Source organism: Rhizobium tumorigenes, assembly GCF_003240565.2.
In the GTDB taxonomy this organism is placed as follows: domain Bacteria; phylum Pseudomonadota; class Alphaproteobacteria; order Rhizobiales; family Rhizobiaceae; genus Rhizobium; species Rhizobium tumorigenes.
In genome coordinates, this window is sequence record NZ_CP117257.1 from 1 (window position 1) to 57,671 (window position 57,671).

A 57,671-nucleotide genomic window follows, 5' to 3' on the forward strand; every position below is an offset into this window, starting at 1 on the left:
ATGCTTCAACCGGCTTCTCAGAACGTCAGAGATACGGCATCGAAAATCGGGGTTTACACTTCGAAGCTCTCTGCAGAACTCAACGACATGCGCGAAGCCGTCTATCCGCCTTCGGCGCAGAAGACATTCGCTCGGACATTTTCTACACTTGATCTTGTTCGGCTGTTAAATGTTCCTGAAAGCACTCTTCGACAATTGACAATCGAAGGGAAGGGGCCAGTGCCGGAAAGAGCGGACAACAACCGCCGCACCTATACCGTAAACCAGGTTAAGGAGCTGCGTTCGTTCCTCGCTAAACTCCGCCCTGACGATGCCGGTGAACTGTTGCCTCATCGCCGCAGGGGCGAAAAGCTGCAGGTCATTGCCACAGCCAATTTCAAAGGCGGCAGTTCAAAGACGACGACGTCCATTCACCTAGCCCACTTTCTTGGCCTCCAAGGTTACCGTGTTCTTTGCCTTGACCTTGATCCACAGGCGTCAATGACAGCACTCTTTGGTATTCAGCCGGAATTCGATCTCGGTGAGAACGAAACTACTTATGCGTCCATAAGATATGACAATGAGCGCCGGTCCCTAGCCGATATTATCAGACCGACCTATTTCCCGGGCGTTGATCTCGTGCCCGGAAATCTCGAGCTGATGGATTTCGAGTTTGACACACCGTCTTATCTGACCTCGAAAAACAGGGATGATCTCGGCCTCTTTTTCGAGCGCCTGAGCAATGCTCTGGCTCGTGTCGATGATCGCTACGATATCGTAATCATCGATACACCCCCGTCGCTTGGATACTCGACGCTGGCAGCACTCTACGCGGCAACATCTTTGATCATTACGGTTCATCCCGCGATGCTTGATGTCGCCTCGTGCAACCAGTTCCTCATCATGATCTCTGACCTCTCTGAGGTTCTCGCGCAGTTCGGCGCGAAGTTCGAACATGATTTCTTTCGGTTCTTGCTGACACGTGTAAATCCAAACGATGGTCCGCAAAAATACATGTCCGGTGTCATGCGCCGGCTATTTGGCGACGACGTTCTGGTTTCGGAAGCGCTTGAGTCTACTGCCATCGCCGGGGCAGCGGTTGCTAAGAAGACCCTTTACGAACTGGAAGCCGGGGAAGTTGGACGAGAGGCACTGAAACGGGCCATCGAAAGTGCCGATCGCGTCAACTTCGAGATTCTTGATCTGATCCACAAGGTTTGGGGACGTATCCGATGAAAAAGAGCATCCTTCAAAAAATGGCTGACGCCGAGAGCCGCGGCGGTTCCATCACCAGTGCCGAACCGTCAGAAAAGTCCTTGCCGTCCCGGCGCCATTCGTCGCCCGTTATTTCGAATGTTGGCCGAGCACTGACCCAACTGAGCGAAGACAGCATCATCTCTCTCGATCCCAATAAATTGGAGCGTTCTCCGTACAAGGATCGTTTCGACAGCGATGAGGAGGTGGAAAAGGAGCTAGACGCTCTCAAGATGTCGATAGTCACTGAAGGGCAGAAGATCCCTGTGCTAGTCCGACCGCATCCCACCAAAAGCGATCACTATCAGCTTGCATATGGGTACCGTCGTTGGGCAGCGATCAAGGCCATAATGGCGGAAACTGAGCGGCCAGAGAGCATCAGGATCAAAGCCTACGTCCGCGAGTTGACGGACCGCCAGTTGGTTGAGGAACAGTCCCTCGAAAATGGTGTCAGGGAAAACCTTACCTGGATTGAGCAAGCTATGTGGGCCGTCCAGCTAAAAAGTGCCGGGCTGTCCCATCGCGCGATATGCCCAATCCTTGGTCTATCAGAGGCAGCAGTGTCTCACCTCTTTCGCGTCACGGATGTGATCCCAGAAGACATCGTTTTCGCGATCGGTAGAGCCAAGGGCGTCGGACGGCCGAAATGGACGGCGTTCGCGGACCTATTGAGAGATACAAGCAGAGTAGAGCCTGTTCGCAGGTTTATTGAAACAACCGCCTTTCAACAGGCGCACAGTTCAGAACGTGTCGCACTTGCAATCCGCGCTGCCAGCGGTGCGCTCGATAAGTTAAGCGAGGCAAGCCAGGAAGAGATGCGCGATTTTGCCGTCGGCGATAGGCTGTTTGGCCGCATGAAACGCACTTCTTCTGGAACCACCGTGACCATCCCTAAGCAGGAACACGCTTTCGCGCGATGGCTAGCAGAGCGAATGCCGGATCTGCTGCGCGAGTACAATCATCAGGACAGCTCCATTCACTGAACGGTGTGGCTGTCATAAGATCAACCGGTCGAGAAGGAGAGACCGTTACAAAAGAAAAAGGCCCCCAAAACGTTTCCGTCGTGGAAGCCTCTCTCAATTCCTTAAGCAAGATCGAGAATCGCATTTCCATGAATCCCAGTCAAGTGTCTTTGGCATCGTTTTGGTGAGCGGATTTCTTTTGCCTCAAGAAAGGTGACGAGAAAATGCAGACGGGAAGTGTGACGACGCCCTTTGGGCGGCGGGCCATGACGCTTGGCATGCTGGCAAGCCAGTACAAGGCCAACGACATCGTGCCGGAACAGTCGGTCGACAAGTGGAAGATCTTTCGTGCGCTCTGCGAAGCAAAGCCGCTGCTCGGCCTGTCCGACAGGGCGCTGGCGGTGCTGAACGCTCTGCTGAGCTTCTATCCGGGCAATGAGCTCAGCGGAAAGCACGGCCTCGTGGTCTTTCCCTCCAACGCCCAGCTGTCGATCCGCGCCCACGGCATTGCGCCGGCAACGCTGCGCCGCCATCTGGCTGCCCTGGTCGAGGCCGGATTGCTGGTGCGCAAGGATAGCCCGAACGGCAAGCGCTTTGCGCGCCGGGACGGGGAGGGGGAGGTCGATCAGGCCTATGGCTTCAATATCGCTCCGCTGATTGCTCGTGCCGATGAGATCCAGGCACTGGCAGCGCAGGTCACCATCGACCGCGCCCTGTTCAGGGCGATGCGCGAGCGCCTGTCGCTCTGCCGGCGTGACATTGCCAAGCTGATCGAGACCGCTCTGGAAGAGGGTGTGCCGGGCGACTGGACGATGGTACATGGCCATTTCCGCGATCTCGTGGCCAGGATACCGCGCTCTCCCGACATCCATGACATCACGCCTATTGTCGAAGAGATGGAGATGCTGCGCGAGGAAGTACTCAACCTGTTGGAAGTTCGCATAACTGTTCAAAATATGCACGGCAATGAGTCCCAAGCTGAGCGCCACATACAGAATTCAAAACCCGAATCTAGCTCTGATCTTGAACCAGCTTCGAACATGAAGCAGAGCGAAACATCGGAAATCCAACCACAGGCGCCGGATATGCCGATGGGACACACCGCTGCAGCGGATGACAGCGGCGAGCGCAAAAGCGTGACTGATGGCCATCTTGTGAAACCGCGAAGGCTGGCTATGGCCGGCGGAGATCAACCGGGGCTGAAGGCGTTTCCGCTCGGGCTTGTGCTGCAGGCCTGCCCGGAAATTCTGTCCTACGGCCCGGGCGGCAGTATCGGCAGCTGGCGAGACATGATGGCGGCAGCCGTCGTCGTCCGCTCGATGCTGGGGGTCAGCCCCAGCGCCTACGAGGAGGCCTGCGTCATCATGGGGCCCGAGAATGCAGCGACCGTCATGGCCTGCGTGCTGGAAAGGGCCGGCAGCATCACGTCGGCCGGCGGATATTTGCGCGACCTCACCCGCAGGACAGAGCGCGGCGAGTTCGCCATCGGTCCGATGCTGATGTCGCTCGCAAGGGCCAATGCCGGCAGACGCGAGCGGACAGGGTGAGGGGGAGGGGTGGAGTGACCGGGGGATACAGCTGATCGTCTCTCAGAACCAATCGGTAACGCTTCTGGCTAAACTGGCGAAGACGCCTCTCAAGCTAGGGAGAGCGCCAGTGTTAGCCATTGAGCCGCTCAGCGCAAATCGTTGCGATGATGTCCTGAAGTTGCTTGATGTGATCGACAAGCCAATCGAGTTCTTCCTTGGCGACCTCTTCGCGTACCGAACGATGGAGAAGGTTTCTTTCTCCTGCCTTCCTTCGTCAGAAACGTGATCTGCCATGCATCGCCGCTCTCTGTCTCGACACGCCGCACGCCGGAAATCCCTCTCTGGTTATTCCTGCGGATCTGGACTGCCTGATCGTGATTGGTGGGCGGCGGCACGGCGGAGATGATGGCGTCACCATAAGCACGCGCTCGCTCATAGCTGGCCTCAGATGAGCCGTAGATGCTGTCTTTGAACAGTCTTACAATCTTATGGCCGCTCGGCGCAGGGCGATGGACCAGTCGGCACCGCGCAATGGTTTTCTCGAGTGCTCTTGTACAAAAGGAATGCGTAAGAAAACGACCGGTTGAAAGCGTGTTTTATGGGATAAACGGAGCCCCACCAGACTCGAAAATCGAAGTTGAACCGGCATCTACCGTGAGCTGCCTGAAACGTCCACTGGTGGCCATCTGTGGCGGAAATGCCTGAAAATAAGGAGATCGGAGGAGGGGAAGGCCATGAAGAGGGCGTCGCGTTGGTTTCCCACTGAACAACGGTTATCGTCAACGGGGAAAGAATACTCAGGCCGCCTGTGCTCCGTCTTCTAGGACAAGCGTTTTTCGTGATCTGCTTTTCGCGGCTTGCTCCCAAAGGAAATCACCGGAGAATGCGATATGCTCCCATCCGACAGGTGAGGTATGCGCCATCATCGCGTCGTCCACGACCTTACCGGTCGAACGTAGATGCGCAAGCGCGTCGGCCATATAGGTCGAGTTCCAGTACACGATCGCGGCGATGACGAGGTTGAGACCGGAGGCGCGGTACTGCTGGGCTTCGTGGCTACGATCGATGATACGGCCTTGCCTGAACGTGCAGATGGCCTGCGTAAGGGCATGACGCTGCTCGCTTTTGTTCAGTCCGGCCTGGCAACGCTGGCGCAGTGCCGGATTCTCTAGCCAATCCAGCATGAACAGGGTCCGCTCGATTTTGCCCATTTCCTGAAGGGCGACATCAAGCTGGTTCTGACGCTCGTAGGCAGCGAGCTTTCGCAGCATGGCCGAAGGTGCGACGTGGCCCGATTTCAGAGAGGCTACGAGCCGCAGCACATCATCCCAATGCTCACGGATAATGTCCGCGCGGACCCTTTTTCCGAGAAGGGGCACCAGGTCCGGATAGCTGCCGGTCGGTTCGATCGGGATCAGGCGCCGATCCGGGAAATCGCGCAACCGCGGGCAAAACCGGAAACCAAGAGCGGCGCAGAGCGCGAAGACGTGATCGGTTGCTCCACCAGTGTCGGTGTAATGCTCCGAGATATTGAGACCCGTGCCATGATGCAGCAAACCGTCGAGAACATAGGGGGCTTCATGGGTAGCGGCCGAGATGACCTTCACGTGGTAAGGGCCATGCTGGTCGGACACGTGGGTATAGAACCCGAACCCCGGATCGACGCCGTATCGGGCATTCACATCACCGCCGGTCTTTGCCCGCTTTCCGCCCCGGAAGAATTGACCGTCTGAGCTTGAAGTCGTGCCATCGCCCCAGACCGACGCGATTGGCAGACGGTGGTGCGCATCGATGATCGTTCCAAGGGCAGCAGCATAGGTATCGTCCCGAATGTAGGCGTCCTTGGTCCATATCAATTGATCTCGGGTGATGCCTTCGCTGGCACGTGCCATGCGGGAAAGGCCGAGATTGGTGGCATCGGCGAGGATTGCAGCCAGCATTGCGCTGTTGTTCGGGCATGTTTGTCCTGTTCTCAGGTTCGTGAATGCTCCAAGGAAGCCGGTCTGGCTGGCGACCTCGTGCAGCAACTCGGTGATCCGTATACGCGGCATCATACCTTCGATCTGGCTGACGAGAGTTTCCGCGCTGGCGGGAGCCGCGGACTTTAAAGGAGTAATACTAAGGCGGTTTCCATCGAAGTTGACGCCTTCGACCTGGCTTTTCTGGAGACGCTTTGAGAACCGTTTCAGCCGCCAGTCCAGTTCGCGCCCCCGCTGTTCCAGCCAATCGTCAGCAGATGCCGGCAGCCCCAAATCCTTGGTGACCGGCGCAGCCATTTGCGGAGGCAGGAGATAGCTGTCGAAGCGGCGATACGATGATGAGCGCTCCACCCAGACGTCGCCCGACCGCAGCTTATTGCGTAGATGCGCAAGTGTCGCGATCTCATAAAGCTTACGATTGATCTTGCCGTCTGCTCCGATCACAATCTTCTGCCAATCCTTTTTGAATGGCATAGGCGCATCGGCCGGTAACTCTCGCTTTCCGGTGCGATGGGCCTCTCGTAGCACCCTCACAGCCGAGATGGTCCGTGCGCTGCCTCTACCGGCATGGAATTCAAGCGCGTTGATCAACCCCGGCGCAAACTTTCGCAGTGTCGTGTAGCGGTCAGCGGCAACAATCAGGGGATCCTGATCCGCAGTGTCCGCCATTTCTGCGACTTCGTGGCGCGCTCGCAGCAGATTTGCCCAGCCGACCGATGCATTGATCGTGTCGATCGGATCGCTATCGGTCTCGATGGCATCCGCCAACGCGTCAATCGTGCCTCGAAACAGGCGCATCAATCGGGACACATCCTTCGCCGTTGCCTGATACTTCCGGGCCTTGGAGTTCTTGGCGCGAGTGAACATCGAGCCGATCAGCTTGTCGGCCATATCGATCGCGGCATCTGTCAACCGTTCCTCAGCGTCGATCAGGAACGCGACCAATGTCGCCCGCCGTCGTGAAAGGGTGTAGCGCTCGATCATATACGACGGCGACATACGTCCCTCACGGACGAACTGGCGATAACGGTCGGGATGCAGGGCAGCACTGTGGGCAGCGGGAATGCTGATCGCGCGGACAAAGGACAGACGTTCCAGGATATCGCGGACGCCGTCGGCTTTCGCTGCGACGGGCAATGCCTTCAGCCACGCCAGAGGCGATAATCCGTTCTTGGGATCAATCTGAACGAGGGAATCGAGAATGTCGAACTGGTGGGCGGTCAGACCGCCGATAAGCGCTTGGCTGGCGTGTTTACGAGCTCGCGCCCTTCCAGCAATTCCCGCCCTCTCGATTGTCGAGATCGTGGGAAGCACGATCCCCGCCTGCCGCAATGTCGTGACAATGTGAATGGCGATCGGCATTCCTTTATCTGTCGCCGCCGCGGCGACCGCTCCCGCTTCGATCATCATGGTGATATCGCTACTTTCAGTCACCCGCAGACCCATCATTCGGGCCAACTCACGCGCATGGTCCGTCATCGTCTGACTTCGAAAGCCGTAGTTCGCAATAACACTATCCGGAACATCAATCTGCTCGGCCACGAAGGAAATCATTGAGGCTGGGATCTTGCCGAGGATCCGCGCAAGAGGCACGCCAGGATGACGAAGGGTGCAAAGCTGCAGGGCGAAGCCGAGCTTATTGTGATCCTCACGCCGATCCCGGATCAAGTCGAGGTCATCCGGCTCAAGGGTGTAGAGGCGGGCAAGGCCGTCGCGGTTTTCGGGAATCGATAAGAGCTGTCGCCGTTCATGTTCGGTCAGAAGTTCATGTTTGCGCATCTCTACCCCGCTAAATCGTCCATAAAAGGGCGTGATATTCTATGGACAGCGGGGAATAAAGAGACGTATTCTATGGACGATTTTTCAATAGCGGAATGAGGGCGGTTGTCACCGTCCACAAGACGACCGTTTCGGAGACGCCATCATGGGGGCAATTCTCGGCTATGCACGTGTCTCGACCGGCGATCAGGATGTCGCTGGTCAGACCATGCGCCTTGAGCAGGCCGGTGCGATCAAAGTCTTCACCGATGTGAAGTCCGGAAAGAGCATGGACCGGCCCGGTCTCGCCGATCTGATCGCCTATGCTCGTGCTGGCGACACACTGGCGATTGTTCGGCTCGACCGCCTTGGTCGGTCACTGGCCGAATTGCTCGAAACTGTGAAAATGCTGCGCGGGTGCCAGATCGACCTGCTGAGCCTTGAAGAGAAGATTGATACGTCGTCGGCCGCCGGCGAATTGATCTTTCACGTATTTGGCGCCATTGCCCATTTCGAGCGAAGGCTGATTTCGGAGCGGACCAAGGATGGCATCGCCGCAGCACGGGCAAAAGGAAAGTTACCAGGGCGGCAGCCGCTCGACATGAAGAGGGTCGAGGCAGCGATCAAACTCATCGAAGCTCAAACATCGCCGGCCGAAGCCGCAAAACAGCTCGGCCTAGGACGATCGACGGTCTATCGCGAAATGCGTCGCCTGGGTGTAAGTCGTTCAACAAAATAGAGAACTCTTGGATTCCGACCTCGTCAATACAAGAGTTAAACGCGTTCGATTGGAGATAAAATGCTCAATCCATGGCCTTCAGATGCCAAGTTTCAAATGGGTGACTATGCCGCAAAGAAGGGCCGCGCGTCGTGGCGCGGCAAAATTGTCGGCTGGTACCGGACTGATTTGACCAACCTTGGGTACGCAATTGAAAGTTACTTCGAGCCGGGATCGGTACAAATTTATCCTGAAACAGCGATCGAAATGTGGATGCCGCCACGCTCAGATTAATCTGATGATCCCAACGCTTAGCGTTGGCTAGCGGGAAACGAACGCGATGTCCTCCGACTGTCCTCGGCAAGTTGGAAATCATCATTGATCAAAGAGCCAGACTCGCATGTTCACAGTTGGCAGCGGGGGAATGACATGACTGTCAAAGTGCGGAGAACTCGCTCGAAAGCCTTCGTGCTGCATGCTCCCATGTCAGCTGAAGTCTCAAGGCCTTCCGTAAGTCTGCTGCACGCTGGAAAGCCTCCTCGCGATTGAACAAGGCGGCGTCAACCTTCTCAGCCCAAGCATTTCTTGTTTCCTCTTCGGAAAGATGAACTGGCGCGATACAGGATTCTACCAGCTCTCGCGATAGCCCATCGTTCGTGACGGCTCCACGCAGATAGTCGGCCAAGCCACTTGAGCTCGAGATAACAACGGGAACGCCCGCAGCGATTGCTTCCAGCCCGGTAAGGCCAAAACCCTCTGCCACGGAGGGCATCAAGATCAGCGCGGCTTTCAAATAGCCATTTGTGAGTTTCAGAGGATCTGTCGTGAACGAGCGGGGTTGCACAAACTGGGCGTAATCTGAAAGCTCCCCGATGCGGGCAAACTCGGCATTCGCATCTTCCGAAAAACCACGCATGATCAGGACTGGGAGGCCGTGCACCGTCCACTCGCGCCCGTTGCCCACGATTTTAATGACATTGCATGCCAACATGCCGCCTTTTGCGACCGCATCTTCCATGCGCGCTGACATGATGCACATGTTAAGATGCAACTTCGCAGGATCTGGATTGAGCGTCAGAAGATCAGGGTTCAGGCCAGGTACTAAAACACAAACCGGCGGAGGGTCTATTGCTTCCGCCAGAAAGCTTTTCTGGATCCGCGGGCCAATGGCAACCACTAGATTTGCCGCGCCAGCGAGGTCCAGTTGGTTCTGCAATTTTGTCTCGCCCCCGAGAACGTTGCGAGGTCGATCAGCTTTGGGGCTTTTCAAGCCTTCATTCTCTTGCGGGATCGTGTGTAGGAAGTGCACGTACTTAGCGTGAAAACGCGTCGCAAGAGCTTTGGCAAAACGACCCGTAATGTGATCATGTCCGAGGACAAGCTCTGGCAGGCCGCCAATATCTGCGGCTTGGCAAAGCAATAGTCGGTCGATGCCGGAGATACCAACAGATTCGGGACACGCGACCAGGTTCACCTTTACACCGGTCGCATCATTTATTTCAGCTTCTGTGGCATCTGGAACCAGGCAGATAACCGTGTGACCTAAGGCTGCCAAAGCTCTGCAAAGTTCTCGATTGAGAGTTGAGATGCCTCCGTGGAGGGACATCCACTCAGACGCCACCGCTAAGATGGTTTTGCGCTCCGCTTCAGGAAGCGCTCCCGCCTCTCGGACCTTCGGAGCGGGAACATCAATCTCGATCTGACCGTCTGCCAAGGCGTCAAGGTGGGATTTTCTTCCGCGATCAGCCTGCAATTCTTCTGGCGCTGATTGAAGCCCCATAGTGGAGATGCGTGCAAGGACATCCGCTGGATCTTCCCGTCGAACATGGTTTGCGCGGACATTCCGACGCGCTTCCTCAATTGACCATTGCAGAGCCTCATGCCCATCTGGAACCGCGTGTTTAACTCGGTGCAGTTGTTCAAGCGACACGTTCGTGCCACGCCCTACGAGCCTGCTAAGCAGAATACTGCGTAGCTGTTCGACAAAATCTGGCGACCGCAGAAGCCGCCCTCCAGCCTCCTGGGAAGGGCGCTCTGGTAACAGAGAAACTAGGTCGATATATCCTTGGGCGAGGTCGTACTCAGACAAAACATCGAGCTTCGGTCCTTGATTGAACGCCACTTGTTCTGCAAATTGTGCCCAGATCGCCCTTGCAAGTTCTTCGTCTTTACCTCGCAGCTCAAGGAGCTTCAGCCAAATTTCTTGTGGGTCGCGGCGCAATAGTTCGACCGTGGCCTCCGCGATCAACGCAGTTTGCGAGGGCTCCGGTGGTGTGTCACTTCCTGCCTTTTCCAATGCCGCGATGACGCTCGCTACCGCCTGACCGTCACCGTTTCGGACGAGAAAACCCAGTATTGACGGCGTCTCCTCGTGGCGCGTGAGGTCGTGCGATTGGTCGAGGTCCCGGAGGAAGCTTGCCAAACGCGAATCAAGTGCCCACTCCAACAGATCGAGCACACGAGAAGAAAGACCCTTTGAACCACTGCCAGTCGCAATTTGCTGGACTGCAAGCATGACCGCAGCCGGAGCTTTCCGATAAGCCTCCCGGACGAGATGGCGCTGCGCATCATCTTGGTTGAAATCATTTCCAAGGAACCCGACCGCAGCTGGAGACCAAGTGGCCCAGGTCTCGTCACTCAATGCAGCAAACGTGTCAGGAGCATTCTCCCAAAGTAACCGCAGGGCGCGCAAGCCAGCATTGGCCGGTCGATGGCTGGTGTTGGTGCCGAGCCAACTTGTCTCAGCAAGAGGTGACTTCACGAGATAGTCTGATGCGGTCCGTATAATCCTTGCCTGCTGGCTCGCTTCAAGTGCGCCCCAGCCGGGCGTCTGGGTAAGATCCGACATGAACTCAAAGTGGGGATCGAAGCTGCCTGTCGGTTCCTGGAAAAGCTGGAGGTTGAGCTGCCACCAAAGTTGTGCGTCACCTGCTTCGATCCGGTTGAGCAGCTTTTCGATACCGTCCCTCCAGGCGGACGATTTCAGCTTTTCGGATGCTCGGAGCCCCTCAGCATCGCGTTCCCTTTGGAATTTTTGGCGCATGTAGTCAGACGCCGGAGAATCTAAAGTGACTGAGTAATGCGCAGAGAGGGTTTGTTGCAATGGTGGGATATTTAAGGCGGCATTCCACACCTCTTCCATCGTATCGATCGGCAATTGCAGACTCAGCTCAACGATGATGCGAGACAGCGCGAGTTGAAGGGAATCATCGCGAGTACCAGTAATCTTCGCCAAGTATTCGCTGAGATCGTTCGGTACAAGTAGATCTGGGAGGGTTTGAAATATGAGGATGACGCTACGGAGTGCATCTTGGCTTCGCTGAAGAATTTTGTCCACGAGCGTCGCACGCGCCAGCGGAGCGTTCGGCCAATGCGAAGTGCGGTCTCCTCTCTCAATTGTAAAGCGTGCCACATTGCGATCTGCGGCAACGATGAATGCGGCCATCGCATCTGCAACTTGGGGCGCTGCGACTTGGCCCGCAGATGCCCAAAACAGTCGTGTTCCAACGGTTTCAAGATAATTCTGTCCGTCGTCATCGGCGTCCAGCCTCAGATTTAACCACTCTATCGTTTCGAGGGCCTGCTCCGCTGTCATCTCTGGCGCTTCGAAACGGGATAGAAACATCTGGTATGGGCCGATCAGATTGCTTCGCTTAGGAGCCGTCAGCGCGAGGAGCAATTGCCGGAAGGAAAGGCTGCCGGGCCAAGACGCTTGCAGGACAGTGCCACGTAGGCGATCGTCGGTGTCGCTCGTGAGATCAGAAAAAAGGATCGGAGCCAGAAGTTCGTCAGACTTGGTACCAATGAGCTTTCGAACGGAGCGCGCCGCGATAGTCCGCAAGATGCCATCAACGCGCGGCGCGGTAGCCACATTCAGAATAACACCGGAGAGCGAGGTTTTTCCGGCTTCCGCCGCCAAATCAATCGCTGCCCTGCGTTGAAAAGGTGGGGTGTCGTCTCTCGTAATCAGTGGGAGAAGCTGCTCCTCCAGTCCGTCGTGATCGAGCCGGCCAAGGAGCGGCAGTATCTCGTTATACCGGTCTAGGAGCTCCCCGTTGGCTAACCGATCGAGCAATGCCTCCGTCAAGCGTGCGCGGTCGGCGGGTTCAAGCGCCAATGCCTGAGACTGAAGCAACACATCTGGCTGTCGGTCGATCAGCTCGCTGAAGACGCCTGGAACCATCACAGCGGTCCATCCAGCCACTTCGGTGAGGTGCAGCGCAACACCACCTGGCCCTCCAATCTCCGGCACGATCAGGAGCGACAGGATTTCTTCTGCTGACAGCCGGTGGTCTGCAAGGTAGCGAGCTGTTAGTAAGTCGCTGAAAATTCGATGCGACCACTGGAAAGTTTTAGGCGCGACTTCGACGAAAAGCGGAGATTTCAAGCAAAGCGAGAACTGTGCCGGTGTTGCGGTGACCAAATCTCCCTTAGTCGGTTCGATGCCGCCCGCAATACTTGAAACAGACAACGTTTCAGTGTCGGTCGAGCCTACCGCCGTCGTCAACCGACGTATATCGGAGAATGTGCAGGCGGCCGCTAGCCGACCGGCCATCGCCAATTGAACGTCGACGGATGATCCATCGACCGAACCGAGGGCCGCAAGAATTGCGGTGTAGATCAGATCAGCTTGTCGTGTGGGGAAAGTGCCGCCTTTCCTATATTGGTCCAACAGGATTGCCAGCAGTAACGGCCGACCTGCGACCGCACGCATTTTCTCGTTCGACAAGTGAGCCGTCAGGATGGCCCGGTTCTCTGCTGACAACTCAAAGCTATTGATCGCCGAGAGAATCTGACTGTCCGCCAGAGGCAATAGCGAAAGGCGTTTGTGAGCATCTGGCGGCCATCGGTCTTTGACCATTTGATCAAGTTGGTCGGTCCACGCTGAGGTGCGGCAGGTAAAGGCAATCTTGAGGCGGCCGCGTTTGCCGAGTGCGAAGAGCCGATCAAGAAAGCCCTCCAGCAGGCGCTTCGGATCCAGCCCCCCGGCCAATTCGTCCACACCGTCGATTAAGATGTGCCATTCCCGGTGTTCATCCGTCCAGCCCAGGCAATGGTCGGAAACCAGCAAGGCATCAAGGACCCCGGCAAAGTCTGGATCACGGACTGAAACAAGATCGACTTGCTCGCCTCTGTCACGCAGCGATTGAGCGAGCGAAGCTAAATCCGAAGTTTTTCCCATTCCCGGTTCGCTCAAAAGCACCAGGCACGGTGTATCGGCAATATCAAGCAGTGCTACAGGAGCGGATTGTTGCCCCGCGTCTTCCGGGCCAGAGCTCGTGATGACCTCGTATCGTGAGACCAACGGCATCCATTCGCGGTTCCAGCTGAACCCGCTATTTATCCCCACATTTGCCAATCTCTATCACCTCAAGGACGCAGTACCCCATACTACCCATCTCAGCCTTGGGTTCAACGCATCCTTCTGTTATATTTGATTAATCGGGATGGCTGCTCTCCCAATTATGACCCCTGTTGGGTCGAAACGAGGGCGAGTATCAACTCCACCAGCATACGTCTCAAAACGTCCGGAGCGTTGACGTTCCCATCAGGACGCAAGATCGATCAGCCATCGACTAGTGGGACTGCTAGGAGCTGTTGTGCTCGACTAGTAGAAGAGCAGGTTGGACTTTGCCCAAAGCCACTGCATCTGTTCCGTGGTCCCTGCCAGAACCGACACGATCCCGGCGAACAAGGTCTTGAAATAGTAGCCCATGTAGCCTGCAAAGATGGACGCGCGCATGCCAATCGGGCCGTCCTGGTTGTCCTGAAACTGAAGACAAAGGCCAAAGATACTCAGGGCGAGGCAAATAAGCTGGATAAACATCAGTCCCGCCAGCAGCCCAGAATTGTAGCTTGGATCTTGGGAAAGGAGATACGTGTTGTAGAGCCCAGCGACGCCAAAGGCGACCCCGCCTGCCCCAATCAGGAAGCTTCGCAGATCCCAGGCTCTTACAACTACCGAGACAGAGGCCTTCTCAATCGGATAGAAAACAACGTCGAACCAATGATCGACGGTGTGAACCCATCCCCCGACCAGATCCCAGCACCACCAAGCCCATTCCTTTAACCGCTCCATCACAACCTCATCACATTACCCCGATTGCTGGTTGAAGCATGAAGGGATTTGATGCAAGGGACGAACGACGATACGGTAAAGGATCCCTGTAGGAGACGCTCACGCGCGACAGCGTCGAATAAGTTAAATCAGAGTGTCGCTATCCGATTCTTCTCAAAGGTACCTTTGAGCATGTCTTTAACAATTACAGCATCTGCGCAGCACGTCCCGTCCGTCGTTTGGCGCTGTTATAATAGCTTGACGCCTGTTGGACAGAGCGATGCCTCGATTGCTCCATAGCTTCGGGAAGCGGTATGCCGCGATTGGCGGCCTCAGTCAGGTACCCAGACCTCAACCCGTGGGCCGAAAACTCCCCACTCTCCAACCCGGCCATTTCCGCCCGCTGCTTCAGGATCGCATTCACTGACTGCGGATCGATCGCCCGTTTCGAAATGGTGCCCCATCGCCCTATCCCCCGAAACACGCTGCCCTTGTCGATTTTCGCGGCAACCATCCAGGCATTCAGCGCCTCCACGGGGCGGCCGGTCAGATAGACGACGTCGTCCTCTTCCCCGGAGGTGGTTTTCGTGCGGCCGAGATGGATGGCGAGAGAGGGGAGGGGGGCGCCGTTTTCGACTGGGATCGGTGGCTCGACGGTCAGCTGCTCGCGGCGCAGCCCAGCGATCTCGCTGCGCCTCCGGCCGCCGGACGCAAACGCTACCATCAGGATTGCCCGGTCACGGAGATCGCGCATGCTGTCGCTAGCGCAGGTCGCCAGCAGTTTTGCCAGCACGTCACCGGTGACCGCCTTGGCGCTCTTGCGACCCCGCGTCCGGGGGACGGCGCGAACCGAAAGGCGGATGGCCGATTTCAGGGCAGGGGAGGCGAATGCGCCATCAAGGCCGCGCCATTTGGTCAGGGTCGACCAATTCGCCAGCCTTCGGCGCACCGTCGCCGGCGCATGCGGGCCGACGGATTTCAGGAACCCTTGGCTTCGAAGGTTTCCGTCGACGTCGGCCGGCATGCCGTGATCGGCATCCGTTTCGCGCCGCTGCGGGTCCCAGAGATGATGCGCAACGAATTTTAGTAGGAGCGCTTCGGGCGCCGGCCAGGGCAGCGATCGTCCGGTGGCTGCCAAGCCCCACGCCTCGAGATAACTGAGATCCGAGGTGAGCGCCCGCAACGTGTTGTCGCCCATGCCCTGGTTGACGAGATGGCGCAGCGTCTCGATGTCTTGGTCAGTAAGAAGCTCGGCGAGTTCGTCGCGGCGCTCCATCGGCAGGACGGAGGCAATGGTGTCAAGTTCTTCGGCGCGTCGCTCGACGGCGGTCAGTGTTTTGGGTTTGGCCACAGGCGCTCCAAAAGTAAGGTTTCGGCGGCCTCCGGGCCGTGATTTGCCCCGATTCTTTCTGTGTCGATCAGCTTGATTAAGCGGAATTAATTTCTTTGTAATGATACAGTTTATTAACTGCCAGGATCATTGGAATCTTTTGGATTGGCCGGAATGCGCCAACACTGACATTGCGGCTGCCGCAAAACTCCCTATTCTGCGACGTCGCTAAAGTCAGGAAAACAAGTGTCGCTTTAATTGGGAGATTTGCGACAAGCCATCAGCTACTTCTTGCTCACGAATGCCGCCATCCAAACGCCGGCGACAATGATGGCGGCTCCGCCAAGAGCGGTCATCGTCGCCTCTGAAAAAGGGAGGCTCAGGCTGTCGATCGCCATGCTCGCCAGCATTTGTGCGCCCACGACAAAGCTGGTTGTCTTGCCAGCCCCCAGCCTCGGAACTGCGTGACTGTTAAGTGCTACGAAGGCAACGCCCAGGATGCCACCGAGCCATGCCGTTGTAGGTACTGCCGGCTCCACGGCTAAATTGTTTCGGAACATCGTGGCGATGATCACTGACAGGAAAATGAAGCCGACCGCATGCGCCCATAGGGCAGTGCGGATCGCCCCGACCTTCCGACCGAGATGCCCGTTGATGACCCGGCTCGTTGCTATCAGGATGCCGTTCAGCAATGCGAGGCCGATCAATGTCAGCATTGTTCAACTCCTCGCCACTATGATGACCATGCTTCCGATCAGAACCAGCACAAACCCGATGGTCTCGCGGAGCTGCGGTTGCCGGCGCGGTAGGCGGAAGAGCCCGAAATAATCCGCACACACGCCAAACGCCATTTGCCCGACCAGCAGCAAGGCCAAAGTGCCCGCAAGACCGAGAGCGCTATTGACCGTGATTGCGGCGAGCAAAACGGTGAAGGCCCCCGGAACACCGCCAAGATAGGCCCATAACGGCCAGCAACGATGCGGCACGCTTACGGTCGTTGTCTTGCCTCTGAGCAACAGGATGAGGACGAGGGCCAAGCCGGCGATTGTTCCAATGCCGTGCGCCGTCCACGATGCAAAGAGCGGCGAGCTGTGCCGGGCAAGCTGGCTGTTCCAATCGGTCATGACCGCCAGCACGACGCCGGCGACCAGCGCGAGCAAGATGGTCCAGTCGATGGGCCTTTGCATTATTCCGGCATCCTTTTGACGCGGAAGGCCCGGACACAAATGGTGTCAAGAGTGCCTTCACATTCTCGCACATCCTCATCGCGAGGCGCGGGAATGTCTTAAGATTAAGGGTTTCACTCAGTCCGCGAAAGGCGCTGGCTTTCCGGTCGATGCGGACTATTCTGTCCCTAAAAGGAGCAAAGTGGCATGGAGAATTTTGGCGGGCTGAAGATATTCGTGCGGGTGGCGGATACGCTCAGTTTCGTGGAGGCCGGTCGCCAACTCGGCCTTTCCGCCTCGGCGATCGGAAAGGCCGTTTCCCGCCTTGAGCAGCGATTAGGCGCAAGGTTGCTTCACCGGACCACGCACAGCGTTAGCCTCACAACGGAAGGTGCGCTGTTTCTCGACCGCGCGCGGCGTATCCTTTCCGAAATAGAACTGGCGGCGCAGGAACTATCGGAAGCCGGGCAGAACGTTCGCGGCCCGATGAGGATCAGCCTGCCCACATGGGCGATGAGCTTCATGCCGATCTTTCGGCGCTTCATGCAGGTCTATCCCGAGGTGCGGCTGGAACTCGAATTGACCGACCGGCTCGTGGACATTGTGGGTGAGGGTTACGACCTCGCCATTCGAACCGGAGAGGTTCGCGATTCCAGCCTCATGACACGGATCGTCGGGCGCTTTCGACACACCATCATTGCCGCGCCGTCATATCTTGCCGCCCATGGCATTCCGGCTTCTCCTGAAGATCTCCTCAATCATCGTTGTCTGCATAGACGGCACCCTGGGAGCGGATTGATAGACGCTTGGCCACTTGCCAGGGATGGCGTCAATCTTGATCTGGACTTGCCGGTCGCAATGGTCGCAAACAGTGTCGAGGCCAGAATTGAACTGGCAGAACAGGGAGCGGGCTTCGCCTGCGTGCCGTCGATCGCGGTCAGCCGTCACATCGAGAATGGCGGCTTGCTATCGATCCTGAAGGGGAATGTGCGGGACGCCGGCGTGTTTCGGCTTCTGTGGCCGGCCGGAGCTGCCCCCTCGCGCAATGTCGCCGTATTGGTCGATTTTGTAGCTCAGGCGAGTGTGTCGCAGAAATTCTGATTTTGCGACTGTGCAGAAGTCGGGCCAACATATCGAACAAAAATCGGGATTTCCGGGACAGCCTGTCAGGAGACCTATATCGTTTGCTTCGGTTGGTCACGCAGCATGAAAACCATGAGGCCCGCCCCGACTGCAAGCCCGATTGAGATCAGCCAGACCCACTCATATCTCATGGTCAGGTCGAAGATGTATCCCCCTGAATATGCGCCCGCCGCTGCACCGAGTGAGTGACCTGCCGAGATCAGCCCCATTGCGAGACCCATGACGCGTAGGCCGATATGGCTGGCGACGACGCTGGCGGTCACCGGAACGGTCGCGTAGTCCACAGCGCCGAACAGCATCGCGAAGACGACCAGTAATTCATAGCTGGCTCCGACATTCATGAGGATGAGGAAGGTCAGTCCGCGCAGGATGTAGATCGAGCCAAGCAGAACGACGCGGTTCATACGGTCGGTCAGCCAGCCAGCCCCGATCATGCCGAGCAGGTTGACCGCCGACAGGACGCCATAGGCCGCAGCGCTTGGAACAGGCCCGAAACCGCAGAAAGAACCGTAGGGCAGGAAATGCGTTTCGATCACGCCCGCCGTTGTGTAGCCGCAAAGAAGGAAGCTCCAGAACAGGATATGGAAAGCCGGTTTCCGGAGAATCGCGGAGAGATCATCTTTCAGGGATACGGATGGCATAGAAGACGAAACGTTTTCCTTAGGGCCATCCTTTGTCGCCAGTGTCCGCCACAGGAGCGGGATGAGAACGAGGCAGGCAAGTCCGATAGTGAAAAAACTCCACCGCCAACTGAAGGCAGTCAGAACCGCCGCGACCAGGGGAACGATCAGGAATTGCCCGCCGGTTGAGCCGGAGGTGGCGATGCCTGTCGCAAGCCCACGGTTTGTGTCGAATTGCTTTGCGATGGCCGTCGATACCACATGCGTTGCCACGATCCCGAAGCCGAGCGCCGACACTCCGCTGAAAGCCAAAACGAAAATGGCGGCATTGCTGGTCGCCGAGACGATCAGGCACCCGGCCCCGACCAACGCAAGGCCGAGCGTCAGCGTTGACCTGACTCCATGCCGATCGACCAGACGACCGGCGAACGGCGCGACCGCCGCCATGACCAGCAGCGCCGCTGCCGCCGAACCTGAAACAAAACTGCGCGACCAGCCAAGCTCCTGCGACCAGATCGGCATGACCAGTCCAAGCGTGGCCCGTGCCGAGAAGGCCAGCGCCAGAGCCAGAAAACTGAACGCGACGACCGCCCATTGCTGAATTGATGTCGATGATCGGCTCGAATCCATAAAATCCCCTCTGCATGCCTTCGAAGACAATTCCGTGAGTAAGCGGCGATCGGCAAACGACGGTTTTACCGGGCATGTTTAGCTGTGCTAAATATGCCTCATGACAATACCGCTCTCCTTGCTCGAAACGTTCATTGCCGTGGCCCGATCAGGACGGATGCTGGATGCTGCCGAGGTCCTGTCGCTGACACCGGGTGCAATCAGCCAGAGGGTGCGGAGCCTGGAAGAGCAGTCGGGGCATCGGCTGTTCAGGAGAACAGCGGCAGGTGTCACGTTGACCGAGGCCGGGCAAACGTTGTTCGCAGTCCTGGACGAGCCGTTCCGCAGGATCGAAGATGCGCGGCGTGGATTGGAGCGGTCATCAAGTCATCGCATCAGGATCAGCACCATGGCGTCGTTCGCAGCGAATTGGCTGATACCGCGCCTATCGCGCCTCTCGAAGCTTTATCCCCATATCGATATCGAGCTGGAAACCGACAGCCGCATCGTGGACCTGAAGCGTGAACCGGTGGATATGGCGATCCGGCATGGGCTTGGGGACTATCCGGGGCTCCTTTCGGTCCCTCTCGTCGCTCCTGAGCTGATCGTTGTTGCCAGTCCGCAACTTCTTCAGGACCGCGCACCTATCAAGGTTCCTGCCGATTGCCTTGCGTTTCCTCTTCTGCACGACCTTGATCGTACGGATTGGCGGCTCTGGTTCGAGGCATATGGTGAGGATGTGTCTGCACAACTTCCTGGCCCCTCTTTCTCCGATGATCATCTAATGGTGAAGGCGGCCGTAGCAGGACAAGGACTTGCCCTGGTCCGCGATACCTATGCCGACGACGATCTCCGTTCCGGGCGTCTCGTGCGGCCCATCTCAATCCAGTGGCCGACGAATTTCGCCTATTACGCCGTGAGCACGGCAGAGGCGTTGCAACGACCCGCCGTTGCGCACTTTCGGGATTGGCTGGTCTCTGAAGCCCGTGCGGATTCGTAGATATCCTGAATTCCGGACGCTGCAAAAGTCAGCTATAAAAATCGAGCAAATGTCGGGAGATTTGCGACAGGTCTACCGCTTTACCATTTCGATCAAGAGGATTGACGCACGAGATAACTCGTGAGCCGGCGATTTTTTCAGGCCAAACCGTCGAACAAGCGGCGGATCGAGCTTTACGGTCCGGATGCCCTTCCGCTTCTCCGTCAACGTTGATTCCGGCACGATGCCGACACCGACGCCCTCTCGCACGAGGGCAATAGCGCTCGTCCAATCGCGCACTTCCATCCGCACATCTGGCAATGATAGACCGGCAGCCTCGGTGAGCGTGCGCGCATGGACATGGCAACCACCTGTCGCGAGAACAAAGGGTTCGGCTGCGAGCTCCGCGAGGGACACCATATCGCGTCTTCCAAGGCTGTGGCCCACGGGCAAGATGCCGACCCATGCGTCCTGTCCGATCGGGATCGCATCGCTATCCTCGGGTGGGTTCAAAATCACACCAAGGTCAACGGCTCCGCTCTCCAGCCAAGTCATCACCTCCTGGTCGTCCGTCTCCAGCGCGACAACCTTGATGCCGGGATGGAGCGAGCGGAAACGGCGCAGGAGGGGCGATAAAACTGTTGCGAACACGCTCGGAAAGGCCGCGACTCGGATTGAGCTGGTGACCTCCCCCCTCGCTTCCGCTGCCTCCTGCCTGATCGTTTCGAGATGTGCAAAGGCGGCGCGCGCGTGGTTTAACACCTGTTCACCGAAGGCCGTCAGTTCAACGCCATGTCGTTGCCGCACAAGTAGCTTGACCCCGAGCGTTTCCTCGAGACCCGCGAGCGCTTGGCTCATACCGGATTGAGTGACCCCAATCGCCTGGGCGGCAGCGGTGAAGCTGCCTGCCTCGGCGACCGCGATCAGGCTACGGAGTTGCGTTAGGTTCATAGTAGCAACACTTATATCACATTTCTTTTCCAGTAATTTGTCTTCTTTCTTTCGGCACGTCAATATCTGCCCAAATAGCCGACCATGACGGAGATTGCCGATGAAGCTTTATTTCGCACCCGACACCTGCTCGTTCTCGCCCCACATCGTCTTGCAGGAATTGGGACTGCCTTATGATCTCGTACGCGTGAACAACCGAACCAAGCGCACCTCGGAGGGTGGAGACTTCCTTGCCGTTAATCCCAAGGGGTATGTGGCGGCCCTCCAACTCGAAAACGGCGAGGTGCTGACGGAAGGGCCGGCGCTGGTCCAGTATCTTGCCGACCTAAAGCCGGATGCGGGACTTGCTCCAGCAAACGGCACGTTGGAGCGTGTGCGGCTTCAGGAATGGCTCAATTTCATCACCAGCGAAATTCACGGCGGTTCGGCTCTGTTGTTCAACAAGGACCTGCCGGAAGCGGTACAGAACCTCTTCAAGGCCCGGCTGTTCAAGCGTTTCGATCTGATCGAGGCTACGTTGAAGAAGACACCATACCTCATGGGCGGCAGCTTCACGGTGGTGGACGCCTACCTGTTTACCGTGCTTGGCTGGATGCCGGGATTTGCGATCGATCTGAGCCGTTGGCCCAACATCCCGCCGTACATCCAACGGATCGAGGCGCGCGCCTCCGTAGCCGCAGCTCGAATCCGAGAAGCCGAAATACCGCCCGTGAATTGAGAGGGCCTCAGTCGCGTAAATTCTAACGTTCGCGACAGATTCGGTGGCCCTGAAAGTTCAGGGGAATTTCTGTCGCGAAACTCGCTCGCAAAAGTCAGAGTTTCGCGACTGAATTCTGCAACAAAATCCGAGGGAGAACGTATGCTCAAAATTCGCCCGGCAGAAACCGCCGATCACGAGGAGATAGTCCAGCTCTGGCACCAAGGCTGGCACGACGCGCATGCTGACCTCGTGCCTACTGAAGTGCTGGCGTTTCGGACCAAGGACCACTTCACTCTCTGGCTGAAGGAGGCGGAAGACGCATTTTTTGTCGCGACCGATGACACTGGCGTGCTCGGATTTGTCTCCGTAAAGGGGGCTGAGGTCGTCAAACTCTACGTCAGCAACCGCGCTCGTGGGACCGGTGCAGCCCACGTGTTGCTCTCATTCGCGGAAAAACTTCTGCGTGACGCAGGGATAACGAAGGCGATGTTACTCTGTACGGCAGGCAACCTCCGAGCTGAGCGATTCTATAAGCGGGAGGGATGGGACCTATCTCATTCCTTCGAAGATGCACTTTGGATGCCAGAGGGCGACAGAAAGAAATTCATCGTATCGACTCATCGCTTTGAAAAAGATCTGAAGCTCGCCCCCTAATAGCACTGCGCGAAAGTCAGGATTTTCACCACCGTCTTTTGGCGGCCAACGACCGAGAAGGTCCGAAAACAGCCGTCCTTTGTAGAATGCCTTCCAATCCCTGGCGTCTTCCAACTGTCATTTTTGTGGAGCATTCTGAGATCAGCAGCGATTGATAGTGGCCGAGCCGGATTTTCGCCTGGGAGGTCTCAATGGCGCAGACACCCAATGGGACGCTTATCAGCGAGACGGCTTGGCAGAAGGCCTTGGCTCGCGAGGCAGTCATTCGTCCTCTCGCTTTCGGAGGGGCGCTGAGCGTCTCGGAGAGATCTTCCGCCTGCAGGCAATTGGGTCTCAGACCATCAAGATTATATCAGTTACTTAGCCAATTCCGACGAAAACCTGTTACCAGCTCGTTGCTGGATGAGACACCCGGCCCCGAGAAGGGGAGGCGGCTTCTATCTCCAGAACAAGAAGCGGCTGTCACGCACGCCATCCAACAAACCTATTGCCGCCGCGAGCGGCCGACAGTCACCGCCGTCCACGACCATGTTCGATTGATTTGCCGCGAGCGAAATCTGCTGGCCCCCTCCTGGAAGGCAGTGAAGGTTCGCATCGATCAGGCCGACCGGCAAAAGCTGACCAAAGCCCGAGAGGGCGCACCGGCCGCACGTCAGCGCTTCTCCGCCGTCGTCGGTGATTATTCGGCAGAGCATGCGATGGAGATCGTGCAGATCGATCACACGTTGGTCGATCTATTCGTCGTTGATGTTGTAAACCGCCAGCCGTTACAGCGTCCCTGGCTGACCTTGGCAATCGACATCGCCAGCCGCATGGTGGCCGGCTTTTATTTGAGCCTCGAACATCCATCGTCAACATCCGTGGCCTTAGCCATCCGGCACATGGTTTTACCGAAGACGCCGTGGCTTGCTGAGCAAAATGTGATCGGCGACTGGCCAGTCTTTGGCCTACCCACTACCATTCATCTGGACAATGCTCGGGAGTTCCGGGGAAAAGCCCTTGTCTGGGGTGCGGCCGAGCACGGCATCAATCTCATCCACCGGCCCGTTGCCCGACCACATTACGGCGGTCACATCGAGCGGCTTATCGGCACTATGATGGGCGCCGTTCATTTCCTGCCCGGCTCAACGTCGAGCGATGTCGCATCTCGCGGCGAGTACGATCCCCAGAAGCATGCCGTTATGACTTTCGACGAGCTCGAGCGTTGGCTGACCCTGGAAATTGTTGGCCGCTATCATGCCGACATTCATCGTGCTCTGAGAATCCCGCCGAGCCTGGCCTGGGAAGACGCCGTCCTTGCACGCCACGAGCCTTTGCGGCTCCCATATGACGAGCGTCGTTTCGTCCTGGATTTTCTACCGTTCGAGGAACGCATCATCCGCCGAGACGGATTGCATCTATTCGGCCTCAAATATTGGGACGATGTCCTGAGCCCATGGACAGGTGCGCCGGACAAGATGCGGGTCCGTTACGATCCGCGAGATATTTCATGCGTGTTCGTCGATGGGCCAAACGGCGAAAGCTGGCCGGTTCGGTTTGCAAACCTCGGCCGGCCACGGATCACGCTCGGGGAGCATCGACAGGCAGTTGCCGCTTTGAGAGCACGTGGACTTCAATCGGTCGATGAACACCTGATTTTCGAGACCATCGAAGCCCAGCGGCAGATCGTTGAACGGGCCGGCCGTCAGACACGCAGCATGCGTCGAGGAGTAGAGAGGCAGGCGCGCGCGTTGGCCGCCACCGAGCGACATACGATTGGAACAACGGATGATGACGATGAGAGCGAATTCCTCAATCTGTCCCCGCTGTCGGTAGAGGAGTGGTCATGAGGGAATACCGCCATCTGCAGCCGATGTATCAACAGTATGCTGACATGGGGATCGAAGAACGGGTCGCCTGGATCCGGGCAGATCGTTGGTTGGAAACGCCCGATGCGCGAGCAGCTTTGGCGCGGCTTGAGGATTTGCTCTCCTATCCGCCGCGAGACCGAATGCCATGTCTGCTCCTCTACGGCGACACCGGGATGGGAAAAACCAAGATTATTCGAAAGTTTCTTCGCGATCACCAGCCCATTTTCGATCGCGGAACCGGGGTGACGACCATGCCGGTCGTCGCAATGCAGATGCCTGCCGAACCTGTTGAGCGCGACGTCTATGGTGAGCTTCTCAATGCGATGAGCGCGCCTGGTCCGGTGGGAGATGCAACGTACCGTCTGAAGAACACTTGCCGCACCTTGATGCGCAAGGTGCGGGTGCGGATGCTGATCATCGATGAGATCCACGCCATGCTGACTGGGACCTATCGGCAGCAACGGGTCTTCCTCAATGTCATTCGCTTTCTCGCAAATGACCTGAAAGTTCCGCTGATTTGCGCCGGCACGGATCTGGCTCGCCAGGCGTTGTTGACGGATCCGCAGCTTGCGGAGCGGTTCGAGGCCTTTCACCTCAAGCGCTGGTCCAATACACAGCAGCTTGCTCAACTGCTTGCAAGCCTGGGGAGCATCCTTCCTCTGCGCCAGCCATCACAGCTTGGGACCGTAGCAGTGCGGCGCAAGGTGCTGGACATAACCGACGGCGTCACAGTCCGGATTTTCAGGCTTATCGAGACCGTTGCAGTTGAAGCGGTCCGGACTGGGGCGGAGGCAATCACAATAGACAGTTTCGACGGTGACAACCTCGTGCTGCCACTGGTCGCCATGGCACGGCGATCGGAACGCCGCCTACAGCGGCAGGCAAGCTGATGAGGCAGGTGCGGCTCCTTGCCGTCGCACCTCGTCCCTGTGACGACGAACTCCTCAGTTGTTGGCACTGGCGGGTCGCAAGCCATTATTCCACCTCGCCCCCACAAGTTGAAAGCTGGATATCTGGGTCGCCTCGTGGCGAAAACCAGGACTTCTTCAGCCGCGACTTCCATCCCAATCAAGCTGTAATTCGGCTTTGGGCACGCGCCTGTCGCATCCGTGAAGGCGATCTGGACCGACTTTCACTACGAGGCGCCCGCCGGCCCAAGACTTCTTTCGTGAGCGAGCCAATGGACAGAGGCGTTTGTCCTTTGTGCCTTGATGAGGATGCCGAAGAGGGGAGGGACCACTATTGCCGGCGATGGTGGGCAGGCGTCGAAGCAGTGGTCTGTCCTCGACACGGAATCGGCCTCGAGAATAACTGTGCTCGGTGTTTTCGCAGCTGTTTGTTTCAGTTTCGGCAGACACCCGCCGGTGTTGTCAGGCTGTTTTGCCGTTATTGTGGGGCAGTCGTCTCGGCGCGGGGTTTTCAGCGACGCGACCAAGCTGAGATAGCCAAAGTAGGTGAGGTGATCCGCGACGCTATCGCCAAAGGCGGACCGGAGCTTGATCTTGTCACCAAGGCAAGTCGCTTTTTCTGGGCGCCGACTTTTGACGGAGCCCCCTACATCACCGCGCTGGGTCTGCCGCTACCCTATGGCCGACGTCCGCTGGCATCCACGGGCATTGCGCCGCTGATGAGCCTCTCACCAGCATGGCGGGCAGTGACGATCGCGGCGATCACAGAACTGCTTTTCGGGCTAGTCGATGAAAGGCCACGACTTCCGTCTTCCGCTTGCAACGCCTTTGGACAATTCGAGCGCGGGCATACCGCCCCAGATCTCCAAGCCCCTCCACAAATGCAGATGACTTCAGCCGTGAAACTCCGCTCCGAAACCGAATACCGACAGCTCGCCCGCGGTATTGTCGAAAGCCAAGGCTGGAGTTCTCTGCCGCCGAAATCAGGCAGGGCGAGAAATCGCGCAATCGGGAAATTGATGCTACGTGCCCTCAATGGCGGATGAGGCCGAACCGATGCGCCTCATCCAGCAAGTTGCGCACGGATGATGGCTGCCATTTGCGTCCCCCGCGCGCCGGTCGCTCTCCCATCTGATCAAGCTGGCTGGCAATGTCGCGCAGCGACAGGCCGGGATCGGCAATGGCAATCGCTGCGACAAGCTTCATGAGGTGATCTTCTGGCGCGCGGCGTGGAGAGCGGACCAGTAGCTCAGGCTCGGCCAACTTTTCGCGGACCATGCGATGCACGGCGCGACGTAGCCTTTCCACCGTCCAGTCATGGCCTCGGCGATTGAGGACCCGCACGACGTTGTCCCAGCTATGCTTTGGGCGAAGTTGCCGAACGGTCGGGAGCCACGTCTGGGCAGAGGAGATCAGCTCGTCAAGATAGATTTTTTCCCGGGCCTTCGACACCGCCTTGATGGCTTCCGGACGCCTCTCCCGAAGTCCAGGGTTCCCCGGTAGCTTGCCGCGGGCTTTTGCCGCCTTGATGCCGGCCTTGGTTCGCTCGGCGATCAGTGCTCGTTCGAGCTGCGCGACGGCACCAAGGACCTGCAGGGAAAACATGCCCTGTGGCGTGGACGTATCGATTGGATCGCGGATCGAACGAAAATGGACACCACGCTCTTCGAGATCTTCGATCACTTGCAAAAGGTGGCTGACAGACCGGGCAAGGCGATCCAGCCGTACGACCACCAACACGTCGCCGGCGGTGAGGTCTCCGAGTAACCTTGTCAGAACTGGTCGCGCCCGCGATGCCCCGGATCCCTGCTCTTGAAAAATCCTCTCACAGCCGGCGGCACGCAGCTCGTCCATCTGTGCGTCATGGACCTGATCGTCGGTCGAGACACGCGCATAGCCGATAAGACGCTTTGGGGTCGGCGGTGGATTGGTGGCTTGCCGTTTTGCCATAGTTTTCTCGTGCGCTTTTCGGGTGCTTTGTACAAATAATGAATGCGTGAGAAAATGAACAGTTGCAAGCGTGTTTTAAGGGCCAAATGCAGCCCCACCAGACTCAAAGAGCGACGTCGAACGGGCCATTGGTCGTAACCAGCGTCCAGCGCGCTCTGGCGCCCATCTGCGGCGGAGATGCTTGAAAATAAGGAGATCGTTGGAGGGGAGGGCCATCAAAGCCGGTTCACGCGTAAAGACGATGGGGAATTCTGCGCTCATTGGCACGAGGGGGCCGCTGCGAGTGGCCTTCAGAGCAGAGATCGTTCCGCCGAACCTAGCCGAAATCTGCTCGAAAGGCCGAAAAACCAGGCGATTCCGGTCATCCAAGGCGACCGACATTCTGATTTGCGACTCCAGATCAACTACCATCGATAACAGGTAGTTATCGATGGTTAGAACACCAACCGGCAATCATACCATGTGAGGAACACTAATTTACCAATAGAGTTCCTTTAGGAAATCATTTATCATGATTTCAATGGCTTACGATATCGCGAAAATCAGCATGACAGCCCTGATGCGGCTGATGCGGCCGGCTTTTGACGCCGGTGTCGCGCTCACTCGTCTCGACGAGCGCGTCGCCCGTTCGCCGGTCGGCGCAGGCTGGATTGAACGTATGCATTTCACTGACGCCTGCGCCTCGCTGTGGATAGACGGCGAACTCGTCCACCTAGAAGACCTCGTCCTTCACGACGCCACAAAGGATATTCGCACACCGACCCATGAGCTGACAATCGCCCGCGACGTGCTGCGCACCCGCCGGCGCATTTCTGGCCAATCGCCCGATTGGGCGTTGTCCGCCGATGGTATCCGAGTTTTGCGACAGACGTCGGACATCAGTCCGGCGGGCGCCGAAGCGGCTGATCCAGCCGGTGCCACCAAGCGCGTCGTCGCGGAAGATCCAGTAGGGGAGGGGGAGGATGACGACATCGGAAATCTTCCCGGCGTCGATTACGCTGACATTGATGCGGTGCTCGCCCGATCGTCGGCTGCGATCGAGAACGCAATCCGGCCCGCCCGTGGCAGTGTTCAGGACAAAGATCCGATGATCTATGATCTCGACTGGGACGAGGATGCGCGGCTCAAAGAATGGCGCAGCGTGCTGCGGCAGGCAAACGACCTGCCGGCAGTGCTGCAGGCGATCATCGCCCTCGATGCCTGGAACGAGCTTTCGGTGCTGCAGCATGCGCCCTGGCTCGGCAGGCTGCTTTGCGCGTCGATCCTGCGCCAGGCTGCCATCACCACCGGTGCCCATCTCGCCGCGATCAATGTCGGCCTCAAAACTATTCCCGTCGATCGGCGTCGGCATCGCGATCGGGAAACCCGGCTGCTGGCGATCGCCCACGGCCTGATCGCGTCTTCCGAAATCGGGCTGAAGGAACATGACCGGCTGACGCTGGCGAGAGCAATGATGGACCGAAAACTGGACGGGCGCCGCACCTCGTCAAAACTTCCGGAGCTGGTCGAGCTGGTGATGGCGAAACCATTGGTGTCGGCAAAAATGGTGGCGAAAACGCTCGAGGTCACGCCGCAGGCGGCGCGGCGGATCGTTTTGGAGCTGGGGCTGAGGGAGATGACGGGGAGGGGAAGGTTTCGAGCGTGGGGTACTATATAGATGTGCGGATAAGCGAACAGGGGGGGCGAAAAATGGGGCGTCAAATACCGAACTCAGTCATTGGGGCAACAGCCTCAGTCATCGGTAAACACTATTACAGTCACAGCAAATTAGAGACATTGTTTATGGAGAGCGGGGCTCCTGGTGAGCCACCACTTGGAAATTGTGAGTCGAAATGTGCGGCCTGGCTCCGTCGTTGCAATGAAGATGAGAATGTCGACGCACTAGACGTTCTAGCAGGAGTAGTAAGAGATTTCCTTGAGCTGGATTCACATAGCCCTGAGGTCCAGAAGGGACAGCAGCGGATCCATGATGCTTTGTCCAGGAACAGCTTGTCCTATCAGACGAATGGCCGCATCTCGCTGGCAGGCGCAACGCCTGTTGCCGTGACGTTAAATGATCTCCTCAAGAACGGGGACTTCGTATCCGTTGAGCGCGAATTCGAACGTGCTTACCAACAATTGGAAGGCGATCCGCATGCGGCGATCACGGCCGCTTGTGCGATCATTGAAGCGCTTTGCAAAACCTACATCGAGTCCTTCGAACTAGAAATGCCGTCGAAGCAATCCGTTGTGCCTTTATGGCGAACGGTGCAATCGCACCTGGGATTGAGCCCTGATGCCACCCTCGCTGAGGATCAACGGAAAGTGCTCCAAGGATTGGCGTCGATTGTTGACGGGATCGGCGCCTTCAGAACCCACATCGGCTCGGCCCATGGACGAGGGATGTTTCCACCAAATCTGACGATTGCGGAGGCTCGTCTTGCGGTAAACGCTGCTCATACCATCGTTACCTTTATAATGGAGCGCTGGCACCGGTAGTCCTTCAAAATGCGAACCCGTCAGCGTAGCATCGATGGGAGCCCGAAGAGCAGTTCTACCGCCGCGTGCCACCCATGCGCCGCGAACATGTGAAGGACGTCGACCAAGCGCTGCCGTCGGTCCAGCGCGTCGAAAATATCTCGATGATCAGCTAGACACGTTTGAACCAGGCTCACGATCCCATCGACGCCGAGGTCCTCAACCTGGTAGCCAAGCTCCTTTCCGCGACCTAGCATCAGTGCGGCAACCCGGTCGAACACGTAACCGGGATCCGCTGGAAGGAGGAACTCGTATGTTTCCACGAGGTGGCTAATCGCTGCTGGATTGGAAACCCTTTCGATCTCGTCCAGGGTTGGGGCCCAATCCATAAGGAATTGTCTCTTGGCGTCATCTTCAGGCAACCCGGGATCATTAGGTTGAGCGTTATTTACGCTCGCCTGATAAGCCCCGGAGCCGAAATAAAGCTGATTGGTGGCGTGATCGAGGAGTTTGTCTGCTGACTGGTAACGTTGGATCAACGCGTCTCCAGCTTTCTCTCCAGGAAGTAGTGCCGCGAGCGCATTGATCGAATCTAAGAATTGCCTTCCCGCGGCTGAAGCAATTTGTCGGAAAGTTTCTTGCGCCCGACGTCCTGCAGCGTCGGCCCATACGTGTCCTTTGTGCTGATAAGGCCAAAATATCCGCGCTCTTAAGTCGGCCTGTACTTGCCAGAGTTTTCCCTCGTTCTCCACCAGGTCAGTCAACCAATGGAAAATCTCTGCTGCTGAGGCAGGCCGCCCGAGATTTACGGCTAGATCGCAGACCAGCGTACCAAAAATCTGATCGGCGTTTACAAGGCCAAGAGGTGGGCCCTTGAGATTCGAGGAGCGAATTAGAAACGTTTCCGCCCGGTCTAAGTCAGCTTCATCCAACATAGAGCTTGCAGCAACCGCCGCGATCGCCGGAGAATTTTCTTTAGCAAGGAGTGCCTCCGCAATCCGCCAGGCTGCTTTCAAATCCGCTTTCCTCACAAGCTGCAGTGCCTTTGCGACAGCAAAGCGAACACTGGGCGAAGGGTCAGTCGCCAGCCTTGAAAGATCGTCCTCCAAGTCCGAGGCGGGTTCACCGAAATGCGCCCAAACTTTTCCTGCCGCCTCAGCTCCGTAAACTCGGTGAGCCGTTACACCATAGTGGCCCTCCGTATCCTCGGACGGCAGTGGATAGTCGCTGGCAACGAGGCGACGGACGATCGGGAGCATGCGATCCAGGGTGAGACCTGACGCGTCGATGACGGAGGCGTCGCAGATGCCTGCGATTGGTTCCGTGATCTCGCTGTGAAGCCGCCGAAGGACGAATTCCGCAATATCTGGCTCTCTCTCCGCCTCAATTACAACCTCGATTGCGCGACACAGTGCTTCACCGTACAAGTTGTCCGTGCCAACACGCGTCCCTTCATACATGGTGTTGAGTCGATCAAGGAGATCGGTCAAGGCTCGATTCTGGGGTGCATCTAGAGAGGGGGCGTTCGTCGCCAATCGGTTCGCTCGTTCTGCCATCCATCGCTCACCGTTCTCGCGCGAGGCGCGGATCGCATCGGCGTGTCGCTCTAGATACTCGGCCCGCTTTTGTCGCAGTTCGAACGCGACTATGTCATTTTCCCCGATTTCGATGAGGAGATCTGAACGAGCATCATCCCAATCTGCCTCATTGTCCGCAACATGCGATAATAGCATTTCCTCGAAGTCCGCGCGTACTCTCTCGGACTGCAGCCCCAACGTCGCCTTGATGTACTTAATTGCGTCGCGATGAAGTCCCCGAGTTTGAAGGATAGCGGGATTTGTGGCGATTCCCCATAGCGACGAATGGGAAGGCAGCGGTCGCGGGTGATGGGCAAGTGTTCCAAAGAGCCTTCGCCATAAGCTTGAAAGAGTCGGGTGCTCCAACATCGTCTCCACGACCGCCTGCAGCTCTTCGTCAGACCGATCGCCCGCAAGATATTGCTGGAAAGCCCAGAGAGGTTTTTCCTCGTCGCTGACATTGGTGCGCCCATGCCAGTCAAGGATGTCAGATTGCGCGAAGATAATCTCGACAGTGTTGCTCTGCGTGCCGATCGTAATTCTCTTATCGGTGAGGAAGCCCGCCTTTGTGGCTTCTCCTTGAGCTGCTTCATTCACTGCCCTTGTCCCATGCCTTGGCAGTTCGGCTAAAAATGATCCTATGGCCTTGCCCAGCGAGTACAACGCGCCGGTGAAAGCCTGCCGATTATCCATCAGCATGGGCATTATCCGACCTCCACCCATGACCGATTGAACTGGTTCCGGAAGCGGCTGGAGATAGATCGATTTGTAAATCTCCACTGCAAAGTCGGGGTCAGCGCGCCATATCTCTTTTATATGCCTTGCGAGAGTAGGGGCTTCTTTGTGGCCACGCTGATCCAGGTACGATGGCTCTAAGAGAGGCGTCAATGCGCTTCTGGATGCCGGCGGGTCGCTTCTGAAACTGACCCCAACAAATGTGATCGCATGCGCGCGCGCGTGGCGATACTCGGGTTCTGCGATGCATCGAGCAAGAAGCCCGCGGGCAGCAATACCGAAAGCTGAAAGCGCTTCAGGGCTTCGCAGACCTTTGCATTGCTGAATTGCGTGGAGGATAAAGCGCGCGCCCTCAATATAGTCCTTACGGCCAGTGCCGAGTGCGCGGTTAGCGATTATGGACCATGTGCTCGACACCTCGCTATCAAGCGGTATTGTCTTTCCCGACAACTCGAGGAACCTGGAAAGCTGGAGCAGAAGCAGGCCCATCCGCGGCCCCGGGGTGCCGGGTGACGAGAGAAGGGTGAGCAGCCCAGCAGCAGCTGAACGATCCCGTACATTCTCTATGATCCACCTCAAGATGCTTGCGACGATTACCGGGCTCGTGTTGTCCTGCGAAAGGATGCGCGCAAACAGTTTCCAGATGCCGGAGGTTGCAGCTCGGTTTTCCTTCCACATTCGTTCGAGGACGAAGCGCATGGCGGGGGCCAGAATGAGGCCCGCTGCGGCGTCTTGCCCGAGCTGGGACAACAGCGCGTCTTCATCTGCCCAGTCCAAAAAGTATCTAGCCGTAGCATGATCGAAGATAATATGGTGGCGGAAGCCGACGTATTCTCGGTCCTCTGTCAGCAGGCCACGAGTTAAGAGCATATCGACCGATGCGGCCTCTAGCTGAAATCGTCGTGTCCGCAGGGCCTTCCGAGCCACCAACGCAGCAATCACTGCTGCCACAGCATGCTGCGCATCAGTTCCCGACAATCGACGATCTTCGTAGCGGTCGATCAGATCGGATTGGGTCGAAATCGAAGAAAAGTTCTCAGCGTTGATCCCGGCTTTCAGCAGATCGGCAGCCAGGCTCAGGTTGAACAGATTTGAGAGAAGCGCATGTAGTTCTGGCGTGGCCAGATTGATCAAGTTTTGAAGCTTGTCGGATTGCGATGAAATGACAGCGAGCTCATCCGGAGTTAGGGCATTGACAGCGAAGTGACGCGTCTCGCCAAGTTCCGAGAGAACGTGTTCGGTATCTGCCGGCTTCACCCCGAAAATTGCTTTTAGGCGCTCACCGTTGCGAAGCTCGTGGGTTCTGACGGATACAACAATACGCCAACGCTCTGGTAAGCGTCTTGCAACCTCTTCAATGAGTTTAAGCAACACCGTGTGAAGGTTTGGATTGCGCGCACTATCAAGCGCATCGACGATTAGTAAGCCGTGGTGAGAGCCTGGCCAATTCTCTAGGATGTCAGCAATTGCGTGCTCAAGGCCCACCTCCTCCCGTAGGGCAGCCAGCGTGGCAGGTGCGGTGATGTTGTCTGCACTGAGAAAAATGACTGGCCCGTGTAATTTCCATCTATCGGCCAGTTGCAAGAGAGTACCGGTCTTCCCTGTACCGGGTTCGCCAACCAAGAGAAGACTGCCTTCTCGAACAGCTGAATCCAGGGCATGGTTGTGATCTCGGGTTAAGGCAACGTCGCCGTCTATCGCAAGGAAACGATGATGATCGAGGCGATTGAGTTCGTCGATGGTCAATTGACGCAGTCTGTCGATGTCTGCGTCGAAACTTGGCGACCTTTCGTCCTCGACGCCGGCTTTGCGCAGGCTTGTCAGTAAGTCACCACGGTTTGCTGGAATGCCTTGTCTGATCTGGGTGCGAACGACATCTATAAGGCCGTTTAGTGCGCCTTGGCCTTTTGTTTCCGCGCCGAACAAGGCGCGACCAAGCAAGTCTGAGCTATCTTGCCGCGTGCTCGCAGACTCGCCGCTGGGAAAGTGTACTACCCTCAGCATAGAGGAAACCAGCGGGAGATTGAGCTCATCCAGCTGTTGTCCGGCTTTCATCCACCCTTTCGTAAGGTGGGATCTAAATATCTCGAAGGCAGACTGTTCTTCTTGGCTGGCGCGTTCAAGTTCCGGTTCGCCGCCGGCTCCAACGCGCTTGCAGGCGTTCTCGAGCGCGACAAGGCGCGCGCCCTTCATGGATACCGCGAAGACTAAGGCGCTTTGCTGGGGATTGATCGAAGGATGTCCTGGTTCATGTCGGTATTTCACGAAACTGGAGATGATCTGCCGAACCGATTTCGCAAAATCGGTATCATCACCCCTTTCGAGAGACATCGTCGTTTTGCACTGCAGGAAAAGGGAGCCCCCGCTGTCAAGATCAACTTCGACATCGTCCAGCCCGTCGCCTGTTTCGAAACGAATTCCCGTTGGCAAGACGCTCCCGACCAAAGCAAATCGCCCACCGACTGGCGACCTTCCGATTATTCTCGCCGCAAACCAGAGACCGACTTCGGCCTGAAACGACATTCCACCTTCCGTCGCCCGACCACCGGCTCGAAGCTTCTTTTCTGATTCTGCCATGAAATATGCCCCCAACTTGCTCAAAGGCTTAGCAGGTCTTGCTATCGAGCGAAAATGGACGCCGATTGATGTGCACTGGATTAGTCGGAAACCGCTGTCTATCTGACCTCACTTGGAGCTGGGTGGCTCATCGAGAAAAAGATACCGCGGCTTGACCATGTCAGTTCCGCCAAAAATAGGCGCTTATTCCTCCGCTTGGCTCTAGGTTCGCGACTGTGGCACGTTGCAAATCTAACGGCGATAGTTTTGCGGTTAACTGCCAAACAGCAATCGATCCAGAACGGGAAGATGCCAACCGGGGCAAAAATCTTCCGGGCGTTGATCTCGCTGCCATCAGGCGAATACCCTCGTCGTGACGCCTTAGGCGGCGGAGCGGATCTTATGGGCCTCGGCCTCAGTGAGATGACGGGGAGGCGAGGCTTCGGGCGTGGGGAATTAGAAAAAGGCTACAGCCGACATCAAATTCACGAGACAAGGTTGGACGGATGTCGGTTGCTTATAGAGAGATAGTGGCGGGCTAAAACACGTTCGACTAGCCCACAACTCATTTCTGCTAAGCACTGGTAGAATCATGCATAATTGTGCATGATTTTCCAGTACTGAAAATGTAAATCGAGACGACGTACAGACCATGGCCAAGGCGAAAAAGAGCAAAGTAATCAGCGAAGAGGCGAAGCTTGCCGCCGAGCAAGCCGTCATTGCCGTTTCTAAGCAGGTTAAATTCAACGTCGCCGAATATCCGGTCTCGATGTATGTAAGTCGCTTCAAGGACGATACCACCGATCGCTACTTCGTGCCCGAGTACCAACGCAACCTTGCGTGGAACGGCGAACAACAGTCACAGTTTATCGAGTCCTTGATCGTTGGGCTGCCTATCCCGTTTATGTTCTTCTATCAAACCTCCGAAGGTCGCATGGAGATCGTAGACGGCTCGCAACGCATGCGCGCCATGCGCTCATTCTTGAAGGAAAACCTGCGGCTTCGAGATCTTGTTTTGATTCCAGAGCTGAACGGTTTCTCGTTTGCCGACCTCCCAGGCGACCGTCAGAACAAGTTGGAAGATATAACGATCCGGACCATCCTGCTTGATACCGATACCGATCCTGCGACCCGGGCGGAAATGTTCGGTCGCATCAATCGGATGGGCACGACCGCGAACGAAGCCGAGATCCGAAGAGGTTCTCTCCCTGGCCCGGTGACAAGTCTAATACAGGAGCTTGCTGAGTCCGAGCAGTTCATTGCGATTACGCCATTGACCGAGATCGCCGTTAACCAGCGCGAGCGAGAGGAACTCGTGACGCGCTTTTTTGCTTATCTCAACAAGAGCGACACGCCCGATGGCCGGTTTCCAGGCTATCGCGATCGTCCGAAGAAATTTCTTTACGACTATCTCAAAGACGCAAACCAAGCTGCATTAGCGGACGAACATATTATTCCGGCGATGCGGCAAGAATTTACTCGTATGCTGAGCTTTGTAGCCGAAGCTTTCCCACTCGGCTTTCGCAAGTCTAAAACTGCCAACACCGTGCCGCGCGTTCGCTTCGAAGCGATAGCTGTCGGTTCGGCATTGGCTTTGCGAATGCAACCGGACCTGGAGGTCGCACCGGATGTCGTCGCGGCGAGGATGACGGAGGCTGGATTCGATAAGCTCGTGGTTTCCGATGGAGCCAATGTTCGCTCGAAGCTCGAGGGGAGGATCGATCTGGGTAGATCGGTCCTGTTGGCGGAGTGAGCGACCTTCAAGTGACCCTAACGGAGCGGCGACAAGAGTTCGACGGCCACCTTGCCTTCGCGATGGCGCTGGACCGGCGCCTGATCGAAGGAGATACAATCTCCATTGGCGAGATGGCCTTGACCGCACGTCACCTGCTGACGATCAAGTCCGGTCTGATCGTACATCTATACAATGTCGTCGAGGCAACCATGACGAAGGTTATCGACGAAATAGGCAAGGAAGTCTTGGCTATCCCGCCAGCGCAATGGTCTCAGATTACCGTCAAGGAGTGGCTTCGGCACTATGCTGCAATCGGCGTGGATGGAAACGAAGATAGTCGCCTTGACGTCGTCCATGGCGCGGCCTTGAAACTGCTGGCTAGGCAACCGATCCAAACTCTGAAATTCAAGAAGCCGTCCGGGACGTGGTCCGACAAAGTTATTTTAGAATTCTCAAGACGGCTCGGTGTCAGTTTTCCGCTCAATGCCCAGATTGCTCCGAGGATCCAGGCGTCGCCAAAGTATCGGGATCTAACACCACTCGAGTTTTTGGCAGATCGAAGAAATGCCATCGCCCATGGCAGACGGACATTCGAGAATGGTGCAAACGATCTGACTTTGCCGGACATCGCCGAACTAGCCTCGATCACCCTCGACTATCTTGTCCTAGCGGTCTCCGCCTTCGAGGCCTATATCACTCAAAAACAGTTTAAAACTGCCGATGCGTAAAACAGAACACCCACAAATTATTGCTGTCGATCTTTTCTGCGGGGTCGGAGGGCTGACGTACGGGCTGCAGTCCGCCGGGGTATCCGTTAGGCTGGGTGTTGACATCGACCCAGACTGCGCGCACCCGATCGAGAAAAACTCGAAAGCGGTATTCTTACAGGCCGACGTCGCGTCGCTCGATCCCAATATCGTAGCAGGCGTCTTTGAAGGCGCTAAGGTAAGTCTCCTTGCAGGATGCGCGCCTTGTCAGCCTTTCTCCACCTACTCTCGAGCTGCAAAACAGAAACACGGTGACGCGGCGGGAGATAACCGCAGCAAGGACTGGCGCCTTGTCGAGCATTTCGGCAATCTTATCGAGCAGGTCCAACCCGACCTGGTGACGATGGAAAACGTACCGCCTTTGGCGCAGCAGCCAATCTTCGATCTGTTTCTAAAAAAACTAAAAGGTTATTGGGTCGACTGGCGCGTAGTCGAATGTCAAACAATTGGTCTGCCGCAAACCCGTAAGCGGCTTGTGCTTGTTGCCTCGCGACTTGGCCCCATAAACATTCCCGAATTCGAAAAACCACTCAGAACAGTCCAATCCGTGATCGGGGACCTTCCGGAATTGACCGCCGGCGGGCAAGATCCGAAGGATCCCCTGCACCGCGCGAGCAAGCTGAGCAGCGTGAATTTAAAAAGGATCCGTCATTCCGTACCGGGAGGCACGTGGCGCGACTGGCCTGAAGCTCTGCGATCGTCGTGTCACCTCAAGGAAACTGGCGCGACATATCCGTCCGTGTATGGGCGCATGAGATGGGACGCACCGGCGCCCACGATAACGACCCAGTGTTTTGGATACGGCAATGGTCGGTTCGGACATCCGCAACAGGATCGCGCTATCAGCCTACGTGAGGCATCGATGCTTCAAGGATTCCCAAAAGGCTACTCTTTCTTGCCGGACGAAAAGAGCGCCAGCTTCGACAAGCTTGGAAGATTGATTGGGAATGCCGTTCCGGTAAAACTTGGAGAAGTAATCGGTGAGCTGTTCTTCGAACACGTCGCGAAATACCGTTCGCCAGACACGAAGCACTGATACCGAAGCAAATAGACCCGAACAGTCGCCAAGTTTGAAACGCAATCAAATGTTATTCCTATTCCTTCAGAGCTTAAGGAATTGGCAATGAGGACCGATCCAATGCGATCTGCACTGATGTCCAAGGTGAGGGGTAAAGACACCCAGCCCGAATTGATCGTGCGTCGTAAACTGCATGAGCTCGGCGGACGCTTTCGCTTGCATAGAAGAGATCTGCCAGGAAGTCCTGACATCGTCATGCCGTCGAGAAACGTCGCCCTCTTCGTGCATGGGTGTTTCTGGCATCGGCACGAGAATTGCAAAATGGCCTCTATGCCGAAGACGCGTCAGGATTTTTGGCGTGAAAAGTTCGACGCCAATATGGCACGTGATCAACGAAACATGACCGATCTCGAACGCCTTGGATGGCGTGTGGAAGTGATCTGGGAATGCGAAACCAGGAAAAGAGAGGCGCTCTCTGGACGATTGAAGCATTTGCTCACGAATTCTTCAAAGTCCTGAGCGGATCGCGGGCGAACGCAGACCGCATCTCTTACATCGACATCGAAGGGTAGATTGTATGACATCGTACTGTCTGGATCTAGGAACACGGAGACAGCTCGGTAATTTCCTACGCTGTTGACTTATGCCCAGTCCGATCTCGCGGCTTCCGCATTTATTAGAAAGGAAGTAGGTGATTGACCCAGGCCATTACCGCATTCGAGGCGAGGACGAGTGCTTCATAGATCTGATGCTGATTTGCCTTGTATGCATCGACCGCGGCATCCCCGATGATGCCCGATACCGCCGCACCCATCACGAAGCCTGGTCCGGTTTTGATGAACTGAGCGATGCGTCGAAACAGCGAGGCCTTCTCGACGATATCGATAAGTTGTGGCGTAGGACTTTCGCTCTCCTGGCGGATTTCGGTGATGGCTGCCACAACGTCCTGGAATCGATCCTGAGGGATATGACGCTCGATCTCGAGTAATTCGGGCGGACGATTATGCCCCCTGTTAGCCGCGAATCTCATTTGCTGCCGTATTAGCACTTCGAGGCTATCGAGGCGTTCGCGCATTTCGGATTTAAGTGCCTCGAGCTCGTTGCCGGGTCTGGCGGCTCCGGCTAGCGCGGCGGGGTCAAACGCGAGGTTGGAAAAGTTGGCATCCCTGAAATTGTTGCCTGCAGATCCACCTTGCACAGGGCCGGCAAAATCAAACTGAGGTTCGTCAGGTTGGTCATAGTCCTCCGGCCTTTCTTTCGGCGCCCACACGACCAGACCGTCCTTTTCAACCTCCTGTGTTGCCGCCTTGATTATATCTGCTGCCGCAAGATCCGAAAATTGATCGTGGAATTGTTCGCGCGCATCGTACGGTCCGCCCCAGATCCACTGGTAGCCGCCTTCGGCACTCTCGTAAGGGGTGCGAACTGCCGGATCCTCATAATGGTCGTGAAACCATTGAACCATTGCCTGGATTTTGCGGCCTCGTGCCAGCTTTCGAAACCGCGAGGGCGTATATCGAGAGTCCGCGATATAGTAGGAGCGCCGGTCGTCGTTCGAACGCTGCGTTGGAGGGATGAGTTCTTCGTCTCCTTCCTCATCGAAGAAATCCGAGATATCTGGAAGAGGCTCCTCTACCGAGGAGATGCCGTCGTACTCTTCATTATCGTCTTCAACGGGCTGGCGTTGCGCTCCGTCGCCCACGGCGAAGGAGTTTCCCGCAAAGGAGGAGCCGGCGAAAGTCGCTGTACCTCCGAGGCGTGAAATGCCCGGCTCATCCGGTCCATCCGGTTCCGCTTCATCGAACGCATTGATACTGACTCGACGCTCAAACACGGCTGAGCCGAGGCCTAACCGCGCGAGCGTTTCCGGAGCGGTGTCGTCGGCAAAGCGGACTAGATAGCCGTACACTTCGCCATCGTTTCCGTCGATGGAATCAATTTCCCAGTCACTATCCTCAAGTAGTTCGACATCGACACCCCATTCGGCGGCTATTGCCGCAGCTTGTTCATCTTCCCGAAGTGCCATGTCATTCTCACTGATCCTGTCCGGGGCAAGCCTGCCACCGACTCGTTTCATAGAAATTGAAAGAGAGATCGGCTGCAAGGTCTTGGAAAGCTAAAGGGGCGAGCTCTCCTGATTTTCCAAGTAATTGTAAGCGGTTCGGCAATTTTATGCGCGCGATCGATCATCAATTTCACTTAAGTGACCGCCTGTCTTGGGTTTCGTAAAGGATAATTGCCGTGTTGCAGCAGGAAGCGCCCATCGTTCCTCCCAGATAGACCAATAATTAAGTATGCGGATTGTAGAGGTTTGGCGGGAAATTTAGGATGGAAAATGGCTCACCTGTGGAACAAGTTCGAAAAATTTAGAAGAACGCCCCCGACCGAAGAACAGCTGGATTGGGCGGAACGTTTCGTGGTTTGCCTCGGGGTATTCTGGATCTTCTTTACGGTTGTCCTGTCGGTTATCCGTTGGCAGCAAATTACCGCTTGGGATCTCCTCGGGAACACGGTTGGGATAGTCACGGGCCTTGGGTTCTGGTGCCGGCTCAAACCTCATCAGATTGTATTGCAGCTCGTGTGTTTCACCCTGCTTCTATTGTTTCTCCTGATGAGTACAATGTTGCTGCCTCGAGTGCTTGCCTGATCCAAGGTCGGCGGCGTCACTGTCGTTTGGCTCACTGCCACATCCTGTTGGGATCAAATTCCAGCTTGGCCGCCTTGAGCTCCTTTACAAGAGCGGTCTTCCATCCCTCGGCGGGATCCATATCGATGTAAACGATCCCAAATAGGTCAGACGGGATCTCGACATCACCTTTGCGTAATAGGCACACCCTCCCACGGCCCAGCTTTCCAGCAAAATAGCCGAGTTCGAAAATGACATTCTGGCGGGCACGCTGTCCTTGATTGCTCGCAATGGCGGCCGAGCCGACATCATCTGGTGTCAGAAGCACCACGGCGAATCCGATATCTTCGGCGCAGGCCTCGTATTTCTCGATAATTGTTCGACCTTGGTTCGGCTGCTCCTTTAGGATAGTGACCTCCAGTTTCAACTTCTCCAAAAATCTGGCCAAGCTCTGCAGGGCTCCCTCATCGTGACCGTGCACAATGAACACTTTGTTGGATTTCGACATGATCGGCCTCGGACTGTTCTCTGCGAAATTACGGGCATATGCCTCGTTTCCGGGTGCTATCGAGATTGTTCCGGTTTCCGAAACATCATTCATGGTGCCCGCCTCACTGGAGAGTCTTTTGAAGGCAGTCCGCTCCTTCTCACCGATATTTGTCATCCAACCGCTGCGGTAGATGCCGCCGGCGCGAGCAACTATCTCGGACTGCAATGATGTACCTTCAGGGGTACGTAACTCTGGATTTCCTAGCGCATATGTCGCCAAAGAAGTTGCACGCTCGGCCAAACCGGTCCCCTCTCCAGCGTCCGTATCAAGAAGATCCCACTCTAAACGCATGGCTTTGAAGCCGGCGTGGCCCTCTGCCTTCAGCATGTTAGCCGATGCAATCACCAGGCCTCTTGATGGGAAAGGAGGTATTTTCTGTATCTCGATTTCGTTCCCCAAAATGTCCCCCTCTCATGAATAACAGCGGAGATCATCACATATATTCAGGGTATTGGTGTCAACTGCCCAACGGGCCGGGGGTTCGCATCCGTTCAAGGCGTTAAACATTCTTATTTTGGACGGCCAAATTTCTCCGGCCGGGCATGAAGCGGATCCACCCAGTGTACCTCGTTGGGCTTCTCGACGGGATCGACGTCGGTGATGTTGACGACGACCGCATCATTATCCGACCGCACCAAAACGCATTCCAGGACATGATCAGGGTCGGCATTGATCTCTTGATGAGGTACATAGGGCGGAACGAAGATAAAATCCCCTGGGCCAGCCTCGGCAACATATTCCAAGCGCGTTCCCCACCGCATGCGCGCTTTGCCGCGAATGACGAAAATCACACTTTCAAGCGCGCCATGATGATGGACGCCTGTCTTTGCGTTCGGCTCGATCGATACAGTGCCGGCCCAGATTTTTTGGGCACCCACGCGCGCATGATTTATTGCCGCCTGTCTAAACATACCCGGCGTCTGAGTGGTATTCGGATCGAGTTGGTCGCCCTTTATCACGCGGACGCCGTCATGCTTCCAGCGTTCCGTATCGCCGCCATTCCGTTCGGTCATCGAAATCCTCCTGAAAAGTTCAAACCATACCAAAGATCGAGAAATGTGCCTGCTGTGCCATGCTAAAAAACTGGAGAGGATGAGGTTTTTATTCGTCAGTAGCGGCAAGAAGCGTCCCCGAGAGTTTGCGCAAGAGCCTTTCCAATTCGGCCCGTTCGTGACCGTTCAGTCCTTGCAGCATGTCTGCTTCGGCGGCCGCGTCCTTTCTGAAAGCCTGTTCGGCGCATCGCTTCCCCTCATCCGTCAATTCCACCGGGAGGCTGCGCCCGTCCTTTTCGGTTGAGGTCCGACGAACCAGTCCGGCGGTTTGAAGGCGATTGAGCCTATGGCTCATGCCACCCGATGATATCATCAAGGACCGGAACAGTTCCGTCGGACGTAACCGGTAGGGTGGACCTGAGCGCAACAGCGTGAACAGGACGTCGGCTTCCCCGCTATCAAGGCCGTGAGACTGAAAAATTCCGTCGATTCTCGGACGGGAAGCAAGGGTTATCCATCGGGCGCGACCAAGAATAGCGATTCCCGATGTGTCCAAATCCGGCAGTTCCACCGCCCATTGCGCCCGAATTTCATCGATCGGGTCTTGATAGGCGGTGTCATTCGTTTCCGCCGCAGATTGTCTTGACATTAAGATATCTCGCATGTTTATCTTTGCGTGAAGATAACTGCTTGGGTGCATGAGCACAAGAGGACGGCTAATTGGCTGCCTCAAAAAGAGGTGGGTGATTTCAACAGGTTATGATTCCTTCGGATTTGCAAAGATTCGATGGAGTTCACGATGGCCTGGACTGAAATCACCCGTCGGCAATATGCCCGGCGAACGGCTCGCTATGCAAGTGACATGACGGATCGGGAATGGGAACTGGTTGCGCCTTTTTTGCCGATGCCCCGCCGCTTGGGTCGACCTCGCACCACTGATTTGCGCGAGGTCGTAAATGCTCTGCTTTACATCGCCACCACCGGTTGCCAGTGGCGGATGCTGCCGAAGGATTTTCCGCCCTGTTCAACGGTCCAGCGCTATTTTTATGAATGGCGGGCACTGGGACTTTGGACACGCATCAACCATCATCTCGTGATGGAGGCACGCGAGTTGGAGGGCAGAGAGGCAAGTCCGACGGCTGGTGTGATCGATAGTCAGAGCGTGAAAACTACGGAAAGCGGTGGCATACGAGGCTATGATGCAGGTAAGAAGACGAAAGGGAGAAAGCGCCATATCATCGTCGATACGCTTGGCCTGATGGTCGGTCTCATGGTGCACAGCGCCGACATCCAGGATCGCGATGGTGCTCCTGATCTTCTGAAATCCATCCGCCACAGGTGGCCATGGTTGCTGCATGTCTTCGCTGATGGCGGCTATGCAGGCGATAAGTTGAAGCGGCGATTGAAGAAGATCGGACGCTGGACGGTCGAGATCATCAAGCGCTCGGACAAAGCGAAAGGCTTTGAAGTTCTGCCACGACGCTGGGTCGTCGAGCGGACCTTCGCGTGGCTTGGCAGATGCCGCAGGCTAGCAAAGGACGTCGAAAAATCCATCGCCTCCTCAGAGGCATGGATTATGATCGCCCACATTCGCCTGATAACCCGGCGGCTCGCAAGGTATCGATATCATTGAAGCCTTTTCGAGTCCGACTCTAAGAAATGAGGCAAGTTTGGACGCTTCTGGCATCGCCATTTCTGCTGCTTGTGGTCGCGGGCTTCCTCTTTGCGGCAAAAGTAATGGTGTCCAAAGCAGCCCTGGACGCCGGAGTTCAGCCGTTTCAACTCGGCGTAATCGGCAATCTCGGAGCGGGTGTGATTTTGTTTCCCTGGCTGCTGGGCTCGAAGACGAGCTTGCCATGCAGTCCCCGTCATCTTCTTCTCTATCTGCTGCTCGGCCTCATCAGCTTTGCACTTCCCGTCGTTTTGTCGCATCTCGTCGTTGCACGGGTAGGGCCTGCATACGGGGCGATGATCTATTGCCTCTCACCGCTGTTGACGATGACGCTTGCCGTCGCTCTGCGCCTGGAAAAAATCTACTTTCTCCGCTCTTTCGGGATCATTCTTGGCTTTGTAGGCATGATCGCGCTCGTTCAGCAGCAACTGTTGCAAATCGATATGAGTCAGCACTTTTGGGTCATATCGGGTTTGGCTATCCCCGTCTGTGCGGCGTTCGGCAACATCATGCGGTCGGCCTATTGGCCTCGCGGGACGTCCGCACTGGCATTTTCTTGTGCCACGCTGGTCGTTTCAAGCGCAATGCTTGGCGTCGCCGCGCCGTTTTTCGAATCTCCAGCAAACTGGCACTTCGCCGATGCATCTATAGCGTTTTGGTTGCTGGCATTTATCTGCGTTTCGGCAATTTCCTATCTCGCTAATTTTCGACTTCAGGAACTGGCCGGTCCGGTCGTCTTCAGCCAGATTGGCTACTGGGGTACGGGCTTCGGTATCCTTCTTGCCGCAACGTTATTTGAAGACGTGCTAACCACGCTGTCCTTCATAGGAATGGGATGCATAGTTTCCGGTTCAGCGCTGGCTAGGAGGCGTGCGCGTGAAGAGCCCGCCGTGATCCCGGGGTCGGTCTACTCGAAACCGCAGCCATAATTGGAATGTGCTTTCAACGGTCGTAGAAAAAAGAGATCAAAATTGTTATCAATATTGCTCTCAAAAGAGGTAGCGTTCTCTTGCTGACTTCATCTTCGAAGCTCAGAGCGGGGTATGAACGAGGGCGGAAGATGCTTGTCTCGGCTCCCGACCACGTCCGACGCAACATCAGGAGACCTCATGCATCCCCGTTTTCATGTCTATCCGCCCCAGGGCGAACACCGCCCAACCACGCGCGCCGCGTCGTTCAAATCGACCGCCGCGACGTTGCTATTCCTCGCCGGCGCTTCGGTCGTTTCAGGTGCCCCGCAGGCATTTGCCGAAACTCCTGCCGATACGCTCGTGGTGGCGAAATATATCAGCGATCTCATCACGCTCGATCCGGCTGAAGTCTACGAGGCAACCGGCGGCGAAGTGGTCAACAACGTCTATGAGCGCCTCATCACCTTCGATCCTTCAGACTTCACGAAGCCTGTGGGTGGTGTTGCGGAATCCTGGACGGTTTCCGAGGATGGCCTGACGTTCACCTTCAAAATACGCGATGGTCTGTTTTTCGTCTCGGGCCGAGGCGTGACTGCGGAGGACGCCGCATTCTCCCTGGAGCGTGTCGTGCGCCTGGGCAAGACGCCGGTGTTCTACCTGACTCAATTCGGTTGGTCGGATGACAACATTTCTGACCATGTCGGCACCTCCGACGAGAAAACGCTCGTACTCAAGCTCGACAAGCCCTATGCGCCCGACTTGTTCCTGAAGGTGCTCTCGTCCACCGTCTCGTCGGTCGTCGACAAGCAGGAGGCGCTGAAGCATGAGAGTGCCGGAGATTTCGGCGGCGGCTGGCTGAAGAAAAACACCGCCGGGTCCGGACCGTACCAACTGGCCGGCTGGACGCCGAACGAAGCGGTCCTGCTTGCTGCCAACCCGCATTACAAGCGTGAGAACGTCGCACTGAAAAACATTGTTCTGCGGCACATTCCGGAAGCCGCAACTCAGCGCCTGCTGATCGAGAAGGGCGACGTGGACATCGCGCGCAACCTGAGCGCAGACCAGATCCAGGCGCTTTCAACCAATGCCGACATCGCCATCATCTCGACACCCAAGACAGACGTGAACTACATCGCGCTGAACCAGGGCGTCAAACCGCTCGACGATGCCAAGGTGCAGCAGGCCTTGCGCTGGGCGATCGACTACGAAGGGATCACCGGCAATATTTTGAAGGGTCAGGCCAAGGTCCATCAAAGCTTCTGGGGCAGCGGTTCAGGCGGGTCGCTGGACGAGACGCCCTACAAGCTGGACATCGCAAAGGCGAAGTCGTTGCTGGAGGAGGCCGGCTACAAGGACGGCTTCAAGCTGAAGCTCGACGTATCGAGCCGCTCGCCCGACAGGGAGGTCAGTCAATCTCTGCAGTCAACCTTTGGCCAGGCCGGTGTTACTGTTGAGCTGAACACGCTTGACCGGGCGCAGCTCCAGACGCGGTTTCGCGGGCGCCAGCATGACGCGGTGTTCTTCGGCTGGTCGCCGGATTACCTCGACGTTCATGCGAGTGCCTCGTTCTTCACAATCAACGACGACGACAGTGACACTTCCAAGAACAAGAATGCCGCCTGGCGCGATCACTGGCTTGTTCCGGAGCTGACCAAGAAGACCCTGTCGGGACTGACGGAAGCTGACTCTGCCAAGCGCGAGGCCATTTACCTCGATCTGCAGAAGGAGGTTCGCGATAACTCGCCCTTCATCGTCATCTACCAGCAACTCGGCCAAGTGCCTGTTCGCGCCGATGTGAAGGGTTTTGTACCCGGACCGAGCTGGGACACCCCAGCCTACTGGCGCACCACCAAGAGCTGATCATGTGCGCCATGCCGGTTTATCCGCGGCATGGTGCTTTTTCCAACATTCCTGAATTGAGATCACGGCATGGCAAGACGCGACAAGCTCATCTTAGGTGCATTCCTGCAGACACCGGGCCAACACACGGCGGGATGGCGTTATCCGCGGGCCGACGCCAAAGCGAGCCTTGACATTGACGCACAGATCGCCTTCGCGCAAACGGCGGAACGAGGGCTGTTCCATGCGATTTTCATCGCCGACACGCTTCCTTTTCCCCAAAAGCTCGACGCCGAAAAACTCAGCTACAGCGCACGGGTTGTCGACTTCGAGCCGGTGACGTTGCTATCGGCGTTGGCCGTCACGACGAGCCGTATCGGTCTCGTTGGCACCGTGACCACCACGTATTACGAGCCCTATCTCGTCGCCCGCCAACTCGCCTCGCTCGACTACCTCAGCAAGGGGAGGGCAGGGTGGAACGTCGTGACCTCCTCGAACGGGGCGGAGGCTCTCAACTACAGCCGGCGGGACCACCCGCCCCATTCGCTTCGCTACCAGCGAGCGACGGAATTCGTCGATATCGTCAAGGGTCTTTGGGACAGCTGGGACGACGATGCCTTTCTGTTCGACAAGGAGGGCGGCCGTTTCTTCTCCCCGGAAAAAATGCACACGCTCGATCATTCCAGCCCGCACTTCAACGTTCGGGGACCACTCGCCGTCGCCCGTCCGCCGCAAGGGCACCCGGTCATCGTGCAGGCCGGTTCATCCGATGCCGGGCGCAATGCAGCGGCCAGTTTCGCTGACGTCGTTTTCACAGCCCAATCGGATCTCACTGGGGCGATCGCTTTCTATGACGACGTCCGCGCTCGGGTGACCGCAGCAGGCCGAAGCCCGGATCACGTCGCAATCTTGCCCGGCGTGACGCCGGTGGTCGCCGCAACACGCAGCGAAGCGCAGGAAAAGTACGAGCAGATGCTGGATCTGGTCCACCCTGTCGCGGGGCTGGCGATGCTTTCGGGGGCGGCTGGAGCGGATTTGTCAAAATATCCAATCGACGGTCCCTTGCCGGAAGTTGCGCCGACCGAGGGCGACAAGACGCGGCAGGAACTGCTGGTTGCCCATGCCAAACAAACCGGCCTCAGCATTCGCGAACTCTACCGCTGGCTTGCACCCGGTTACAACACTATCGTCGGGACCCCGGCTGATATCGCCGATCATTTCGAGCACTGGTTCCGGAGCGGTGGTGCAGACGGGTTCAACGTGCGGTTTTCCTACCTGCCGGGAGATCTTGACGACTTCATCGACCTTGTCGTGCCAGAGTTGCAGCGTCGGGGGCTCTATCACGAGGCTTACGAGGGCGTCACCTTGCGTGACAATCTCGGTATACCGCGACCATCCAGCCGCTACGTTCCGATGCCCGGCAATGAGCTCTTATAATGGCCAAGAAACCGATCTTTTTCAATCTCTTCGAATTGAACAACCGGACCGGCGACTCGCACGGTCTCTGGCGGCATCCGCATAGCCGGCATCATGAGTACAACGATATCCAGTTTTGGATCGAAATTGCACGCAAGATCGAGGAAGGCGGTTTCACCGCCCTCTTTCTTGGCGATTTCTTCGGTGCATCCGACGTCTATAAGGGGTCGCCGGAGGTCGCGATCCGCCATGCCATGCAGTTCCCCTCGAATGATCCGTCATTGCTGGTTCCGTCCATGGCCAATGCCACGACCACGCTGAATTTTGTGACGACGATCTCCACCACCTATGAGCATCCTTTCCACGTTGCCCGTCGACTTTCGACCCTCGATCACCTGACGAAAGGTCGCGTCGGACTGAATGTCGTCACGTCCTATATTGCCGCCGCCGCCCGCTATTTCGGACTGGACGAACCGATCGCGCATGATCGGAGATATGCAATCGCGGATGAGTTTCTCTCGGTATGTTACAAGCTTTGGGAGGCCAGCTGGAGCGATGGTGCGGTTCGGTTCGACATCGATAACGATGTTCATATCGATCCGACGCTCGTTCGCCCCGTCACTCATCAGGGAGAATTTTTCAAGGTCGCCGGTCCGCATGTCTGCGAGCCTTCTTTACAGAGGACACCTGTTATCTTCCAGGCGGGCAGTTCGACGGCCGGGCGCGACTTTGCCGCCCGGCACGCGGAATGTGTCTTCGTGCAGGGCCGGACATTGGCGGCCGTCAAGGAGAACGTCACCAATATCCGCCGACGCGCCGCAGACTTCGGCCGCGCGCCTGACGATATCCTGATCTTCCACCAGCAGACGGCGATCGTCAGGCCCACGCGGGCAGAGGCGCGAGAGCAACTGGAGGACTACGCGCGGTATCGCTCGCCGGAATCGGCACTGGCGCAATACTGTGGCTCGTCCGGCTATGATCTGTCCGCCGTCGATCCGGATTCCGTCCTGGGCTATGCGCCGACGGAGGCGAACCAGTCACGCGCGGCGCAGTACACCACCCAGTCAGACCGGCCATTCCTGGTGCGAGAAGTGATCGACGATGTCGGGCGCTTCGGAGACGGCATCCTGGTCGGCACCCCGGTCGACATCGCTGATCAGTTGGAAGCCATCGTCGACCAAACGGGCGTGGACGGCTTCAATTTCAATTCGATCGTTACGCCGCGCACGGTCGTCGATTTCGTTGACCAGGTCATTCCCGAACTCAGAAACCGCGGGCGTATCGCCAAGCACCGTTCGACATTTCGCGAAACCTTGTTCGGAGAAGGCCGAGCCCGGTCTACCAATGCGTCTCGGCTTTCTAAGTGAAAACTGGGCCGGAAACGTCCAGCGACGCATCCACGGGCATCAATGCCCCGTGGAACCCCGGCTTATCGATAAAACATTTTCCCTGGAATGATAAAATTGAAATCAAAATTGTTATCAATATAGAGAGCTGCTTTATGTTGGCGATGCAAATGTAACGCGAATTGCTTGGGGGTAATGAGGTATGAAGAGAGTTTTCCTGGCGTCTGTCCTGGCCATTTTTTCAGCTGGCGTCGTGGCATTGCCCGCTGCGGCCGAGACCACCTTGGAGCGCGTCAAGCGCACCGGGACCATCCAGATCGGCTTCTCAAACGAAAAGCCGTATAGTTTCAAACAGCCGGACGGCAGCCTTGCAGGTGTGGACTATGAACTGGCGCGGGCCGCATTCGCCAAACTCGGCGTTCAAACGGTCGACGGGGTGGCTGTGAAATTCAGCACGTTGATACCTGGCCTGAAGGCTGGGCATTTCGACGTGATCGCCGCCGGGCTCTTCATCCGCCCGGACCGTTGCGCTGAGATCGCCTTTGCTGAGCCGCATATTCAAATCGCCGATGCCATTACCGTTCAGAAGGGAAACCCAAAGAACATTCACAGCTACGACGACGTCCTGAAAAACCCGGACATCAAAATCGGAACGCAGCAAGGCTCGGCGTCGCGCAAGGATTTTGACCGGCTTGGTATTCCCGAGAGCCAACGTGTCGTCTTCCAGGATTTCCCGGAGGTCTTCTTCGCTTTGAAGTCAGGCCGCGTCGATCTGACGTCCTCGACCATTTTCGCGGCCAACGAGACTGTCGCTGCCGACGGTGGACAATCGGTGGAGCGGGCCAACCCGTTCACGCTTCCCGTCTTCGACGGCAAGCCGTCGATCAACTATCTCGGCTTCGGCTTTCGTCAGGATGACAAGGACTTGGTTGCCGCGTTCAATGAGGCACTGGGCGCATTCCGAGGCACACCCGAATACGATGCCATTCTTGCAAAATATGCTGTGGCGCCGACGGATGTCCCTTCGCCGGATGTAAAGCTCGCCGATATCTGCAAGGGATAAATGTAATGCACAAGGTGCGGGTCTGCGAATTTTTACGGCCTGATGCGGTTGCGGTCGAGGGGCAAGAGGGTGCGTGACCTGCTTATTTGGGTCCCGCTGCTTCTCGACGGGCTGGTACAGACGCTCCTGCTGTTCGTCATTGTCTTGGCGCTCGGTTTTGTCCTTGGGGTTTTCGTCGGTCTTGCACGCCTGTCGCGGTTGCGTCCGGTGCGGTACGCCGCCTTGGCGTTCGTAGAGCTTTTTCGTGGTGTATCTCTCTATGTCACGTTGTTCTGGCTTTATTTCGCAGCCCCATTCCTCGGGATGCGACTGAGCGTATGGGAAGCTGCGGTGATAGGCTGCTCACTCACCCACGCCGCCTATTCCTCCGAATATATCAGAGCCGCGGTGCTTTCCATTCATACCAGCCAACACGAGGCGGCGGTTGCACTGGGTATGAATGGCTTCCAGCGCTTGCGGTACGTAGTGCTGCCGCAAGCGCTGGTCGCTCTGCTGCCGTTGATGGGCAATGAATTCGTAATGCTGCTCAAGGGCACGTCGATCGTATCGCTGATTGGGCTCGCGGAACTGACGGAGCAGGCTCACTCGATTATCGTGAGTACCTATCAGCCGGTCCCGGTGCTTCTTGCTGTTTTGTGCACGTACTTCGTTTTGGCGCAGGCGTTGATCGGGCTGACGCGGTGGATGGAGCGCCGTTTCGGTCGGTGGAAGTTGCGTTCCGCCACGAGCCTACCGTCAGGGGCGCCGTCGGTGGTGATGATGGCGACTGCGGCAGCACATTGAAGAAGGACGATTTCTCTCGTGGCGACCAGATGAACATATTCAGCATAGACATTCATGGGCTGGACTGGTTCCGGCTCTCTGTCGTGGCGACCGTCCTGCCGAAGCTGATGTCCGCCGCGGGTGTCACGATTTATGTTGCGCTGCTTGCATTTGCAGGCGCACTCGTGATCGGCATCCCGATATTGGTGGCGCGGCGCTCACGTCTTTCGCTCATCACCAGATCGTCGGTGTTCCTCGCGGATTTCATCCGCTCCACCCCCTTGCTGCTGCAAATCTACTTTTACTTCTTCGTGATGCCACAAATTGGAATCGTTCTGCCGCCGATTACAACCGGGATCCTCGCACTATCGATCCATTACGGATGCTATGTCGCGGAGGCATATCGCGCCGGTCTGGAAGCCTTGCCAACAGGGCAGCGAGACGCGGTCACCGCCCTCGGCTTTTCTCAAGTGGACGCTTACCGGCACGTCATCGTGCCGCAGATCATCCCTTTTCTCGTTCCGACACTTGGAAATCTACTCGTATCGATTTTCAAGGAAACGCCGTTGCTGGCTTCCATCGCGGTGACGGACATCATGTTTGTCGCCATGCAGCATGGTGCCGACTATTTCCAGTACATCGAACCCATCACACTTTGCGGCATGATATTCCTGGTCATCAGCCTTGCGACGTCCTTTTTCGTAAGGCAGTTGGAGCGCCTGGTGTCACAAGTCTGGCTCGGCAGAAAGACCTCGCATGGCTGACGGGATCACCTCACCCATAATCACGTTTCGAAATGTTAAAAAGACATTCGGCAACCTCACAGTTCTGTCGGACCTCAACCTCGATGTAGCGCCGAACGAAAACCTGACGCTCATAGGGCCAAGCGGTTCCGGAAAATCGACGATATTACGCATTCTCATGACGCTGGAGACCGTTCAGGGCGGCGGCGTGTCGGTGGATGGTGAAGAACTCTGGCACGACCAGGGCGCGGGTGTCGCGAGCCGGCAGGCGAGTGGGCAGCAAACCGGAGCGATCCGTCGCAAGATCGGGATGGTGTTCCAGAGCTTTAATTTGTTCCCGCATATGAGCGCATTGCGCAACATCGCGGAGGCTCCTGTTCGCGTGCTTGGGCTTTCAAAGGACGAAGCCTATGCACGGGCGCTGAAACTTCTGAAACTCGTCGGTCTCTCTGACAAGCAGAACAGCTTCCCCATCCAGTTGTCCGGCGGGCAGCAACAGCGTGTGGCGATCGCGCGCGCTCTCGCCATGCGCCCGAAGATTCTGCTGTTTGACGAAGTGACCTCGGCGCTCGACCCGGAAACGGTCGGTGAGGTGCTGTCGGTGATCCGCGACCTCGCACAAGAGCATCAATTCACGACACTGATGGTGACCCATCACATGGGTATCGCCCGCGAAATCTCCGATCGCGTCTGTTTCCTCGAAGGCGGGCGCATTATCGAGCAGGGCAGTCCGGCTCAAATATTTGAATCGCCCTCGAACAACCGGACAAAGGCTTTCCTCAAGGCCATTCTCGAAGCCTGACGGGCAGGCACGGCTACAGAAGTTTGAGTCGCAGCCAACTTCCGTTCAGCCTGCACTTTTCGCCACCTCAGAGAGGTTCGGTTACTCGTGTCGCCGCATCGCGGTCGATAACTGCATGTCCCCTCATTTTTTGGTTGAAGCCCCGCGCCCTGCTCAACTCAATCGGATTAAATTTCCGTCATCGAGAAGGCGTGTAAAATATTTCTCTTTGCTAGCGCCATTGCTAACAATATTGTATGCTAAACCCGGGTCGTTGGAGAATGGTAATGTTCGACGTCCTAGGCGGCGAGAAGGTGAGCGGCACGCCGATTCACGATGCATATAATGAATGGAAGAGATGGAAGTGGCCAGGGTTTCTAAACGGCACGCCGATCCGGTGGCAAGGTTACGCAAAGCGATCGAGACAGGACATTTCTTGCCGGGCCAACGCCTGCCTGAGTTGGAACTGGCGGAGTGGCTCGGGGTCAATCGGGTCAATGTGAAGCTGGCGCTCGGAAAACTGGACCAGGAAGGACTTGTCGAGGTCGAGCGCAACAAAGGTGCCCGCGTGCGTGTTATAAGCCGGGAGGAAGCCGTCGAAATCCTCCAGACCTTCGCTTCGTTGGAAACGCTGATTGCACGCAACGCGGCTGCCAAGGCAACGGCCTCCGACGGCGAACGCCTCAAGGGCATTCTCGCGGCAGTTCAAAAAGCCCAGGCCGAAGAGGATTACGTGGAGTATTCGCAGCAGATCAACAGGTTGCACGCGGAGATCCGCCGCATCGCGGCCCACGCAACTGCTGCCCGCATCGTCGCGACATTGAACGTGCAAATCGCCCGCTTTCGGCTCCAGACCCTTCTGTTTCCCGGTCGCATCAAGCAATCCATCCAGGAACTGAAGGAAATTGTCGATGCCATTTGCGCAGCCGACGGAGTCCGCGCCGGCAAGGCAATGCTCGAACACCTCAACAATATGGGCAAGGCTTTAGAGCAAAACCTAACCCAGATCGACGCATAGGTCCTCGATCAAATTGCACGGCTGGCCGCGATCACGACCGTCGCCAACGTTCGGCATCTCCGAACTTTTCCGTTAGAAGCATATCTCGGGAAAGATATGTCCGAGATCCGTGAATAATGAAATCAATATTGTTAGCAATAGAGCTTATCGCGTGAAATGGTCTACCTCGCGTCGGTGACTTCGTGGTTGCCGTCCCGGTCATGGATGATCGCAGGGGGGCAGCCTTATGACAAACGAGATTCCGACGGCACCCGATGTGCGCCGTCTCGCCGTGAGCTTTTCGAAGACCTCGGCCTCGACGTTGCAGGTGCCAGCCGCCCTTGCCTGGAAGGGCGCGTCCTTATTGCTGCGGCTGCTCTCGGGTGCGACCGTACCCGCTGTCGTACTGCTGGGGCTTCTTTTCGTGATCTTTACCATAGGGCGTCTCCTGCCGACGGATCCGGTTCTCACGGTAATCGGTGATCATGCACCCCAAGCACTCTATGAACAGATGTATAGCGAGATGCATCTGGACAAGCCGATACCTGAGCAGTTCGTGTTGTTCGTCATCGATATGGCACGGGGAAACTTCGGTGTCGCCACAACCACGGGAAACCCCGTCGCGCAGGATATAGGCCGGTTCTTGCCGGCTACGATCGAGTTGGCGACCGTGGCAATCGTGCTGGGTGTTGGCCTGGGCGTGCCTGCCGGCCTGCTGGCGGTTCGGTTTGCCGACCGCTGGCCCGACAGCCTGGTGCGCGTCGTTGCGATCCTCGGGAATTCTATCCCGATTTTCTGGATGGGCCTGGTGGGGCTGCTGCTGTTTTACGCGCATCTTGGCTGGGTGGCGGGTCCGGGCCGTCTCGATATTGTCTATCAATATACGATACCCGTGGTGACCGGCTTCGTTCTCGTGGACACCGCGCTCAGCGGCAACCTGTCGGCTTTTGGCAATGCGCTGTCCCACCTTGCGCTTCCGGCCGCGCTTCTGGGCTTGGTCGCCTTCAGTGACATCGCCCGCACGACCCGTGGCTTCATGCTGTGGCAGTACCGACAAGACTATATCAACGTTGCGCGGCTGAAGGGATTGTCGGAAACGCGGGTGCTGTGGCGCCACGCCTTGCCCAACACGGTCGGACCACTCCTCGCCGTGGTGGCTTGGAACTATGCCTACCTGCTTGAGGGGGCCGTCTTGACAGAGACCGTGTTCGCCTGGCCGGGGCTTGGTCTCTACATCACCCAGTCGCTCCTCGCCTCTGATATGCGCGCGGTTCTCGCCGGAACACTGATCATCGGTACCCTCTTCATGGTGCTCAACAGGGTGGCGGAGGTTGCACAAGCGCGCGTCGATCCGCGGACACGGGTTTGATGATGCTCGCAGTCAAGGCATGGCTCTTCGACGATAGCCCGGATACTCCGCTGCAGGCGCAACTGGGACGCGTTGCACGCGATGTCTCGATGCTGCTGCGCGATCCCGTAGCTGTTGCCGGTCTATTTACCGTTTTGCTGATGGTAGGTATGGCCGCGCTCTCCTCGGTGCTGCCGGTTCAAAATCCCAACCTCCAGGTTCTGGCAGATCGATTGCAGCCGCCGTCCGCCAGCCACTGGTTTGGAACCGATATGCTTGGCCGTGACATTTTTTCGCGCGTGCTATCAGGCGCGCGGCCAACACTTTCAATTGTCGCAAGCGTCCTTGCACTCGTCGTGCCCGTCGGCGTGATGGCTGGCATCGCCTCAGGGCTTTTCCCCCGGTTGGACACGCCCATCATGCGTCTGTGTGACGTCTTCATGGCGTTTCCCCGCCTTATCCTGGCGATTGCCGTCGCGGTGACGCTCGGCCCCGGTATAGCGACGGCGATCATAGCAATCGCGTTGACGGGCTGGCCCTCCTATGCGCGCATTGCTCGCGCCGAGGCGGTGACGCTTCGTGGCGCGGAGTTCGTGCAGGCCGCGCACGTCATTGGCGCCTCCCGCATTCGCATCATGTTTACGCACATTCTGCCGCTCTGCCTGCCTTCGGCCATCGTGCGTGCCACGCTCGATGCATCCAGCATCATTCTCATCACATCAGGTCTGGGGTTCCTGGGTGCAAGCGTGCCACCGCCGCAAGCGGAATGGGGAGCGATGGTTGCCGACGGGAGAGATGTCATATTCGGGGCGTGGTGGGTTTCGACGATGCCTGGCATAGCGATATTGTTCTTCGCTCTCGGGTTCAATCTGCTGGGCGATGCGTTGCGCAACCTCGTCGACCCGCGATCCTGAGAGGAAATCCCGTTGCTGGCTCCGTTGCTTGATATCCGTGATCTGAAGGTCGGCTTCCGCGCTCCTACTGGTTATGTAGAAGCCGTGAAGGGCGTGAGCTTCACATTGGGCCGCGAGCGGCTCGCAATCGTTGGAGAATCCGGATCGGGGAAATCGATGACGGTTCGTGCTTTGCTCGGCCTTGCCGGGCATAATGCCATCGTAACGGCCGAACAGGCGCGTTTCTGCGAGATGGATCTGCTGCGCTTGACCGGCCGCCAACTCAGCGCAGTGCGCGGCCATCGCATCGCAATGGTGGTTCAGGATCCAAGACAAGGCCTCAACCCGATTCAGACGGCCGGTCGGCAGATCGCCGAGATGCTCCGCCTGCATCGACGGACCGGGCGGTCGGACATGCGCAAAGCGGTGGAAACACTTCTCGATGAGGTGCACATCCGCAATCCGCGCCGCGTGTTCGATCTTTATCCCCACGAACTGTCCGGCGGAATGGCGCAGCGGGTGATGATTGCGATGATGCTGGCGGGCGGGCCGGATATTTTAATTGCAGACGAGGCGACATCAGCTCTCGATGCCGTTGTCCAGAGGCGTATTCTCGAGCTGATCGACGAGCAGGTTCGGTTACGCGGCATGGGGCTCATCCTCATCAGTCACGATCTCGAGCTTGTTTCCGACTTTGCGGATCGCATCCTGGTCATGTATGCGGGCCGTACGGTAGAAACGCTGGCCAGCGGGCAGGGTTACCAGACCGCACAACATCCTTATACGCGTGGGCTGATCGCCTGCGTGCCATCACTGGATGATCCTGGGCGCCGTTTGCCGGTTCTAACGCGCGACCCGGATTGGGCCAGATGACGCTCCAAGCCCTTTCCATCGACGGAGTCTCGGTCCGGCTCGGAACGTCAGTCATTCTCGATGATGTTTCACTCAATCTTGGCCAGGGCGACAGCCTCGGCATCGTCGGCGAATCAGGGTGCGGCAAAAGCACGTTGCTGAAATGCATTGCGGGTATTCACGACACATGGTCCGGAACGATCGAGGTCTTTGGGCGCAGGCTCAGCGCCCGCCGCACCTTTGCCGATCGCCGCATGTTACAGATCGTTTTCCAGGATCCGGCGGCCGCACTCAACCCGGCGCATACCGTAGACACGATCCTGCGCGAACCTTTGATCGTTCATCGCTTCGACCGTCAGGACAAGCGTATTGCCGACGTGCTTGATGCAGTCGGACTGCCGCGTTCCGTGCGCTTCCGTTTCCCGGGCCAGATTTCCGGTGGACAGCGACAACGTCTTTGCATTGCCCGCGCGCTGCTCGTCGAGCCGCGAGTTCTTCTCCTCGACGAGCCGACCTCATCGCTCGACGTGTCTGTCCAGGCCGAAATCCTCAATCTCCTGGCAGACCTGCGCGTCGAACGGCAGATTTCCTACCTCCTCATCAGCCACGATCTCGCAGTCGTCGCGCAGCTCTGTGAAGGCATCGCGGTCATGGCAGCTGGAAAAATTGTTGGGCACACCACGCGCGAGGAATTGCGGGGCGGCTCAAAAGACCAAAGCTATCGCGAGCTTTTGCTACCCAATTCAAAAGACTAGGCCCTACGCTGCGGCCAAGACGTCACGTCAGTCCCTTCTTCCATCGGCTTGTTGATTAACGTTTGAGCAGAATGCCTCGATCCTGTGCGCTTACGACCGCGACTTGAGAAATATTTTCCCATCTCACCTCACGATTGAGCACATGATTGTTATCAAAATTGATATCAATCTGATTGGATGAAG

Annotated in this window: 47 protein-coding genes; 33 read left to right on the forward strand and 14 right to left on the reverse strand. The window is 57.0% G+C overall.

Annotation, left to right across the window (positions count from 1 at the left end):
* The 4 genes from repA to PR017_RS21630 all read left to right on the forward strand — a co-directional run bounded on the left by repA (position 1) and on the right by PR017_RS21630 (position 4,010).
* Entirely contained in the window at positions 1 to 1,215 is a 1,215-nt protein-coding gene (gene repA, locus PR017_RS21615) for a plasmid partitioning protein RepA (protein ID WP_111219431.1), read from the forward strand.
* Positions 1,212 to 2,216, forward strand: a complete 1,005-nt coding sequence (repB, locus tag PR017_RS21620; protein ID WP_111219429.1) for a plasmid partitioning protein RepB — start codon at positions 1,212 to 1,214, stop codon at positions 2,214 to 2,216. The genes repA and repB overlap by 4 nt, the downstream gene beginning before the upstream one ends.
* A 203-nt stretch (positions 2,217 to 2,419) precedes the next feature.
* Positions 2,420 to 3,742: a plasmid replication protein RepC gene (gene repC / locus PR017_RS21625; protein WP_111219427.1), complete on the forward strand. Its 1,323-nt coding sequence runs from the start codon at positions 2,420 to 2,422 to the stop codon at positions 3,740 to 3,742.
* A 109-nt stretch (positions 3,743 to 3,851) separates the two neighbouring features.
* Positions 3,852 to 4,010 (forward strand): hypothetical protein, encoded by a 159-nt coding sequence (locus PR017_RS21630; protein ID WP_154677466.1) that lies wholly within the window; start codon positions 3,852 to 3,854, stop codon positions 4,008 to 4,010.
* 511 nt (positions 4,011 to 4,521) lie between these two features.
* On the opposite strand, the gene PR017_RS21635 is transcribed toward PR017_RS21630, so the two are convergent.
* A complete protein-coding gene (locus PR017_RS21635) occupies positions 4,522 to 7,482 on the reverse strand; it encodes a Tn3 family transposase (protein WP_111219423.1) in 2,961 nt (986 codons plus the stop codon).
* A 145-nt stretch (positions 7,483 to 7,627) separates the two neighbouring features.
* On the opposite strand from PR017_RS21635, the gene PR017_RS21640 reads away from it, so the two are divergent.
* Together PR017_RS21640 and PR017_RS21645 are read left to right on the forward strand one after the other, a co-directional pair.
* Positions 7,628 to 8,200, forward strand: a complete 573-nt coding sequence (locus PR017_RS21640) for a recombinase family protein (protein ID WP_111219421.1) — start codon at positions 7,628 to 7,630, stop codon at positions 8,198 to 8,200.
* Between the two features lie 60 nt (positions 8,201 to 8,260).
* Complete coding sequence (locus PR017_RS21645; RefSeq protein ID WP_111219419.1) at positions 8,261 to 8,473, forward strand: DfrB family trimethoprim-resistant dihydrofolate reductase; 213 nt, start codon at positions 8,261 to 8,263, stop codon at positions 8,471 to 8,473.
* 142 nt (positions 8,474 to 8,615) lie between these two features.
* Here the strand turns inward: PR017_RS21645 and PR017_RS21650 are convergent, their stop codons facing one another.
* The 5 genes from PR017_RS21650 to PR017_RS21670 all read right to left on the reverse strand — a co-directional run bounded on the left by PR017_RS21650 (position 8,616) and on the right by PR017_RS21670 (position 16,754).
* Positions 8,616 to 13,529, reverse strand: a complete 4,914-nt coding sequence (locus tag PR017_RS21650; RefSeq protein ID WP_240538964.1) for a glycosyltransferase — start codon at positions 13,527 to 13,529, stop codon at positions 8,616 to 8,618.
* A 258-nt stretch (positions 13,530 to 13,787) separates the two neighbouring features.
* Positions 13,788 to 14,258, reverse strand: a complete 471-nt coding sequence (locus PR017_RS21655) for a hypothetical protein (protein ID WP_111219415.1) — start codon at positions 14,256 to 14,258, stop codon at positions 13,788 to 13,790.
* A gap of 184 nt (positions 14,259 to 14,442) precedes the next feature.
* Positions 14,443 to 15,588: a site-specific integrase gene (locus PR017_RS21660; RefSeq protein ID WP_111219413.1), complete on the reverse strand. Its 1,146-nt coding sequence runs from the start codon at positions 15,586 to 15,588 to the stop codon at positions 14,443 to 14,445.
* Between the two features lie 263 nt (positions 15,589 to 15,851).
* Entirely contained in the window at positions 15,852 to 16,283 is a 432-nt protein-coding gene (locus PR017_RS21665; RefSeq protein WP_111219411.1) for a DMT family transporter, read from the reverse strand.
* A gap of 3 nt (positions 16,284 to 16,286) precedes the next feature.
* Positions 16,287 to 16,754, reverse strand: a complete 468-nt coding sequence (locus tag PR017_RS21670; RefSeq protein ID WP_111219409.1) for a DMT family transporter — start codon at positions 16,752 to 16,754, stop codon at positions 16,287 to 16,289.
* A 186-nt stretch (positions 16,755 to 16,940) separates the two neighbouring features.
* Here PR017_RS21670 and PR017_RS21675 point away from each other — a divergent pair, with 186 nt between their 5' ends.
* A complete protein-coding gene (locus tag PR017_RS21675; protein WP_111219407.1) occupies positions 16,941 to 17,834 on the forward strand; it encodes a LysR family transcriptional regulator in 894 nt (297 codons plus the stop codon).
* A 74-nt stretch (positions 17,835 to 17,908) separates the two neighbouring features.
* On the opposite strand, the gene PR017_RS21680 is transcribed toward PR017_RS21675, so the two are convergent.
* The gene (locus PR017_RS21680) at positions 17,909 to 19,126 is read right to left on the reverse strand and encodes an MFS transporter (RefSeq protein ID WP_111219405.1); all 1,218 of its coding nucleotides are present in this window, start codon (positions 19,124 to 19,126) and stop codon (positions 17,909 to 17,911) included.
* A gap of 157 nt (positions 19,127 to 19,283) precedes the next feature.
* Between PR017_RS21680 and PR017_RS21685 the strand changes: the two genes are divergently transcribed.
* Positions 19,284 to 20,105, forward strand: a complete 822-nt coding sequence (locus tag PR017_RS21685; RefSeq protein WP_240538963.1) for a LysR substrate-binding domain-containing protein — start codon at positions 19,284 to 19,286, stop codon at positions 20,103 to 20,105.
* A 72-nt stretch (positions 20,106 to 20,177) separates the two neighbouring features.
* Here the strand turns inward: PR017_RS21685 and PR017_RS21690 are convergent, their stop codons facing one another.
* Positions 20,178 to 21,098, reverse strand: a complete 921-nt coding sequence (locus tag PR017_RS21690) for a LysR family transcriptional regulator (RefSeq protein WP_206423160.1) — start codon at positions 21,096 to 21,098, stop codon at positions 20,178 to 20,180.
* 37 nt (positions 21,099 to 21,135) lie between these two features.
* Here PR017_RS21690 and gstA point away from each other — a divergent pair, with 37 nt between their 5' ends.
* The 5 genes from gstA (at position 21,136) to PR017_RS28535 (ending at position 26,193) form a co-directional block, all read left to right on the forward strand.
* Positions 21,136 to 21,753 carry a glutathione transferase GstA gene (gene gstA, locus PR017_RS21695; protein ID WP_111219399.1) on the forward strand — a complete coding sequence of 206 codons (618 nt, stop codon included), beginning with the start codon at positions 21,136 to 21,138 and terminating at the stop codon, positions 21,751 to 21,753.
* A 141-nt stretch (positions 21,754 to 21,894) separates the two neighbouring features.
* Positions 21,895 to 22,389, forward strand: coding sequence for a GNAT family N-acetyltransferase (locus PR017_RS21700; RefSeq protein WP_111219397.1), 495 nt, complete (start codon positions 21,895 to 21,897; stop codon positions 22,387 to 22,389).
* Between the two features lie 191 nt (positions 22,390 to 22,580).
* A complete protein-coding gene (locus tag PR017_RS21705; RefSeq protein WP_111219395.1) occupies positions 22,581 to 24,218 on the forward strand; it encodes a Mu transposase C-terminal domain-containing protein in 1,638 nt (545 codons plus the stop codon).
* Positions 24,215 to 25,129, forward strand: coding sequence for a TniB family NTP-binding protein (locus PR017_RS21710; protein WP_206423159.1), 915 nt, complete (start codon positions 24,215 to 24,217; stop codon positions 25,127 to 25,129). Before PR017_RS21705 ends, PR017_RS21710 begins: the two co-directional genes overlap by 4 nt.
* Complete coding sequence (locus PR017_RS28535; RefSeq protein ID WP_111219391.1) at positions 25,129 to 26,193, forward strand: TniQ family protein; 1,065 nt, start codon at positions 25,129 to 25,131, stop codon at positions 26,191 to 26,193. The genes PR017_RS21710 and PR017_RS28535 overlap by 1 nt, the downstream gene beginning before the upstream one ends.
* Here the strand turns inward: PR017_RS28535 and PR017_RS21715 are convergent.
* A complete protein-coding gene (locus PR017_RS21715) occupies positions 26,180 to 27,097 on the reverse strand; it encodes a recombinase family protein (protein ID WP_111219389.1) in 918 nt (305 codons plus the stop codon). The genes PR017_RS28535 and PR017_RS21715 overlap by 14 nt on opposite strands.
* 511 nt (positions 27,098 to 27,608) lie before the next feature.
* Between PR017_RS21715 and PR017_RS21720 the strand changes: the two genes are divergently transcribed.
* Both PR017_RS21720 and PR017_RS21725 read left to right on the forward strand, forming a co-directional pair.
* Entirely contained in the window at positions 27,609 to 28,754 is a 1,146-nt protein-coding gene (locus tag PR017_RS21720) for an RHE_PE00001 family protein (protein ID WP_161959320.1), read from the forward strand.
* A 332-nt stretch (positions 28,755 to 29,086) separates the two neighbouring features.
* Entirely contained in the window at positions 29,087 to 29,575 is a 489-nt protein-coding gene (locus PR017_RS21725) for an abortive infection family protein (RefSeq protein ID WP_206423158.1), read from the forward strand.
* Positions 29,576 to 29,595: 20 nt separating this feature from the next.
* Here the strand turns inward: PR017_RS21725 and PR017_RS21730 are convergent, their stop codons facing one another.
* A complete protein-coding gene (locus tag PR017_RS21730) occupies positions 29,596 to 34,443 on the reverse strand; it encodes an ATP-binding protein (RefSeq protein ID WP_133255577.1) in 4,848 nt (1,615 codons plus the stop codon).
* Positions 34,444 to 35,074: 631 nt separating this feature from the next.
* On the opposite strand from PR017_RS21730, the gene PR017_RS21735 reads away from it, so the two are divergent.
* From PR017_RS21735 to PR017_RS21750, 4 genes are all read left to right on the forward strand, one after another.
* Positions 35,075 to 36,175, forward strand: a complete 1,101-nt coding sequence (locus PR017_RS21735; protein WP_111219377.1) for a DUF262 domain-containing protein — start codon at positions 35,075 to 35,077, stop codon at positions 36,173 to 36,175.
* Between the two features lie 62 nt (positions 36,176 to 36,237).
* On the forward strand, positions 36,238 to 36,885 hold the full coding sequence (locus PR017_RS21740; protein ID WP_279619563.1) for an MAE_28990/MAE_18760 family HEPN-like nuclease: 648 nt from the start codon (positions 36,238 to 36,240) through the stop codon (positions 36,883 to 36,885).
* Positions 36,878 to 37,960: a DNA cytosine methyltransferase gene (locus PR017_RS21745; RefSeq protein ID WP_111219373.1), complete on the forward strand. Its 1,083-nt coding sequence runs from the start codon at positions 36,878 to 36,880 to the stop codon at positions 37,958 to 37,960. The genes PR017_RS21740 and PR017_RS21745 overlap by 8 nt, the downstream gene beginning before the upstream one ends.
* Before the next feature lie 87 nt (positions 37,961 to 38,047).
* Positions 38,048 to 38,461: a very short patch repair endonuclease gene (locus PR017_RS21750; protein WP_111219372.1), complete on the forward strand. Its 414-nt coding sequence runs from the start codon at positions 38,048 to 38,050 to the stop codon at positions 38,459 to 38,461.
* 157 nt (positions 38,462 to 38,618) lie between these two features.
* Here the strand turns inward: PR017_RS21750 and PR017_RS21755 are convergent, their stop codons facing one another.
* From PR017_RS21755 to PR017_RS21770, 4 genes are all read right to left on the reverse strand, one after another.
* Positions 38,619 to 39,968, reverse strand: a complete 1,350-nt coding sequence (locus PR017_RS21755) for a hypothetical protein (protein WP_111219370.1) — start codon at positions 39,966 to 39,968, stop codon at positions 38,619 to 38,621.
* Between the two features lie 652 nt (positions 39,969 to 40,620).
* A complete protein-coding gene (locus PR017_RS21760) occupies positions 40,621 to 41,517 on the reverse strand; it encodes a TIR domain-containing protein (RefSeq protein ID WP_240538962.1) in 897 nt (298 codons plus the stop codon).
* A gap of 110 nt (positions 41,518 to 41,627) precedes the next feature.
* Positions 41,628 to 42,131, reverse strand: coding sequence for a cupin domain-containing protein (locus tag PR017_RS21765; RefSeq protein WP_111219364.1), 504 nt, complete (start codon positions 42,129 to 42,131; stop codon positions 41,628 to 41,630).
* Positions 42,132 to 42,219: 88 nt separating this feature from the next.
* Positions 42,220 to 42,759, reverse strand: a complete 540-nt coding sequence (locus PR017_RS21770; RefSeq protein ID WP_111219362.1) for a MarR family winged helix-turn-helix transcriptional regulator — start codon at positions 42,757 to 42,759, stop codon at positions 42,220 to 42,222.
* A gap of 150 nt (positions 42,760 to 42,909) precedes the next feature.
* On the opposite strand from PR017_RS21770, the gene PR017_RS21775 reads away from it, so the two are divergent.
* From PR017_RS21775 to PR017_RS21840, 14 genes are all read left to right on the forward strand, one after another.
* Positions 42,910 to 43,743: an IS5 family transposase gene (locus PR017_RS21775; RefSeq protein ID WP_111218080.1), complete on the forward strand. Its 834-nt coding sequence runs from the start codon at positions 42,910 to 42,912 to the stop codon at positions 43,741 to 43,743.
* A 26-nt stretch (positions 43,744 to 43,769) separates the two neighbouring features.
* The gene (locus tag PR017_RS21780; protein ID WP_111218294.1) at positions 43,770 to 44,711 is read left to right on the forward strand and encodes a DMT family transporter; all 942 of its coding nucleotides are present in this window, start codon (positions 43,770 to 43,772) and stop codon (positions 44,709 to 44,711) included.
* 180 nt (positions 44,712 to 44,891) lie between these two features.
* Positions 44,892 to 46,553, forward strand: a complete 1,662-nt coding sequence (locus tag PR017_RS21785) for an ABC transporter substrate-binding protein (protein ID WP_240538921.1) — start codon at positions 44,892 to 44,894, stop codon at positions 46,551 to 46,553.
* A gap of 69 nt (positions 46,554 to 46,622) precedes the next feature.
* Positions 46,623 to 47,969, forward strand: coding sequence for an LLM class flavin-dependent oxidoreductase (locus PR017_RS21790; protein ID WP_111218292.1), 1,347 nt, complete (start codon positions 46,623 to 46,625; stop codon positions 47,967 to 47,969).
* On the forward strand, positions 47,969 to 49,315 hold the full coding sequence (locus tag PR017_RS21795) for an LLM class flavin-dependent oxidoreductase (RefSeq protein ID WP_111218290.1): 1,347 nt from the start codon (positions 47,969 to 47,971) through the stop codon (positions 49,313 to 49,315). The genes PR017_RS21790 and PR017_RS21795 overlap by 1 nt, the downstream gene beginning before the upstream one ends.
* Before the next feature lie 181 nt (positions 49,316 to 49,496).
* A complete protein-coding gene (gene ehuB, locus PR017_RS21800) occupies positions 49,497 to 50,357 on the forward strand; it encodes an ectoine/hydroxyectoine ABC transporter substrate-binding protein EhuB (protein WP_111218288.1) in 861 nt (286 codons plus the stop codon).
* Positions 50,358 to 50,426: 69 nt separating this feature from the next.
* Positions 50,427 to 51,140, forward strand: a complete 714-nt coding sequence (locus tag PR017_RS21805) for an amino acid ABC transporter permease (protein ID WP_111218322.1) — start codon at positions 50,427 to 50,429, stop codon at positions 51,138 to 51,140.
* A complete protein-coding gene (gene ehuD / locus PR017_RS21810; RefSeq protein ID WP_240538920.1) occupies positions 51,137 to 51,883 on the forward strand; it encodes an ectoine/hydroxyectoine ABC transporter permease subunit EhuD in 747 nt (248 codons plus the stop codon). The genes PR017_RS21805 and ehuD overlap by 4 nt, the downstream gene beginning before the upstream one ends.
* A complete protein-coding gene (ehuA, locus tag PR017_RS21815; RefSeq protein WP_111218286.1) occupies positions 51,876 to 52,664 on the forward strand; it encodes an ectoine/hydroxyectoine ABC transporter ATP-binding protein EhuA in 789 nt (262 codons plus the stop codon). The genes ehuD and ehuA overlap by 8 nt, the downstream gene beginning before the upstream one ends.
* 328 nt (positions 52,665 to 52,992) lie before the next feature.
* Complete coding sequence (locus PR017_RS21820; protein WP_240538919.1) at positions 52,993 to 53,661, forward strand: GntR family transcriptional regulator; 669 nt, start codon at positions 52,993 to 52,995, stop codon at positions 53,659 to 53,661.
* 226 nt (positions 53,662 to 53,887) lie between these two features.
* Positions 53,888 to 55,009: an ABC transporter permease gene (locus tag PR017_RS21825; protein ID WP_111218284.1), complete on the forward strand. Its 1,122-nt coding sequence runs from the start codon at positions 53,888 to 53,890 to the stop codon at positions 55,007 to 55,009.
* On the forward strand, positions 55,009 to 55,902 hold the full coding sequence (locus PR017_RS21830; protein WP_206423131.1) for an ABC transporter permease subunit: 894 nt from the start codon (positions 55,009 to 55,011) through the stop codon (positions 55,900 to 55,902). The genes PR017_RS21825 and PR017_RS21830 overlap by 1 nt, the downstream gene beginning before the upstream one ends.
* Before the next feature lie 12 nt (positions 55,903 to 55,914).
* Entirely contained in the window at positions 55,915 to 56,754 is an 840-nt protein-coding gene (locus PR017_RS21835; RefSeq protein WP_111218282.1) for an ABC transporter ATP-binding protein, read from the forward strand.
* Positions 56,751 to 57,488 (forward strand): ABC transporter ATP-binding protein, encoded by a 738-nt coding sequence (locus PR017_RS21840; RefSeq protein ID WP_111218314.1) that lies wholly within the window; start codon positions 56,751 to 56,753, stop codon positions 57,486 to 57,488. The genes PR017_RS21835 and PR017_RS21840 overlap by 4 nt, the downstream gene beginning before the upstream one ends.
* The last annotated feature ends 183 nt before the right edge of the window (positions 57,489 to 57,671 follow it).

Excerpts from the sequence above, each read along its gene's own strand:
- repA (WP_111219431.1), top strand. The coding sequence starts at position 1 with ATGCTTCAACCGGCTTCTCAGAACGTCAGAGATACGGCATCGAAAATC.
- repB (WP_111219429.1), top strand. The coding sequence starts at position 1,212 with ATGAAAAAGAGCATCCTTCAAAAAATGGCTGACGCCGAGAGCCGCGGC.
- repC (WP_111219427.1), top strand. The coding sequence starts at position 2,420 with ATGCAGACGGGAAGTGTGACGACGCCCTTTGGGCGGCGGGCCATGACG.
- PR017_RS21635 (WP_111219423.1), bottom strand. The coding sequence starts at position 7,482 with ATGCGCAAACATGAACTTCTGACCGAACATGAACGGCGACAGCTCTTA.
- PR017_RS21640 (WP_111219421.1), top strand. The coding sequence starts at position 7,628 with ATGGGGGCAATTCTCGGCTATGCACGTGTCTCGACCGGCGATCAGGAT.
- PR017_RS21645 (WP_111219419.1), top strand. The coding sequence starts at position 8,261 with ATGCTCAATCCATGGCCTTCAGATGCCAAGTTTCAAATGGGTGACTAT.
- PR017_RS21655 (WP_111219415.1), bottom strand. The coding sequence starts at position 14,258 with ATGGAGCGGTTAAAGGAATGGGCTTGGTGGTGCTGGGATCTGGTCGGG.
- PR017_RS21665 (WP_111219411.1), bottom strand. The coding sequence starts at position 16,283 with ATGCTGACATTGATCGGCCTCGCATTGCTGAACGGCATCCTGATAGCA.
- PR017_RS21670 (WP_111219409.1), bottom strand. The coding sequence starts at position 16,754 with ATGCAAAGGCCCATCGACTGGACCATCTTGCTCGCGCTGGTCGCCGGC.
- PR017_RS21675 (WP_111219407.1), top strand. The coding sequence starts at position 16,941 with ATGGAGAATTTTGGCGGGCTGAAGATATTCGTGCGGGTGGCGGATACG.
- PR017_RS21680 (WP_111219405.1), bottom strand. The coding sequence starts at position 19,126 with ATGGATTCGAGCCGATCATCGACATCAATTCAGCAATGGGCGGTCGTC.
- PR017_RS21685 (WP_240538963.1), top strand. The coding sequence starts at position 19,284 with ATGCTGGATGCTGCCGAGGTCCTGTCGCTGACACCGGGTGCAATCAGC.
- gstA (WP_111219399.1), top strand. The coding sequence starts at position 21,136 with ATGAAGCTTTATTTCGCACCCGACACCTGCTCGTTCTCGCCCCACATC.
- PR017_RS21700 (WP_111219397.1), top strand. The coding sequence starts at position 21,895 with ATGCTCAAAATTCGCCCGGCAGAAACCGCCGATCACGAGGAGATAGTC.
- PR017_RS21705 (WP_111219395.1), top strand. The coding sequence starts at position 22,581 with ATGGCGCAGACACCCAATGGGACGCTTATCAGCGAGACGGCTTGGCAG.
- PR017_RS21710 (WP_206423159.1), top strand. The coding sequence starts at position 24,215 with ATGAGGGAATACCGCCATCTGCAGCCGATGTATCAACAGTATGCTGAC.
- PR017_RS28535 (WP_111219391.1), top strand. The coding sequence starts at position 25,129 with ATGAGGCAGGTGCGGCTCCTTGCCGTCGCACCTCGTCCCTGTGACGAC.
- PR017_RS21715 (WP_111219389.1), bottom strand. The coding sequence starts at position 27,097 with ATGGCAAAACGGCAAGCCACCAATCCACCGCCGACCCCAAAGCGTCTT.
- PR017_RS21720 (WP_161959320.1), top strand. The coding sequence starts at position 27,609 with ATGATTTCAATGGCTTACGATATCGCGAAAATCAGCATGACAGCCCTG.
- PR017_RS21730 (WP_133255577.1), bottom strand. The coding sequence starts at position 34,443 with ATGGCAGAATCAGAAAAGAAGCTTCGAGCCGGTGGTCGGGCGACGGAA.
- PR017_RS21735 (WP_111219377.1), top strand. The coding sequence starts at position 35,075 with ATGGCCAAGGCGAAAAAGAGCAAAGTAATCAGCGAAGAGGCGAAGCTT.
- PR017_RS21740 (WP_279619563.1), top strand. The coding sequence starts at position 36,238 with ATGGCGCTGGACCGGCGCCTGATCGAAGGAGATACAATCTCCATTGGC.
- PR017_RS21745 (WP_111219373.1), top strand. The coding sequence starts at position 36,878 with ATGCGTAAAACAGAACACCCACAAATTATTGCTGTCGATCTTTTCTGC.
- PR017_RS21750 (WP_111219372.1), top strand. The coding sequence starts at position 38,048 with ATGAGGACCGATCCAATGCGATCTGCACTGATGTCCAAGGTGAGGGGT.
- PR017_RS21755 (WP_111219370.1), bottom strand. The coding sequence starts at position 39,968 with ATGGCACTTCGGGAAGATGAACAAGCTGCGGCAATAGCCGCCGAATGG.
- PR017_RS21765 (WP_111219364.1), bottom strand. The coding sequence starts at position 42,131 with ATGACCGAACGGAATGGCGGCGATACGGAACGCTGGAAGCATGACGGC.
- PR017_RS21770 (WP_111219362.1), bottom strand. The coding sequence starts at position 42,759 with ATGTCAAGACAATCTGCGGCGGAAACGAATGACACCGCCTATCAAGAC.
- PR017_RS21775 (WP_111218080.1), top strand. The coding sequence starts at position 42,910 with ATGGCCTGGACTGAAATCACCCGTCGGCAATATGCCCGGCGAACGGCT.
- PR017_RS21780 (WP_111218294.1), top strand. The coding sequence starts at position 43,770 with ATGAGGCAAGTTTGGACGCTTCTGGCATCGCCATTTCTGCTGCTTGTG.
- PR017_RS21785 (WP_240538921.1), top strand. The coding sequence starts at position 44,892 with ATGCATCCCCGTTTTCATGTCTATCCGCCCCAGGGCGAACACCGCCCA.
- PR017_RS21790 (WP_111218292.1), top strand. The coding sequence starts at position 46,623 with ATGGCAAGACGCGACAAGCTCATCTTAGGTGCATTCCTGCAGACACCG.
- PR017_RS21795 (WP_111218290.1), top strand. The coding sequence starts at position 47,969 with ATGGCCAAGAAACCGATCTTTTTCAATCTCTTCGAATTGAACAACCGG.
- ehuB (WP_111218288.1), top strand. The coding sequence starts at position 49,497 with ATGAAGAGAGTTTTCCTGGCGTCTGTCCTGGCCATTTTTTCAGCTGGC.
- ehuA (WP_111218286.1), top strand. The coding sequence starts at position 51,876 with ATGGCTGACGGGATCACCTCACCCATAATCACGTTTCGAAATGTTAAA.
- PR017_RS21820 (WP_240538919.1), top strand. The coding sequence starts at position 52,993 with ATGGAAGAGATGGAAGTGGCCAGGGTTTCTAAACGGCACGCCGATCCG.
- PR017_RS21825 (WP_111218284.1), top strand. The coding sequence starts at position 53,888 with ATGACAAACGAGATTCCGACGGCACCCGATGTGCGCCGTCTCGCCGTG.
- PR017_RS21830 (WP_206423131.1), top strand. The coding sequence starts at position 55,009 with ATGATGCTCGCAGTCAAGGCATGGCTCTTCGACGATAGCCCGGATACT.
- PR017_RS21840 (WP_111218314.1), top strand. The coding sequence starts at position 56,751 with ATGACGCTCCAAGCCCTTTCCATCGACGGAGTCTCGGTCCGGCTCGGA.